The sequence below is a fragment of the Methylobacterium organophilum genome (assembly GCF_022179465.1).
Taxonomy (GTDB): Bacteria; Pseudomonadota; Alphaproteobacteria; order Rhizobiales; family Beijerinckiaceae; genus Methylobacterium; species Methylobacterium organophilum.
The window spans coordinates 282,534-336,192 of the sequence record NZ_BPQV01000004.1 but is presented as its reverse complement, the minus strand read 5'-3'; the positions used below and the strand labels follow the sequence as shown (position 1 = coordinate 336,192).

Genomic DNA, 53,659 nt, shown 5'->3' with positions numbered 1-53,659 from the left:
TTGGCCCAGGGCAGGACCGCGATGTCGGCGATGGAATAGGCCCCGGCGAGATATTCGTGATCGGCGAGCCGGCGGTCGAGGACGCCGTAGAGGCGTTCCGCCTCCTTGCTGAAACGCTCGATCGCGTAAGGAATCTTCTCGGTGGCGTAGATGCGGAAATGGTGGGCCTGGCCCAGCATCGGCCCGAAGCCGCCGACCTGCCAGAACAGCCACTCGTCGACGCTCACCCGGGCCCGCTCGTCCGCGGGGTAGAGGCATCCGGTCTTGCGCCCGAGATATTGCAGGATCGCCCCCGATTCGAAGACCGAGATCGGCTGGCCGCCCGGCCCCTCCGGATCGACGATGGCCGGGATCTTGTTGTTGGGCGAGAGCGCCAGGAAGTCGGGCGCCATCTGCTCACCCTTGCCGATATTCACCGGCACGATGCGGTAGGGCAGACCGCATTCCTCCAGCATGATCGGGATCTTCCAGCCGTTCGGCGTGCTCCAGGTATGGACGTCGATCGGTTTTCCCGTCGATGAGGCCATGGGCAAAGGCTCCGGGCTGGCCCCCCGATGCCGTCCGGGGCCGCTTTCTCTGGAGTAGCCCGGATCCCGCGCTGCGCTCAAGCTTGGGCGTCGCGTGCCGTCTGCGACAATCCGAGGCCCTGTGGCCGGGAAGGCCGTGCGCAAGCCGCGTGGCGCGCTTGCGCTTTTCGCAGGCGCGAGCTGAGATGCCGAGTGTGGCCGGGAGCCCGGCCCCCGCCGGAGTCCCCATCCCGCCATGCTTGCCCGTCTTCTCGCCGCGGCGCTCCTCGCCGCCCCGCTCCTCGTCTCCGGTGCCGCCCAGGCCAAGGAGCCGGCGGCCGTACCTCCCGCTGCGACCGAGTCGGCACCGAAGAAGGAGCCGAGTCTCGCCCAATCCGCCGCGCGCGAGCGGCAGAAGAAATGCGGCGCCGAATGGCGCGCCCTCTCCGCCACGGAGAAGGCGGCCCAGGGGCCGAAATGGCCGCAATATTACAGCAAGTGCGTCAAGCGCCTGAAGGAACAGAAGGCCTGAGCGGTGGGGCCGCGAACCGCAGCCCTTCCTCGCGTGTTGGAGCAGGTCCGAAACAGCCGAGCGTGACCGGGGCGGGGTATGAAGGGTGAGCGGCGCCTGCTGCAGCGCGTGGTGACGCTCGCCGCGATCGTTCCGGTCGCGGCGGGTCTCTACGGCGTGCTGTTCGGCATCGACGGGATCGGCTCCAACCCGGCCGTGAACGTCTCCGCCGACAGCCATTTCCGCTATCTCTCGGGTCTGCTCACCGGCATCGGCATCCTGTTCTGGACCTGCGTGCCGGCCATCGAGACCAAGACCGGTCTATTCCGCTTCCTCACCCTGGTCGTGGTGCTGGGCGGCCTCGCCCGCCTGCTCGGCCTCTACCTGACCGGCGTGCCCTCCCTGACCATGCTCGCGGCCCTCGGTATGGAGCTCGTGGTGACGCCCCTCCTCTGCCTCTGGCAGATGCGGGTCGCCCATCTCGCCTGGAACGAGGGGCCGGCCACCGTCGACCTCACCCGGGAGGCCCCGCTGTGAGCGGCGCCCCGGCCGGGGTGCGCCCCGCCATCGCCGACCGCCTGCTTGACCGAATCGACGCCGTCTTGCCCAAGCCCGCCGCCTGGGCCTTCGCCCTGCGCATCTGGCTCGCCATGATGCTCGCCCTCTATGCGGGCTTCTGGCTGCAACTGGACAGCGCCTCCTCCGCCGCCGTCACCGTGGCGATCCTGGCTCAGCCGAAGCGCGGCCAGGCCCTGTCCAAGGCGGCCTACCGCTTCCTCGGCACGATCCTCGGCGGACTCGTCGCGATCGTGATGCTCGGCCTGTTCGGGCAGGACCGGGTCCTGCTCCTCGTCGCCTTCGGCCTCTGGCTCGGGCTCTGCGTCTTCGCCGCGCAGTTCCTCCAGGACACCCGCGCCTATGGGGCGATGCTGTCCGGCTACACCGTCGCGATCATCGCGCTCGCCCATATCGACGCGCCGCAGACGGGTTTCGACGCGGCGGTGGGGCGGCTCGCGGCGATCGCGCTCGGCATCGTGTCGATCACCTTCATCAATGACGCGCTCGCTTCCCCCAGCACCTGGCGCTCCATGCGCGGGCAGCTCGCGGAGGTTTTCGCCGCCACCAAGGCCTTCGCGGCCGAGGCGATCGGCCGGGGCGATCCCGGCCCGGAGCGCGCCGCCGCCCTCATCAACAGGGTCGCGGCCCTGCGCGCCGATGCGAGCGCCATCGCGGGAGAGCTCGACGACGGAAAGCATCGTGCCGCGGGCGCCCGCAGCGCCATCGCCGCGCTCTACGTGATGGCGGCGGCGAGCCGGGCCTTCGCCGCCGCCCATGGCCGCCTGCGTTCGCCCGGCCCGGCGGTCGAGGAGGCGCGGTCCCTGCTCCGGGAGGTGACCGCGGGCGGCGTCGGAGCGCCCTCCCCCGCCCGGCTCGACGCCATCGACCTGCGCCTGCGCGACCAGGTCGATGCGGCGATCCGCGATGGGTGCCGGCCGATCGACGAGGTGATGGCGCTGCAGCGCGCCCTCGACCTCGTCAATGCGGCGACCTTCGCGCAGGACGGGCTGCGGGCGGTCGCCGACGGCCGCAAGCCGCTGCGCGACGTGGCCCTGCCCACCCATCGCGACTTCCAGGTGGCCCTGCGCGGCGCCTTCCGGGTGGTGATCGCCTTCGCCCTCACCGCCTCCTTCTTCATCGCCACGGGTCTGCCCGACACGTCCTTCGCCCTGGTCCAGGTGGCGGCGACCGGCGCCCTCTCCTCGGTCAATCCCGATCCGCGGAAATTCGCCCTGGGGGTGCTGATCGGCATGCCGCTGGCGGCGCTGTGCGCGGTGCTGGTCCTGTTCGTCCTGCTCAACGGGGTGCAGGGCTTCCCCCTGCTCGCCATCGCCATGGCGCCGGTGATCTTCGTCGCCTGCTTCCTGTCGCTGAACCCGCCGACCTTCGGCGTCGGGTTCATCCTGCTCGTGTTCTTCCCCGTGCTGCTCGCCCCGGCGAATCCGCAGGGCTACGACCCCGAATCCGTTCTCATGAACGGCCTGCTCGTCACCCTCTCCGCGGTGATCCTGTTCCTCACCGTCCGCCTCGTCCTGCCGATCTCGCCCGCCCGCCACCGGGCCTTCGCCCTGGACGAGGCCCGGCGCGACCTCGCCGACGCCCTGGTCGGCGCGGGGGGCGACGCCACCACCCGCACCAGCCTGAACGCGGACCGCCTGCGGCAGTTCTCAACCTGGAACTCCGGCAGCGGCGCCGTGCGCCGGGCGAGCCTCGCCCATGCCTTCGCCATGGCGCAGCTCGAAGCCGCCGCGGCCCGCGCCCATGCCCAGCTGCGGCTGCTCTGGCGGGTGCCGGCGCTGCGGCCCCTCGTCGAGCGCGCCCGGGCGGCGCTCGCCCGGGGCCAGGCCTGGAGCCTCGACGACGTCGCCCGCGACCTCGTCCGTGCGGCGGCTCCGGAGGACCGCGCGACCCGCATGACGGTCGCGCGCGCGGCCAGCGATCTCGCGACCGCCTCGCGCGTTGTCGAGCGCCACGGCCGCTTCTTCCGGCGGCTCGAACTTCCAAGCTCCTGACGATGCGCCAAGAACTCGAGATCGGCGGGATCCTCGTCTCGCCCTTCGTCGCCGACGCCCTGGGCGCCTTCGCCCTCCTGATCCTGTTGCGGGCGCTGTTCCGGCGGATCCGGTTCAGCCGCTACGTGGCGAACGCCCCCCTGGCGGAGGCAGGGCTCTATGTCTGTCTCCTCGCCCTCCTGATCGTGCTGGTGTGATGGCGGACGAGGACGATCCCAAGGCGAGTCCGGACGCCGCGGACGCTCCCCGCGAGGCGCCCCCGGCCCTGACGGTCGAGCGCCCGGCGCCGGCGCGGCGCGGACGGTCGGGGCGGATCCTCCGCCTCCTCGCGACCGCCGTGATCCTCGCCTGCGCCGTCGTGGCGGCCGTGGTGGTCTGGCAGTTCTACGTCACCGCGCCCTGGACCCGGGACGGGCGGGTGCGGGTGCAGGTCGCCAACATCGCGCCCCAGGTCTCGGGCCAGATCGTGGAGATCCGGGTCGCCGACAACCAGCCGGTGGCCAAGGGCGACGTGCTCTACGTGATCGACCCGTTCGACTTCGAGGTCGCGGTCCGGTCCGCCGAGGCGGAGCTCGCCAACCGCGAGGCCGACCTGCAGGTGAAGCAGGCCCAGTCCGCCCGCCGGCAGGCGCTCTCCACCGTCTCCACCTCCGTCGAGGAGAAGCAGCAATATGCCGGCACGGCCAAGATCGCCGAGGCGGCGCTCGCCACCGCCAAGGCCCAGCGCGCCCAGGCCAAGGTGAATCTGGAGCGCACGCAGGTGCGCTCCACCGTGAACGGGCGCGTCACCAACCTGCTGCTGCGCGTCGGCGACTACGCTTCCACCGGCAGCCCGAACGTGCGGGTGATCGACACCGATTCCTTCTGGGTCGACGGCTATTTCGAGGAGACCAAGATGGCCGGCATCCGCGCCGGCGCCCCCGCCGAGATGGCGCTGATGGGCTATGCGGCGCATCTGCGGGGGACGGTGGAGAGCATCACGCTCGGCATCGCCACGGCCAATGCCGCGCCGAGCACGCAGGGCCTGCCGAACGTCGATCCCGTCTATACCTGGGTCCGGCTCGCCCAGCGGGTGCCGGTGCGCATCCGCATCGACCACGTGCCCCCCGAGGTGACGCTGGTGGCCGGCATGACAGCGACCGTGGTCGTGGGCGACGGCGTCGGCGCCATGCCGGCCTGGCTCGCCGGTCTGCGCGGCGCGGTGCTCGGCTGGCTCGACCCGGCGCCGGACCGCTCCGGATCTCTCTCGCCTGCCGCCGTGAGCGGCAAATGAACGCCGCGCGCGCAGCCACGCCTGCTTCCGAGGCAGTCGCTGCCGAAAACTCAGTCGGCTTGTTTTGTTCGGTTTAGCAGAGACTTAAGCCGGCTTCGGCAAGCTTGGCCGCGAGAGATCTGCTGGCCTGCTGGAGTTGCCGATGGAGCATGACCCGTCCCGCCCCGCCGATGAGGGCGCGCGCGTCTGTGCCGAGGGTCTGGCGGGCGTCGGGACGCTGCTGCGGCACGCGGCGCGGGCCAATGGCCAGGCCGGCGGCTTCACCCGCGAGATCCGCCGTCAGAGCGCGGGCGTCGAGGCCTCGCTCGCCGCCACCCGCGGCAGCGTCGGGCGCGACACCGCCGCCGGCACCGCCGAGCGGCTGCGCGGCGAGCTGGTCGGCGCGGTGGCCGAGGCGATGAACGCCATCACGGCGGAGGTCGAGCGGATCGGCGCGCGCATCGACGCCAAGGCGGCGGAGGCGGCCCGCATCGTCACCGTCATCGACGGCATCGGCGCCACGATCCGCATGCTCTCGCTCAACGCCACCATCGAGGCGGCCCGGGCCGGGGAGCATGGCCGCGGCTTCGCCGTGGTGGCGCAGGAGGTGCGGGCGCTCGCCGAACAGACCCGCGAGAGCGCCCGCAACGCCGCCTCCGTGATCGACTTCTCCGACGTGCGCACCGAGCTCCGGGCCCTTCGCAGCTCCACCGACCGGGCCCTCGACGGGCTCGGCGGCGCGGTGCGGGCCACCGCCGACCGCATCGAGGATCTGCTCGGCGGCGTCGGCAACGAGCTGGCGGCGATCAGCATGAGCAACGCCACCATCGGCGAGGCGCTCGGGGCCATGCAGGCCTGCATCGACCGCACCGAGGCCAAGGCCGGCCGTGCCCTGGCCCTCGCCGCGGACACGCTCGCGGCGGCGGAGGGCGGGTCAGGCCCGGACCTCGCCCGGCACGGGCTCGCCCGCCTGCCGCCGGGCTACGACCGGCTCGACGACGTACGCGCCCGCGGCGTGCTGCGCATCGCCGTGGAGCCCGCCTTCAAGGGCCTCTCCTTCCGGCTCCAGCCCGGCGCGCCCCTCATCGGCCTCGACATCGACTACGCCAAGGCCTTCGCCGACCATCTCGGCGTCAGGGCGCAGTTCGTCGAATGCCCCTGGGACCAGTGCACCGAGCTGCTGGAGGCGGGGCCGAAGGCGGGCGAGCCGCCCGTGGACATCGTCTGGTCGGCCCTCGCCCCGAGCGCGGCCTACGAGGGCATCGCCTATTCCCGCGCCTACACCTATCTCCACTACGTGCTGGCGCGGCGGGCGGGCGACACGCGCATCCGCAGCCATGCGGACCTCGATGGGCGCACCCTGGGCATCATCAACGATCCCGGCGCCTACGCCACCCTGGAGACGGTGGGCCTGCGCTGGGCGCAGAATCTCCACGCCAAGGGGCGGCGCGTGGCGACGCTGGGCAGCCTCGTGCCGATGACCGATCAGGGCCGCATCCACGACGCCCTGGCCGATGGGGTGGTCGACGCCTTCGCCATCGACGCGCCGATCATGCACTGGGCCTGCACCAGCCCGGACAGTCCCTGGCGCGGCCGCATCGAGATCGTCCCCGGCAACCTCGCCCCGGCGCCCTGGTACTACGCGGCGGCGGTGGCCGATCACCCCTCCTCCTGCCGGTTGCTGATGGCGGCCGACGCCTTCATCGAGCGCTTCTGCACCACGCCCCAGCGCGCGGCGATCGAGCGGACCTGGCAGGGCGCTGCGATCTCCGGCAGCCACGGCTACCGGGACGAGCCGGGATCCCTGCGCGGCGCCGCGGAACTCGCCGCCGCTTACACCGCGTGGACGGGCCACCCCCCGACCCTCTCCCTTCTGTCCGACCTGCGGCCGGCGGCCTGAAGGGGCGTCGGGGCATTCGGGGGGCCATCGGGGCGTCTCGGGCGTTGCCCCTGGGATGGGCGGGCCTCGACCCGCGTCCCGGATCCCAGGAGCAACCCCATGACGCCGCGCCGACCGCGCCCGTCCGCCGCCCTCGCCGTCTCCCTGCTCGCCCTCGGCCTCGCGGTCGGCGTGGCCCGGGCCGAGTCGGAAAAGCTCGCCGTGTTCGACTTCCAGTTCGCCCGGGGCGCCCCGACGCCGCCGACCGAGGAGGATCTCGCCCGGCTCAAGCGCACCGGGGACGCGTTCCGCAAGCTGCTGACGGAGAGCGGCCGCTACACCCTGGTCCCGACGGAGAGCGTCGCCGAGGATCTCGCGGGCAAGGACCTGCGCGCCTGCGGCGGCTGCGCCGAGGCGGCGGCCAAGAGCCTGGGCGCGCAGGCCGCCGTGATCGGCGAGGTGCAGAAGGTCTCCAACCTCATCCTCAACATCAACGTCTACGTGAAGCCGCTCCAGGACGAGGCCCCCGAGCGGGCCTACAGCGTCGACCTGCGCGGCAACACCGACGAGTCCTTCGACCGCGGCATCCGGTATCTCGTAAAGAATCAGTTCCTGGAACGGGCGCCATAGGACATCGGTCTCTCCGGAAATTTTTGCGCCGCGTCCGTGTCGGGTGCAAGTGCTTGAGCGGCAAAGGATGCGGTGCGAAAACGAATTCGTGCGAGCCAATTCGATCAAGCTCGGCGCGAATTCGGGGTTGACGCTTCGGAGAGGCGGACGCAGTATTTCCCTGTGCTTCGCGATGCAAGCACATCCGCAGGGCAGATCGATCCTGCCCGCGTGGAAAGACGCTGAGGGAGACAGGAATGACTCCACCGCAGCAAAAAGCCGTCACGACCACTTCGGAACCGGTTCGGCCCGAAGCCTAGCGGCAAGCGACACGAGCCACCGGACGGAAGCGGCTCCCAGGGGCGCAGAAGCGGCCGATACGGCGCGACTTCGAACACGCGACATGCCCCGCCTTGGGCCGCTTCCGCCGCGGTCTCCCGCGACAGCCTCCTACAGTCTCGACATCTTCAACCGCACCTTCTCCAGGAAGGCGCGGCGCTTGGCGTCGGTCGCCACGTTCATGTGGTAGAGGGCGAGGTAGTCGGCCCGCGCCCGCGAAGCCGCGAACCAGCGCAGGTAGCGCGTCACCAGCCGGCGCGGCGGATCCTGCATGGCGAGCGCCATCCAGCGCGGCCGGCCATAGGTCACCACGCCGACGATCCGCTTCAGGCTGTCGAGGATCGGGCGCACATGGCGCGGATCCGACATGTCGAAGGCGACGCCGGGCATCATCAGCCGGTCGACGAAGCCCTTCAGCATGGCCGGCGGCCCGAAGCACCAGGTCGGGAATTGCACCACCAGCACCTCCGCCGCCTGGAGCCGGGCCACGTAGGCTTCGAGCCCGCGCCGGTTCACGGCGGTGTCGTGGTAGTGGCGCCGCCCCTCCGCCGAGAGAACGGGATCGAAGCCCTCCGCGTAGAGGTCGAGCAGGTCGACCCGGTGCCCGGCCTCCCGCAGCCCCGCCAGCGCCGCCTCGCGGATCGCCGCGTGGAAGCTCTCCGGCAGGGGATGGCAGTAGACGTACAGGACGTTCTTGGGGGTCGTCATGCCGGAAGGCTTGCCTCGGCATCCGCCGGGGTGAAGCTGCGCATCTTGCCGGGATTCATCAGGCCGGCCGGGTCGGTGAGCCGCTTGAAGCCGAGCTGGTCGGTCTCCGCCCGCTTGTGCCTCGTGCCGTCCTCCAGCGTGTAGACATGGGGATTGGCGATCCAGACGCCGCTCGCCTCGTGCTCGGCGATGATCGCGTTCAGCCGCTCCTCGGTGGTGAATTTCAGGAGCGGGATGCCGGCATAGGTGAGCTTGCCGGCGAACTCGATGAGCTCGAGATGCGGCACGATCTCGCCGGGGAAGCGCGCGGCCATCGCGGCGACGCTCTCCATCAGCCCCTCGGCCGGATGCAGGCTCTGCAGGTAGGTCCAGCTGCGGTCGGTCTTGAGCACCTGCAGGGTGCTGTGGTTCCAGGTGTATTCGTAGAGCGGCACGCTGCCGGGGCCGTCGTCCAGCGGCGTCTCCAGGGTGATGCGCCCGCCGGCCTCGGCCACCCGCGCCCGGAAGGCGGGCAGCGTGTCCTCCGCGATCATCGCGATCAGGATCGCCTGGCCCTCGGGGCAATAGGCCTTGAGGCCCGTGAACCATTGCGGCAGCGGCCAGGCGATCGGGGTGATCAGCTTCTTGCCGATCGCGGCATCGCGCCCGACCGCCAGGCCGCATTCCGCGGCGGCGAGGAAGTCGTCGAAGGCGACGATCACGTCGATCCAGGGGCGGGCGGGGGCGAGGGGCATCTCCAGCGCGGTGATGATGCCGGTGGTGCCGTAGGCATGGGCGACCCCGTGGACGCGGTCGCCGGTCAGCTCCAGCACCTTCGGTTCCGCTTCCAGGGTCACCACCCGCGCGGCGCGAATGTTGCCGCGCTCGCGCAGCTGCCCGTAATTCACCGAGCCGATGCCCCCCGAGCCCCCGGCGATGAAGCCGCCGATGGTGGCGGTGCGCTTGGTGGAGGGATGCATGCGGATCTCCTCGCCCCCGGGGGCGAGTTCCGCGTCGAGCCGGTTCATCTTGATGCCGGGGCCGGTGCGCACCGCCCCGTCCCGCTGCCATTCGATGGTGGCGAGCCCGCTCATGTCGAGGAGCACGCCGCCCTGGAGCGGCACCGCCTGACCGTAATTGCCGGTGCCGCCGCCGCGCACGGTCAGGGGCACGCCGTGGCGGGCGCAGGCCGAGGCCACCGCGATCACGTCCGCCTCGCTTCCCGCCTCGACCACGACATCCGCTGACAGGCCGTTGAGCTGGGCGTTGAGCACCGGCGAGTACCAGAAGAAGTCCCGCGAGCGCTTCCGGACCCGGGAGGGCTCCTCCACGAGGGCGACGCGGCCGGCGAGCTCGCTGCGCAGGGCGGCCAGGGCTTCGGGCGAGGGATGGCGGGTCATGGGCTATGGCTCTTCGTCGGAAGATGCGGACCGGGCTCACGGCCGCGCCGCGGGTGTCGCCCATCGTCCCGGAAGGGGGGCGGCTTTCGGGACGGGCGATGCAAGACAGGCGCCTCGCGCCCCGTCACGCACCCGGTTTCGGGGAGGCGGGGCGGGCCGTCAGGTCCATCGAGGCGGCCAGCTTGGCCATGATGTAGTCGCCGGCCTTCACCGGCTCGAACCGGGCGGGATGCGCCGTGTCGCAGCAGCTCGGCAGGCAGGCCACCTCGGATTCCTCGTTCGGCCCCGTGAAGGCGACCATGGACAGGCGCGCCGTGGAGCCGGTGAGCGACCGGTCCGGGTTCGAGACCCGGTGCAGGGTCGAGCGCCAGCGGCCGTTGGTCCAGCGGGACATCAGGTCCCCGACATTGATCACGAAGGAATCCGGCACGACCCGGGCCTCGTGCCAGGTGCCGTCGCGGTCGGCGACCTCCAGCCCGCCGGGCGCCGCGTCCTGGCGCAGGATGGTCAGCCCGCCGTAATCGTGATGCGCGCCGTAGCGCAGCTGGCCCGGGGCCGGGGGCTCCGGCTGGTCGGGATAGTGGACGAAGCGCAGCACCAGGGCCGGGTCCGCGAAGAAGGGCGCGAAATGGTCCTCCGGCAGGTCGAGCGCCAGCGCCGAGAGCTGGGTCAGCCGGGCGGACAGGCCCAAGATCTCGTCCCGCCAGGCCGCGACGAGGGCGGCGAGCTCCGGCGGTTCCTCCGGCCAGAGATTGGGGCGCCCGCCCCGGCCCTCGCGGTGGGGCGCGGAGAAGACCAGGGCCTCGCAGAGATCCGGCGGCGTCTCGCCCCGGAGCGTCTTGGCGACGCTCTCGATACCTATGGGCAGGTAGCCCCGCCCCTTGGTCTTCTCCGGCGGCGTGTCCTTCAGCTTCGCCGCGAGGTCCTGGGCGAAGTAGCGCTTCATCGCCCCGTAGAGCTCGTTGGCGAGCCGCTCGGGCACGCCGTGGCCGGTGACCACGGCGAAGCCCGTCGTCTCGAAGGCGTGGCCGAAGGCGCGACCGACCGAGCGCCGCGCGGCGGCGTCCCCATGCAGGAAGGGGGCGATGTCGACGATCGGCAGGTCCATCTTCGGCCTCTCCGGGTCTACTTCTTGCCGATGAACTCGAGGGTGTAGGCCTTGGTGACGTCGAGGGAGGCCGGGTAGATGCCGGCCTTGACCATCACGTCGAAGAAGGACTTCCAGCGCGCATCGGTCATGGCGCCGATGCCGAGGGTCTCCGCGTCGCCCCCCTCGACGAGGCCGCGCTTCTTCATCTGGTCCACCTTGAAGTGGAACAGCTCCTCGCCGCCGGTCGGCACGAGGTCGAGCACCGCCTTCATGGCCGGCGCGTAGTCGCCGCTCATGCACTCGGTCCAGCCCTTGCGGCTCGCATCCAGGAAGGCCCGCACGGTCTTCTTGTGGGTGTCGAGATAGGCGTCGGTGGCGAAGACCGTGGTCGCGTAATTGTTGTAGCCGTAATCGGCGAGCAGGATCGAGACCGGCGGCTCGGGCAGGACCTTGCCGAGGGTCGCCGCGTCGTCGGTGATGTAGCCCTGCTGCACCGCCTTCTTGTCGGCGAGGAAGGGCGCGGCGGAATAGGCGTAGGGCCGCAGCTGCCCGTCGTCGAAGCCGTAGGCCGCCTTCAGGAACTGCCAGAACTCGTTGCGCGAGAACCCGCCGATCATGATCGGCTTGCCCTTGAGGTCCTGCAGCGTCGCCACGCCCTGGCCGGCATGGGCGACGAGGGTCTGCGGGTCCTTCTGGAAGAACGAGGCGACGGTGCGCGCCTTCACGCCCTTGGCGACGAGGTTGAGCGTGGTGAAGCTTGAGCCCATGCCCATGTTCACCTCGCCCGAGGCGACGAGGAGCGGCATGTTCACGTTCGGGTTGCCGGGCTTGAGCTCCACGTCGAGCCCCGCCGCCTCGTAGTAGCCCCGGGCCTTGGCCTGGAAGAAGCCGCAATGCTCCGCCTCCGGCACCCAGTTGAGGCCGAAGCTGACCTTCTCCAGGGCGCGGGCCGGCGAGGCGGCGAGCCCTGTCGCCACCGCGAGCGCCGCGAGGAGGCGGCTCGTTCGCCGGGTGTGGCGAGCGGTGGAGGGGACGGCAGCAGGCATCGAGGGGATCTCCAGGCGTGTGAGAGGCATGGTGCGGGAGACCCCGGCACCGCGGCCGGGGTCCTGGGAACAAAGGAGCGGGGGCGCGCGTCAGACCATCTGCTCGTGGGGCGTCAGGGTCGGGGCGACGGGTACCGAGACGGCGGGCACCGCCTCCGAGACCTCGTCCTCGCCGTGCTCCCGCAGGAGGGCGAGCAGGCGCCGGCGCATGATCATGCCCGGGCGGTCGGAGGGCATGTGGCTCTCGACCTTGCGGCTCATGTCGATGGTCGCGTCCGGATCGGTCGATTCGAGGATGTCGCGGTCCTCCTCGATGATCGCTGCGTCCCAGGCGATCAGCTCCTGCGTCGAGCAGTCCGCCTCCGAATCGTTGCGGTAGAGGATCTGCGCGAGCCGGATGGTGCCGTCGTCGATCGGCGTCGCCGAGTTGAAGATGATGTGCCGCAGTCCCGACGGATACGCGATGTCGAGGCGGCGGCAGAACGGCATGAACCACTTGTTGCGCATGTGGCGCTTGGTGGTCGGCTCGGTGGTGCCGGAGATGCGGTGGGCCATCGGCGGGTTGGCGATGGTGATGATCGTCTCCGCCTCGAAGCCGTAATCGGTCTCGGTGATCTCGTACTTTTCCGGGATCGGCTGGTCGATCTGCCCGAACGTGTTCTTGTGCACGAAGGCGAAATGCGCGTTGTCGAAGGAATTCTCCATCAGGCGCAGGGGCGAGGTCTTCCACACGTCGTGGAACTGCTGGATGCGCCGGTAGCCGGGCATCGTGTCCTCGGGAATCTCGGGGATCGCCGCGCGGGGCTCCTCCAGGCAGACCCAGGCGTAGCCGTAGCGCTCCGTGCAGTGATAGGCCTTCACGGCGAGCCGCGGCACCACCTGATCCGGGTTGAACTGGGGGATGCGGGCGAGGGCGCCGTGCCGGTCATAGGCCCAGCCGTGATAGCCGCACACGATCAGGCCGTTGTCGCACCAGCCCTTGGAGAGCTTGGCGGTGCGGTGGCAGCAGCGGTCCATCATCGCCGCCGGCTCGCCGTTGCCGTCGAGGAACAGCACGATCTTCTCGCCCATCAGGGTGAAGGGCTTCGGCCCCTCCTTCAGGTCCTCGATGCGCAGGGTCGCGTACCAGTAATGGCGCCAGAGCTTCTGACGGGTCGTCAGCATGGAAGTCTCCTTCGATGATGCCCGGCGTGAAGCCCTCCGGCATGCGGTGGTTGAGAGGCGCGCCCCGTCGATCGATGAGCGGGGGCGCGTCCTGGCACGGGCGGGCCGCTCAGGCCCGCTCGGGATCCCCCCACGAGCCGAGCGCGAGGCGGCTCAGTCCGCTCATGGCGAGGAAGAGGAGGATGCCGGCCGCGGTGATCAGCGAGAGCGCGGCGAACATCCGGGGAATGTCGAGCTGGAAGCCGGCCTGAAGGATCTCGTAGGCGAGCCCTGCGCTGCGCCCGCCGGTGCCGGCCACGAATTCCGCCACGACGGCGCCGATCAGCGCCAGGCCCGAGGAGATGCGCAGCCCCGCGAAGAAATAGCCGAGGGCGCTCGGGATGCGCAGGCGCAGGAGCGTCTGCAGGCGGTTGGCCCGGTAGACCCGCATCAGGTTGACGAGGCCCGGATCGACGCTGCGCAGGCCCACCGTCGTGTTCGAGATCATCGGGAAGATCGCGATGATGGTCGCGCAGATCACGAGGGCGATCTGGGTGTCGCGCACCAGGATGATGATGAGCGGGGCCACCGCCACCACGGGGGTGACCTGCAGCATCACCGCGTAGGGGAAGAAGCCGCGCTCGATGAAGCGGCTCTGCACGAACAGGAAGGCGATCAGGGTGCCGAGCACCGTGGAGAGGGCGAAGGCGATCAGCGTCACGCGGATCGTGCTCCACAGGGCGTGCATCAGGTCCGGCCCGTTCTGGACGAGCGAGGCCGCGATCACGGTGGGCGCCGGGAACAGGTATTCCGGGATCGCGAAGCCGCGGCACAGGGCCTCCCACAGGCCGAGCACGCAGAGCCCGACCACGACCGGCGGCATCACCGCCTGGAAGCGGGGATTCTTGGACAGCGGGGTCATGCCTCGGCCTCCGGGGCGGCGGTGCTCGCCGGGTCGCTGGCGAGGGAGGCCTCGGTCAGGAGGCTGGAGAGCCGCTGGCAATATTCGGCGAAGCGCGGGCTGCGCCGGAAGGCGTCGCCGCGGGGATGGGGCTCGTCGATGGTCATCTCGGCGAAGATCCGGCCCGGCCGGGCTGCCATCACGATGATGCGGGTCGAGAGGAACACCGCCTCGTAGATCGAGTGGGTCACGAACAGCACGGTGAGCGAGCGCCGCCACCACAGGTCGACGAGGTCGGAATCGAGCTTGTTGCGGGTGAACTCGTCGAGGGCGCCGAAGGGCTCGTCCATGAGCAGGAGGTTCGGCTCGGTGACGAGGCCGCGGGCGATGGCCGCGCGCATGCGCATGCCGCCCGAGAGCTGGCGGGGATAGCTGCGGCCCTTCTCGCCGAGGCCGACCATCTCCAGCGCGGCCTGGACGCGGGGCGCGGCCTCCGCCTTCTTGACCCCCGCGAGGTCGAGGGGCAGGCGCACGTTCGAGGCGATGCGCAGCCAGGGCATCAGGGTGGCGTCCTGAAACACCACCGACATGCGCCGGCCCTCGGCGCCGACCCCGTCGAAGCCGCCGCGCCACCACAGCAGGCGGCCGTCGCTCGGCTCGGCGAGGTTGGCGATGAGGGAGAGCAGGGTACTCTTGCCGCAGCCCGAGGGGCCGATCAGCGAGATGAACTCCCCCTCGCGCACGGTCAGGCTGACCGGAGCCAGGCCGCGGGTGCCGTCCGGGAAGACCTTCTCCGCGGACAGCACTTCCACCGCCGGCGCGGCGTTGGCGGCCGGCCGGTTCATCCGTTCGGGCGCCGGCTGGGGCGGGATCGCCTCCATGGGCCGCGGCGAGGAGGATCGGGCGAGCGCCGCCATCGGGTCCTCACTCGGCCTTTGCGGTCAGGGCGGGCATGAAGGCGAGGCTGAAGGCCTTCTTCCAGTCGGTCTCGGGCTTCAGCAGGCCGGCTTCGACGAGGTAGTCGTAGCTGGTCTTCCAACGGGCCTCGGTCATGGTGCCAATCGGGACGTTGGCGTCGCCGCCGAGCACCTTGAGTTCCTTCAGCTTGGCGATGCCGAAGGCGATCTGGCCGTCGGTCATCTTCGGGTTGTCCTTCTTGATCAGCGCGTTGCCCGGCGCCGGATCGGCCATGTAGCTCTTCCAGCCCTCCATCGAGGCGGCCACGAACTTGCGCATCGCGTCGGGCTTGGACTCGATCAGCTTGCGGGTGGTGACGATCGTGGTGCCGTAGGGCGGATAGCCGTCCTTCGCGAAGAGGTAGAAGTTCACCGGCACGCCCTTCTCCTGCGCCTGGAACGGCTCGGAGGAGGGATAGGCCTGCTGGACGACGGTCTTGTCGGCGAAGAAGGGCTGCAGGTTGAAGGTATAGGCCTTCACCTGCGCGTCGGAGAGCGCGTATTTCTTCTTCAGCCAGGGCCACCAGGAGGTCATGCCCGAGCCCGCGACCAGGATGGTCTTGTCCTTGACCCCGGCCAGGCTCTTCACGTCCTCGTGGGTCATCATGCCCTGGAGGTCGTACTGGAAGGAGGCGGCGACGGTGACCGCCGGCAGGCCCTTCTCGGCCGCCTGGAGGACCTGGAAGTCGAAGCCCATGATCGCGTCGGCCTCGCCGGCGAGCAGGAGCTGCATGCCGTTGACCTGCGGGCCGCCCATGCGGATCTCGACGTCGAGGCCCGCCTTCTCGTACAGGCCCGTCGCCTTGGCCTGGTAGAAGCCGCCATGCTCGGCCTGGGCGTACCAGCTCGTGAGGAACACGATCTTCTCTGCCGCCGAGGCCGGGCCGGCCAGGGTCAGCGCGGCGACGGAGGCGAAGCCGGCCAGCATAACGCGCCGGCCCGGACGGGACCGCACCGCATCAGAAGGCCGAGGATAACCGAACGCCCGCATGTGGAACCCCCATAGCCCGGACATTGCCGCCTGCCCTTCGGACGCACAGGCCGTGCCGAGTCGATGCCCGAACGGTGGCGGCCGTATCGCTGCTTGGAAAGCACCGTTTTTCGGACGGCGTGTGCGCGTTTTGAGGTCGCTGATGCGGCTCCGGGCGTTTGCACAGGCTCGATGCCGCAAGGGGTTAGGCGCTCTCTTCGAAGCGTTCTCAAAAAGCGGTCAGGACGGCCGTCGGTGATGCGGATCCGAGATTGGCAAGGTCCCTGCTAAGGGCCTGCGCGGGGGCTTGGCGTTCACGAGAGACGCGGGCTTGGTCGATATCCGCCTCGCGGGACGGTCGCGCGGATGTCGCAGCACATCGCCGGAAGGCGGGACGAGGGTCGCGAGGGTCCATGTTGCATCATCGCCTGCTCGGCTACCTCGACGAGGTCGCCCGCAGCGGCTCCATCCGGCGGGCGGCGACCCGCCTCAACGTGGCCTCCAGCGCGATCAACCGTCAGATCCTCGCGCTGGAGGAGGAGATGGGCACGCCGCTCTTCGAACGTCTCCCCCGGGGCCTTCGCCTCACCGCCGCCGGCGAGGTGCTGATGCGCCACGTGCGCGAGACCCTGAAGGAGCACGACCGCGTCCTCGCCCAGGTCGCCTCCCTCAAGGGCCTGACCCGCGGCGAGGTGACGGTCGCGACCATGGCGAGCCTCGCCGCGGGGGTGCTGGCCGGCGTGATCCGCGAGTTCCGCGAGACCAATCCCCGCATCGTGGTCAAGGTCGCGGTGCTGCCGGTGGACGACATCGTGCAGGCCGTGCTCGCGGGCGAGGCGGATCTGGCGCTCGCCTACCGCATGCCGCCCAATCCCCGCCTCCACCGGATCGCCGAGTTCGAGCACCGGCTCGGCGCGGTGATGGCGCCCGAGCATCCCCTTAACGGGCGCTTCCACGTGCGCATGGCCGATTGCCTCGAATACCCGATCGTCACGGCCGACCGCTCCATGACCCTGCGCGACGTGCTGGAGATGCTGGTGCCCCAGGGCGCGACCTTCACCCCCGCCGTCGAGACCAATTCCATCGAGCTGATGAAGCGGCTCGCCCAGACGCCGCCGCACATCACCTTCGTGAACCTGTCCGATGTCGGCGAGGAGATCCGCCGCGGGGTGCTGGCCTTCACGCCCCTCTCGGACGCCGCCGCCATCACCCAGAAGGTGACCCTGTCCCAGCGTGCCCGCGCCTCCCTGGACGGGCCGGCGCATCTCCTGGCGAGCCGCCTCGAGGCGGCCTTCGAGAAGCACAGCGCGGTCGACTGACCCCCTCTTCTGCCCATCAAGGACCCGAACCCACGATGCTGCCCGACGCTGCGGCCTATCTCCTGCGCAATGCCCGCGTTCCGGGCGTCTTCCTGCCCGGCGGCGTGCCCGCGGGTGCTGCGACCGACGCGGACGGGAGCCCCCTCCTCGACCTCGTCGTGGCGGACGGGAAGCTCGCCCGGATCGTCCCCGCGGGCCATGGGCCCGCGGACTTGCCCGCCTTCGACCTGAAGGGGCGCCAGGCTTGGCCGCGCCTGATCGACGTGCACACCCATCTCGACAAGGGCCATACGGTGGCGCGCACGCCGAACCCGGACGGCGATTTCCCGGGCGCGCGCGACGCCACCACCGCGGACCGCACCCGCTACTGGACCGCGGAGGATCTGCGCCGGCGCATGGAATTCGGCCTCGCCTGCGCCGAGGCCCACGGCGTGGCGGCGATCCGCACCCATCTCGACAGCCAGGAGAGCGGGGCGGGCGAGGGCTCCTCCCGCGACCAGGCGGCGGTGACCTGGGGCGTGTTCCGCGAGATGCGCGACGCCTGGGCCGGCCGGATCACCCTGCAGGGCGTCGGCCTCACCCCGATCGACGCCTATGCCACCCCCTACGGCATCCGGCTCGCCGACCTCATCGCCGAATCGGGCGGCCTGATCGGCGGCGTCACCCGGCCGACCGGCGGCCTGCACGGGCAGGCGCTCGACGAGATGGACGGGCTCCTCGACGATCTCTTCCGCCTCGCCCGGGAGCGCGATCTCGACGTGGACCTCCATGTCGACGAGACCGGCGATCCCCAGGCCGCCTCGCTGGCGGCGATCGCCCGGGCGGTGCTGCGCAACGGCTACGAGGGCCGCGTGACCTGCGGGCATTGCTGCAGCCTCGCCGTGCAGGATCCGGAGACCGCGGCCGCCACCATCGCCCTGGTGGCGCAGGCCGGCCTGCGCATCGTTACCCTGCCCACGGTGAACCTGTATCTCCAGGACCGCAGCCGCGGCCGCACCCCGCGCTGGCGCGGCGTCGCCCCGGTGCAGGAGCTGAAGGCGGCCGGGGTGCCGGTGGCCATCGCCGGGGACAATTGCCGCGACGCCTTCTACGCCTACGGCGATCACGACGTGCTCGACACCTTCCGCATGGGCGTGCGGATCCTGCATCTCGACCACCCCTTCGCCGACGCGCCGGCGATGGTCGGCCCCCTCCCAGCCGCCATCATGGGCCTCGAAGCCGGCTCCGTGCGCGAGGGGGGACCGGCAGACCTTATCCTCTTGGCCGCACGCACCCTCAACGAGGTGCTGGCCCGTCCGCACGCCAACCGCCTCATCCTCACGAACGGCCGCCGCCTGCGTGCGGAGGCGCCGTCCTACGAGGCTCTGGATGGGGAATCCGCTGCTTGGTAGGCAGCGCAGCGCGGTCGGTCTGCGCGCAAGAACGCATTGGTGTCACTCGCGTTTTCGCCTCGGCGTGCGGAATCGCACGCCCACCCTCGCCTGCGCGCGGATTGCCACTTTCTGCGGCATGGCGCAGATGCATGTCTTGAAGTGACTGAAAAACCTCAGATTATGGCGCTCGGTTGTCTCGTCCGAATGGTTGGTTGTAAGAATTTTGTCTTATTTATGCTTATATTGCTGTAAAACTGCATAGAAAACGTGCGGAACCTGTTGATTGAAAAGGCATTCCTGCCCAACTAGACAACATGACGGGCAACCTGAGCCGCATTCATGCGGCGCTCGATCCCGCCAACGGAATGCTATCATGACCGCACGCACGCTCACCGCCGCTGCCCTTGGCCTCGCCCTCGGACTGTCTGGCGCCACCGCTTTCGCTCAGAGCTACAACGCTCCCGCCGGCATCGCTCCGGCTGTGGCCCCGGGCGGCCTTCAGGGCCGTGCCGCCCTCCCGAACCTGGCCGAGGCCAATGGTGGCCTGCTGCCGGGCGTCGCTGCCCGCGGCTACGATGACGGCATCGCTACCGGTACCGTCCGCGCCCCGCGCGGCGAGCGCCTCCACTCCGGCCGCTGAGCCGCCCGGCCCCGCAAGGGGCCTTATGAGAAAAGGGCCGGCCGCATGAGCGGCCGGCCCTTTCGTTTATTCGGCTACGGCCTCGGCGGCCTACTTGATCACTGCGCAGCCGATGCGCGGGCCGGCGCCTCCGATGGGCTGGGTGTTGTGATCATCCTCGTTGGCATGGATGATCAGGGCCGAGCCGTCGGCGTCCTTCAGGCCGCCCTCACCGGTCAGCGGCGTCTCGCTCGACACTTCCGCGTTCACCGAGCCGTCTGCCGCCGCATAGATGTTGGGCAGGTCGCCCTCGTCCGGGCCATCCGGGTTGAGCAAGCCATGTTTGCTCTGGTCGTGGTTCACATGCGCTTTCGACTTCTCGAACTTCTCCGTGTCCGAACAGTCGCCGACCGCATGGAAATGGATGCCGTGCCAGCCCGGAGGCAGGCCGCCGGGCTGAATCGTCACGCGGAGCACCAGGGTATTGGCGCCGTCGCGGATGGCGATCTTGCCGATGGTCTCGCCCTTGCCGTTGGTGACCGGGCTCTCGTAGGTCTGTGGCGCGGCGGGCGCCGCCGCTTCCTTGTCCTGGGCCGAGGCGGGCCCCGCAACGCTTGCGACCGCAAGACCGAGGGCAACGGGGATGATGGCGAGTTCTCTCACGGGCTGACACTCCTCTCCGCGATGGTTTAGGTAGGTTCCGGCCGATCCTAGCCCAGGGGCAGGGCCGAGGACGATGGCGCCCCACCACCCAAGACAGTGAACGATCGACGATGACGCGCGAGCGCCAGCGCGCCGACCGGCTTCTGGTCGAGCGCGGTTTCTTCGAGAGCCGGGCGCGGGCGCAGGCCGCGATCGAGGCGGGTCTCGTGGCTGCCGACGGCCGCACGGTCGTGCGGGCATCCGACCTGCTGCCCCTCGAGGCTCGGATCGAGGCGCACGCCCCCCATCCTTACGTGTCCCGCGGCGGACTCAAGCTCGCCGCTGCGCTCGACGCCTTCGGCATCGACCCGGCCGGGCTCGCTTGCCTCGATGCCGGCGCCTCGACCGGTGGTTTCACCGATGTGATGCTGCGCCGGGGCGCGATCCGGGTCGTCGCGGTCGATGTGGGGCGGGATCAGCTTCACCCCAGCCTGCGCGCCGATCCCCGCGTGACGAGCCTGGAGGCCACGGACCTGCGTGCCCTCTCTGCCGAGACCGTGGGATTCGCAGCCGCCCTCGTCAGCGTCGATGTGAGTTTCATCTCCCTGCGGCTGGTGCTACCGGCGCTCGCCGCCCTGAGCGCCCCCGGGGCGGCTCTCGTCGCGCTGATCAAGCCGCAATTCGAGGCAGGCCGCGAGCGGATCGGCCGCGGGGGGATCGTGCGCGACGAAGCGGTGCATGCCGCGGTATGCGCGGAGATCCGCCGCTTCGTCGAAGGGCTTGGCTTCCAGATCCTCGGCCTGATCCCCTCTCCCGTGGAGGGGGGGAACGGCAATCGTGAATTCCTGATCGGTGCCCGCAAACTCTCCCATGTCTGATCCCCAAGCCGACCCGGACATCGTGGTAATCGACCGTCTCGGCATCCGCGGTGACGGACTTACCGCGGAGGGTCTCGCCATACCCGGGGCTCTGCCGGGGGAGCACGTGCGCATCGAACGGGCCGGGAACCGCGCCCGGCTCCTTGCCATCGAAAGCGCGTCGCCCGAGCGCGTCGCGCCTTTCTGCCCCTATTATGCGCGCTGCGGCGGCTGCGTGATGCAGCATCTCGCTTCCGAGCCCTATGCGGCCTGGAAGCAGGAGGGCGTGGCGAGGGCGTTGGGCCAGGCCGGCCTGGAGACGGATCTCGCCTCGCTCCGCGACGCCCACGGGGCGGGACGGCGCCGGCTGATTCTCCATGTGCGTCGCATCGAGGGCGCGGCCCGGGCCGGCCTGATGGCGGCCCGCAGCCACGACCTGGTGCCGATCGACCACTGCCCCATCACGGTGCCGGCCCTGCATCGGGCGCCGGCCGTCGCGGAGGCGCTCGCCGTGCCGCTCGGGCGCGGCGCCAAGCCCCTCGATGTGCAGGCGACGGCGAGCCGTGCCGGCCTCGATATCGACATCCGCGGTCATGGTCCCGTCGACGAGGGTGTCCGGGCCGCCCTGACCCGGCTTGCCGCCGAGCTCGACCTCGCCCGCCTCTCGCTCCACGGCGACATCGTCGTCGAGCGCCGGCCGCCCGTGCTTGCCTCCAGCGGCGCGGCGGTGGTGCCGCCTCCCGGCGGCTTCCTGCAGGCGACGGAGGCGGGCGAGGCGGCGCTGACCGAGCTGGTCCTGGCGGCGCTGGACAAGCGCGTGAAGCGTGTCGCCGACCTGTTTTCCGGCTGCGGCCCCTTCGCCCTCGCCCTCGCCCGAGCGCATGAGGTGCATGCGGTCGAGGGGGAGGCCGCCCCGCTCGCGGCCCTCGACCGCGCTTTCCGGGCGTCGCAGGGCCTGCGCCGGATCACCACCGAGCGGCGTGACCTGTTCCGTCGACCGCTCCTGCCGCTGGAGCTCGACCGCTTCGACGCCGTGGTGTTCGATCCCCCCCGGGCCGGCGCCCAGGCCCAGGCGGCCCGGCTTGCCGAATCCAAGGTTCCTCTCGTCGTCGGCGTGTCCTGCGATGCGGGCACCTTCGCCCGGGATGCCGCAACCCTTGTTGAGGGTGGCTATCGCCTGGAGCGGGTCGTGCCGGTCGATCAGTTCCGCTATTCCGCCCATGTCGAGATGGTCGGCTTCTTCCGCCGCCCGCCCGCCGGACGCGGGCGTTCGCTGACGGCGGGCAAGGTCCGCCGTTGAGCTCTACTCCTCAGGATTGATCCACGGATTGGCGCGCAGCCGCTCCACGGCGAGATCGATGAAGGCGCGCGTCTTGGCCGGTGCCCGCCGTCCCTCCGGACTCACGACATGGACGGGCCGTGGCTCTTCCTCGTAGTCGGTGAGCAGGAGCCGCAAGCGCCCCTCCGCCACGGCGGGGGCGACCTGATAGGACAGGAGGCGGGCGATGCCCTGCCCGTCCAGGGCCGCGGCGAGCACCGCGTCGATGGTGCTGCAGATCAGGCGCGGGCGCAAAGCCACGCTCGTCCTGCGCTCCCGGCCGAAGCGCCATTCTGGGGTAGCGGAGAGGTTGGTCGAGGCGATGATGGTGTGGTCCTGCAGGGCGTGCGGCGTATCCGGTGCGCCATACCGGTCGAGATAGGCCGGCGCCGCGCAGACCACCTGGCGCACGCGGCCGACGCGGATCGCGCTGAGCCCGGAATCGGGCAGATGCCCGATCCGCACCCCGACATCGGCGCCGTCTTCGAGCATGTTGACGATGCGGTCGAGGAAGAGGGCGCGCGCCGTCACGCCGTCGTGCTGCGCGAGATACGCGGTGAGGATCGGAAGCACGTGGATCCGGCCGAATTGGACCGGGGCCGTCACGGTGAGCAGGCCCGTCGGCTGCCGGTAGGAGCCCGCGGCGGCGGCCTCCGCCTCCTCGATCTCCCCCAGGATCCGCCGGCAATCCTCCAGGTAGCGGGTGCCGGCTTCGGTGAGCTTCACCGAGCGCGTGGTCCGGGTGAGGAGGCGCGTCCCGATCGTGTCCTCCAGTGCGGCGACGGCGCGGGTCACCGCCGGCGGACTCAGGGCGAGGGCGCGCGCCGCGCTCGCGAAGCCGCCGCTCTCCGCGACGCGCAGGAAGACCCGCATCGCCTGCCAGCGGTCCATCGCCCTGCCCTCCTTCTCCGCGATTGTTCCGTTCAACGGAACAGTCGATTGCCGAGAATGCCGGTTCTCCCGGTGGGGGGAAAGGGTTTGAGTGGTCCGAGACCGGCGATTGGGCCGGCCGGATCCCGGAGGACGACCCCGTGAAGCTCTACGATCTCACCCTGTCGGGCCATGCCCACCGGGCCCGCCTGTTCCTGTCGCTGCTCGGCCTGGCCTACGAGCGGGTCGAGGTCGACGTCGCGGCGGGCGCGCACAAGGCGCCCGCCTTCCTGAGGATCAATCCCTTCGGGCAGGTACCCGTCCTCGACGACGACGGCACCGTCGTCCCGGATTCGAACGCGATCCTGGTCTATCTGGCCAGGAAGCTCGGCCGGACCGACTGGCTGCCGGAGGATCCGGTCGGGGCGGCCCGGGTGCAGCGCTGGCTCTCCGTGGCCGCGGGCCAGATCGCCTTCGGGCCCTGCGCGGCCCGTCTCGTCACCCTGTTCGGCGCCTCCTTCGACCCGGAGGAGGTGATCGCGCGCTCCCATGCCATCCTGCGCCTGATCGAGGCGGAGCTCGCCGGCCGCGACTGGCTCGCCGCCGATCACCCGACCATCGCCGACGTGGCGGCCTACAGCTACGTCGCCGCCGCGCCGGAGGGGAATGTCGACTTGGCCCCCTACGCCCATGTCCGCGGATGGCTGTCCCGTGTCGAGGCGCTGCCCGGCTTCGAGCCCTTCCCGAAGAGCGCAGCGGGCCTGAACGCCCCCAGGGAGGCCGAGCGATGATCCCCGAGGCGGCGCAGGCCGCTCCCTGGCATCGGGGCGAGCGCGCGATCCAGCGCAGCGCCGGCGTGGCGGAGCGCATGGCCGAGATCGGCCCGCGGGTGATCCGCGACCACCTGATCCCGCAGCACCGGGACTTCTATCCCCTGCTCTCCTTCGTGGTGCTCGGGGCGGTGGATCCGGCTGGCGGCGTCTGGGCGAGCCTGCGGGCCGGCGAGCCCGGCTTCCTCCGGTCACCCGATCCGCTCCACCTGCACGCCGCGCTGACGCGCGACCCCGCCGATCCGGCCGAGGCCGGGCTCGAGGACGGGGCGGCCGTGGGGCTCCTCGGCATCGACCTCGCCACGCGCCGCCGCAACCGCCTCAACGGCACGCTCCGGCGCTGCGATGCCCGGGGTTTCGACGTGTCCGTGGCGGAGAGCTTCGGGAATTGCCCGCAATACATCCGTCCGCGGCTGGGCCGGCCCGCGCCGGATGCAGGGGATGCGAGGCCCGGCCCTACGCTCTCGGAGCGCCTCGAAGGGCCGGCCCGGGCGATCGTGGCTGCGGCCGAGACCTTCTTCGTGGCGAGTTCTCTCGACCGGGAGGACGGGCGCCGGCAGGTGGACGTCTCCCATCGCGGCGGTCCGGCCGGCTTCGTGCGGATCGACGAGGACGGCGTGCTCACGGTCCCCGATTATCCCGGCAACCGCTTCTTCAACACGCTGGGCAACATGCTGGCGAACCCCCGGGCGGGACTGGTCTTCGCCGATTTCACCACCGGCGACCTCGTCCAGATGACGGGCGAGGCGGACGTAGTCCTCGACGGGCCGGAGATCGGGCGGGTCGCGGGCGCCGAGCGGCTCTGGCGCTTCGCCCCGCGCAAGGTGGTGTTCCGTCCCGGCGCCTTCCCGCTGCGCTTCACGCCGGCCTGACGCGGGGGATCAGAACAGCCGGCCCTGCGCGTCCTCGTCGCTGGAGCGGGCCGGCCCCTGCGCGTCGGCCCGCTTCGCCGGCTCGGGCTGCGGCGTGCCCACGGGGGTGAGGAGATCGGGATCGTCGTTGCGCACGCTGTTGACGCGGTCGCTGACCGCGTCGAGGGTGAGCCATTCATCCGGGCAGGGCCGGCACAGGGCGGCCGCCGCGCCCCCGTCGACATGGTCGGTATCGAGCCAGGCGGCGACGCCCTCCGGCGAGAGGATCGCCGGCATGCGGTGGTGGATCGCGGCGAGGGTGCCGTTGGCGCCGCAGGTGACGATGGCCGCGGTGTCGACCTCCGAGCCGTCCGCCCCCATCCAGGGCTCCCACAATCCGGCCAGCGCCATCGGGGCGCCGTCGGCCCGGCGGATCGCGAAGGGCGTCTTCACGGCGGTTTTGCCCTGCCCGTCCCGCCGCCATTCGTAGAATCCGTCGGCGAGGAAGACGCAGCGGCGGTGGCGCAGGGCGCCGCGGAAGGTGGGTTTCTCGCGCAGGGTCTCGACCCGGGCGTTGATCACCAGGGGGAAGTCCCGCGGATCCTTGAGCCAGGCGGGCCAGAAGCCCCAGCGGACCAGGCGGACGTGGCGGGCGCCGTGATCGGCGGTCACCACCGGCACGGGCTGGGTCGGGGCCACGTTGTAGCGGGCCGGGAAATTCGGCCGCTCGGGATAGCCGTAGAAGGCCCGGTAGGTCTCCGGCGCCTGGGCGATGACGTAGCGGCCGCACATGGCTCAGGCCTCCCCCTCCCCGTCTCCGGCGAGCGACCATTCCTTCACCCGGGCGAGGTGGTCGTAGTCGGAATAGCGCTTGGCGTATTTGGCGTAGGGCCGCGAGGTATAGGCCGCCTCGCCGGTGAGGAAGCGGGCGATCAGGCCGCGCAGCCGCGCCTGATGCTCGGCGACGATCTCGACGAGGGTGCGCGCCTCGCCCCGGGGCGGCTTCAGCTCGGCGGGCTCGAAGGGCTTCCGGCCTCCCGAGGCGTGGACGTAGAGCAGGTCCGGCACCTCCGCCGCCTTGAGGCCGGGGAAGCCCCCCTGCATCAGCATCGCCGCCTCCAGGGTGAGCTGCGGCGCGAAGCCCGCGAAAACCTCTTTGTTGCTCGGGGGTTGGCCGGTCTTGTAGTCGACGATGCAGAAGCTGCCGTCCCGGCGCGCCTCGATCCGGTCGGCCCGGGCGGTCAGGGTGAAGGTCTCCTGGCCGAGGGGGATGGTCCAACGCCCGGATAGCTCCGTGTGCACGGCGGCGAGCTGCCCGCGCCGCTCCGCCTCCCAGGCCAGGAAATGCTCGGCCATGCGCTCGTAGCGCGGGAACCACTCCGCATAGAGCTCGGGATAGGTGTCGGAGAGGTCGCCGAAGGCGTTGGCGGCGATCTCGGCCAGGGTGAGGCGGGCCTTGTCGCGATCGGGAAGGGCGCCGGGATAGGCCTCGCAGAAGGCGCCGAGGATCGCGTGGATCAGGGTGCCGCGCTCGCTCGCGCCGGGCGGGGCGGCGAGCGGCTCCAGGGCTTCGAGCCCGAGCACGTGCTTGGCGAAGATCGCGTAGGGGTCGCGCACCAGGGTCTCGATCTCGGTGACGCTGAGTCTGCGCGGGAAGAGCGCCGGGTCCGGTTTCGGCTTCGGCTGGCTCGAACGCCTCGGAGCCGGCTCCGAAGCGGCTTCGAGACCGGCTCCGAGGCGCCTCAGCGAAAGCCCTGCCTGAAGAACCCCGTCCCACGAAGCCGGCCCGACGAAGGCGCGCAGGCGCTGCAGGAACCGCGAGGGCACGGTCGGGGCCCCTTCCCGCTTGGCGGCGCGGGTGATCACCGCGTCGCGGCAGCCCAGGGCCTGGACGAAGTCGTGGGCGCTCTGGCCGATGCGCCGCTCGGGCGGGTTGAGGCCGACGCGCTCGCGCATCGGGCGGTTGAGGAAGGCGTCGGTGCTGGCGGCCATCGGCCAGACGCCCTCGTCGAGGCCGCCGAGCACCACCCGGTCGAAGCCGAGGAGCCGCGCTTCCAGGAGGCCGAGGATGCGCAGGCGGGGATGGGCGTCGCGCTGGGCGCAGGGCACGATCCGCTCGCGGGTGAGCGCGGTGAAGAAGGCCGGATAGTCGCCGAAGCGGCCGGGCAGGGCCTCCTCGCCCGCGAGCGCCAGCTCGTCGAACAGGGCGTCGAGGCAATCGAGGGAGGGATCCTCCACCGGCTCCGGCCCGTCGAGCAGCCGGTCGCAGGTGACGCGGTGGGCGCCGGCCACCGCCACGAGGTTGCAGGTCTGGTCAGGATCGTCGGCGAAGCCCGCGAAGGCCGCCTCCAGCCGGTCGACCAGTTCTGCGGCCAGGTCCCAGTCCAGGGCCGTGAGCCGGCGCTTGGCCCGGGGCACCCGGCCCTGCGCCTCCCGCTCCCCGGCCACGGCGGCCCGCATCCCGGCAAAGCCCGGCTTCGGGGCCGGCCCCCGCAACGCCCCGATCTCCAGGGCCGCCGCCCCGCGCAGGACCGCGCTGCGGGTCAGGCCGAGCCGGACATCGGGATGGGCGAGCAGCGCCAGCACCCGCGCGGGCGCCGGCTCGGCGGCGAGCTCCGCCGCGAGCCGGGCGAGGCGTCCGGCCGGGCTGCGGGCGAGGCCTTCCCCGGCCGTGTCCTCGGCGCGCAGCCCCCAGCGGGCGAGTTCCGCGGAGACGCGCAGGGCCAGCCCCCGGTCGGGGGTGACGAGGGCGGCGCAGGCCTGCGGGTCCTCCAGGGTCTCCCGCAGGGCCAGCGCGATGATCAGGGCCTCCTCGCGCTCGTCGGTCGCCTCCACCACGGCGAGCCCGGCCAGGCCCTCGCCGGCGAGCCGTTCCCGCGCCGCCGCGTCGAACTCGGCCCAGGCATCCGTCGTGTCGGCCGGGCGCAGGGCCTCGGACAGGATGCGCTCCCGGGCGGCGCCCCGGGCGTCGGGGGCGCCGAGCGGCGTCACCGCGCTCCGGTCGAGGCCGAGGCAGCCGGGGCCGAGCAGGCGGTGCAGGATCGCCTGGGGATGGCCATGGGCGATCTCGCGGGACTCCCCCTCCCCCGTCTCGATGGCGTCCCAACCGGTCGCGTCGAGGCCGAGATCGAGCCCGGGCAGGACCACGGCGCCCCGCGGCAGGGCGGCGATGGCCGCGATCAGCCGGGCGGTCGCCGGCACGGAGCCGGTCGAGCCCGCCACGATCACCGGATCCCCGGGCCGCTCCCGCCGCAGGCGCTCGGCCTCCGCCAGGATCAGGGCGCGGGCCCGGGAGACCGGATCGCTCAGGGAGCGCTCGTGCAGGATCTTCGGCCAGTACTCGGCGGCGATCTTCAGGAAGTCGAGGGTGAGGCCGAAATAGCGGGAATGCTCCGCCTCGACCGCGGCGCCGATCTCCTCCCAGGGCAGGCCCTCGACGGTCAGCGCGTCCATGAGCCGTTCGAGATCGCCCGCGAGCCCGATCGCGTCCGCCGGTGAGGAGGGCACCAGGAAGGGCACGTCGTCGTCGATGGGCAGCAGGCGGCGGTCGACCTCCTCCGCCCAGCGCTGGACGAGGCGGGCGAGGATCAGCCGGCGCTCCAGGGGCGGGATCGGCGGGTGGAGCACGTCCTCGGCGGTTTCGAGCAGCGGGTTCGCGGCGAGGTCGAACTCCGCCTCGTCCGCCTCGCCCAGCGGGATCATCCGCGGCAGCAGGGCGGCCCGCCCCGGCAGGCGCCGCGACAGCACCGCCCCGAAGGCCCGGGCCGCCCGCCGGGTCGGCAGGTAGAGGGTCACGCCCGCGAGGGCGAGGGGATCCGTCCCGACCGGCCCCACCAGCCGCCCGTCGAGCAGGGCGTCGGCCAGGGCCGGCAGGAACGGCACGCCGGGGGAGATCGTGAAGACGGTCTGTGGACTGGGCATCGCGTCGGGTGGGCGGGAACCGCGGAAGGCCTGTCTAGCCGCCTCCGGCCCGGAACCGAAATGCGGCGAAGGGGCTTCGCCCGCTCCGCCTCGAGTCCTAGCCGCGGGTCAGCGGCGGGTGCCCAGGGTTCCGACGAAGGGATTGCCCTCGTTGCGCAGGCCCCCCGAGGCCATGCCGGGCATGAAGCCGCCCTGGGACGCGCCGGGCGGGTCGCCGCCCGGATTGGTGGAGTAATGCGGCAGGACGTAACTTCCCGTGTTGGTAGTATAGCCCCGCGTCAGCCTGTCGGCCGGCTTGGCGACCAGGCAATCCCCGTTGCCGCGCACCGCGAGATGCTCGTCCAGGTAGGACTTGCTGTAGTGCGAGCTTGCCTGGGCGACCTTGCCCTTCTGGGTCCTGTCGCTGCAGCCGTGATCGCGCGCGGCGGCGGCCGAGACGGACAGCAGCAACAGGACGGCGACCGGTACCCTACGCATCACGTGACATCTCCCTCCTCTTTGGACCGCCGTGCCGGCGGTCCCTCATGCCGGAGCCGCCCCCGCCCTAGGCGATCGGATGCGGCTCGGATTCTCCGTTCGGAGGCGGTGCCCGGTCAGACCGGGCGGACACCCTTGAGGTACTCTCCGCCCTTGGCGGTGTCGTAGCCGAACACGTACCGCTGGTTGCCGCGGATCTCGGATCGCACGGAGCTGGAGCCGCTCTCGCCCGAAGCCGCGCACTTGACGTTGTTCCCCGAGGCGACGACGTCGTTGTAGTGCCACTGTCCGATGCCCTTGGCATTGACGACCCAGTGGCCGCCGGCGGCGGACACGGCGTCCAGGGCGGCATCGTCGAGCGGGTAGGTTTCCTGGGACATGATGATCTCCTTTGACTGATCTTCGGTTGGGGGATGTTCGTTGGAGGAAGAGTCCGGTTCGCCGATCCGAGGGGTGATCGGTCAGACCGGGCGGATACCCTTGAGGTACTCTCCGCCCTTGGCGGTGTCGTAGCCGAACACGTACCGCTGGTTGCCGCGGATCTCGGATCGCACGGAGCTGGAGCCGCTCTCGCCCGAAGCCGCGCACTTGACGTTGTTCCCCGAGGCGACGACGTCGTTGTAGTGCCACTGTCCGATGCCCTTGGCATTGACGACCCAGTGTCCGCCGGCGGCGGACACGGCGTCCAGGGCGGCATCGTCGAGCGGATAGGTTTCCTGAGACATGTACGGCTCCTTCGAATAGGGTGCGTCTGGTCTGTGCTTGTCTGATAAGCTGTATCTATTACGGAAGCGTTTCTCTTCGCTGTTCTGTCGGATGCGAAGATCGTTTCCGGTTCGTTACTTAAAAATTTATCTGTTTTTCTCTTGTTCGTCTTGGTGTCGGCGGTGTTTTGCCGACACGAATGTCATGCACGAGCCTGAACGGAAGTTAGGTGCTGCGTCACACCCGATCACGCGCCGCTCCACTGGGCGAATAGGCAGGCGCTGCCGGGACATGGAGGGCGCCGGCGATCGCTCCGACCCCTTGCGGCGCGCAGAAAAGGGTATATGCACGTAAATCATGTCGTCCGAGCGCGCCATCGACGGTCCCTGCGTCTGCACCCAGCTGCGGCGGCTGACCCGCGTGGTCACGGCGGCCTATGACGAGGCCCTGCGTCCCTCGGGCCTGCGCATCACCCAGTTCTCGCTCCTGCGCATCCTCACCCGCCTCGGCCCGGTGCCGGTGACGCGGCTGGCGGAGGAGGCGGCCCTCGACCGTTCGACCATGGGCCGCAACCTCGACCCGCTGGAGCGGCGCGGCCTCGTGCGGCTGGAGGTGGGGGAGAGGGACCAGCGCGTGCGGGTCGTCCACCTGACCCAGGCCGGCCGCGACGCCCTGGCGGCCGCCACCCCCGCCTGGCGGGCCACGCAGGCGGACCTCGCCGGGCGGCTGCCGCCGGCGGCGGTCCGGGTGCTCGTGGAGGGCGTCGGCGCGATGGAGGCGCCCTGAACCGCCCCGCCCGACAGGTTTCGCAAGCCGTGAAGCGGGTATATGCCCGCAGCTGCCCGCCAGGATCGTGGAAGACAGTGCCGAAGCGTGCCGGACAGACCGCCGGGACCATCGCAGGAGACGTTGCCATGCAGAGACCCCGCGGCCCGATCCATTACGGATGGATCATGGCGGGCATGACCTTCCTGGTGCTGCTGGTCGGGGCGGGCCTGCGCGCCGCCCCGGGCGTGCTGATCGTGCCCCTGGAGCGGGAATTCGGCTGGTCGACGGCCACGATCAGCTTCGCCATCGCCGTCAACATCTTCCTCTACGGCATGGTCGGGCCCTTCGCCGTGGCGCTGATGGAGCGCTTCGGCCTGCGCCGGGCGGTCTGCGGCGCGCTCCTCCTGCTCGCCGCCGGCACCGCCGCCACCGCCTTCATGCGCGCGCCCTGGCAGATGGTGCTGCTCTGGGGGCTGGTGGTCGGCCTCGGCACGGGCATGGTCGCCAATGTCCTCGGCGCCACCGTGGCCAATCGCTGGTTCGTCCGCCATCGCGGGCTGGTGATCGGCCTGCTCACCGCGAGCAGCGCCACCGGGCAACTCGTCTTCCTGCCGGTGCTGGCCCAGCTCGTGGTGAGCCAGGGCTGGCGGGCGGTGTCCTTCGCCGTGGCGGGGGCGGCTCTGGCCCTGGTGCTGCCCGTCGCCTGGCTGATGCGGGACCGGCCGTCGGATCTCGGCCTGCCGCGCTACGGCGAGACGCAGCTGCAACCACCCCCCGCCGCCGGGAACCCGGCCCGGCGGGCGCTCCAGGGCCTCGCCCTGGGCCTGCGCTCCCGGGATTTCTGGCTGCTCGCCGGCACCTTCTTCGTCTGCGGCGCCTCGACCAACGGCCTCGTCGGCACGCATCTGATCCCGGCCTGCATCGACCACGGCATCCCGGAGGTGACGGCGGCCGGGCTGCTCGCCCTGATGGGCCTGTGCGACCTCGTCGGCACCACCGCCTCGGGCTGGCTCACCGACCGCTTCGACGCCCGCAAGCTCCTTGCCTGGTATTACGGCCTGCGCGGGCTCTCGCTGATGTTCCTGCCCTATTCCTTCGACGTGTCGTTCTACGGCCTGTCGCTCTTCGCCGTGTTCTACGGGCTCGACTGGATCGCGACCGTGCCGCCCACCGTGGCGCTCGCGGGCAAGAGCTTCGGCGAGGAGAACGCCGCGCTGATGTTCGGCTGGATCGCGGCCGCGCATCAGGTCGGCGCGGCGCTCGCGGCCTGGGGGGCGGGGACGATCCGCACCGGCACCGGCGACTACTTCGCCGCCTTCGTCTCGGCGGGGCTGCTCTGCCTCGTGGCGGCGCTGATGGCGCTGTTCGTGGGCCGGCGGCCCGACCCGGCGGCCTTGCCCGTCCCCGCCGGGGCGTGATGCCGAGCCGGCTGTGCATTGCGGCGAGAGGGCGCAGCCGACGCCCTTTCGCAGACGCGAAAGGCTGCCTACCTTGGGGTCTCCCGCAACGAACGAAAGGAGGTGATCCAGTGTCTCATTGTCATCAGCCGTCGCCGGCGACCAAGACCTGGACCGTTGCCTCCGGCGTGTGCGCCTGACGCATTCGCAGGATCACGGCAGGTTTCGTCGGACGAACACGGTTCGACAATGGAAGGGCCGCCCCCACCGGGGCGGCCCTTCGGTCTTTCAGCTGTGCCGTGGAAGCCGGGCGGGGCTCAGCGCTTCGGCCCCGGCTGGAACAGCGGCGTGGCGAGGGCCTCGCAGCGGGCCATCCAGAGGTCGCGCTCGGCGCGCAGGCCGTCGAGCTTGGCGATCTCGTCCTGGACGTGCTGGCGCAGCTCGCGGATCTCCTGGGCCAGGATGCGCTGCAGCTCGTCCTGGCGCTCCGCCTCCAGGCGCAGGCGCGCCTTCAGCAGCATGTTCTCGGCCATCAGCTCGGAGATTTCGTCGTCGGGCTCCGGCTCCGCCTTGGCCGCCGGCGGGATGACGCGGCGCGGCGGCCGGCTCTGCACGGGCTCCCCGCCGAAACCGGATTCGGCCATGCCGATCTCGCGGGCGGGCGGCTGCGGCTTGGCCGGGGACGGCGCGGCCTGGGGGGCGTCGCGCTGCTCGGCCGCCGCCGCCCGCATGGCGGCGAGCCAGTCGCGCAGGGGCCCCGGCGCGCCGGGGGAGCGGGGGGCGCTGTCCGGCGCGGGGTGCTGGCGGGCGGGTTCCGACATGGCGGCGTCCTCGGATCAGATGGCCGCATCTCGCCCGAACATGCTTAACGATCGGTAAAGGTTAACGGAGTTGCGGGCCCGCTGCCGCCCCCGGCGGCGGCGCCGGCTTGACCCTGTCCGAAATCCGGGCATGGCCTTCCGCGGCCGCCGGGCAGGGCCGGGGACGACGCCGTCGCGGCCGGCCCGGGACCCGATTCCGGAACGGCCCGGGAAGGATCCGTGATGCTCAGCGCCATGCCCTACATGCTGCTCGCCCTGCTGGCGGGGGCGAGCGTCGTGACGCAGCAGGTGCTCAATTCCAGCCTCAAGGAGAGCCTCGACTCGGCGACCTGGGCGGGCTTCGCGAGCTATTTCGTCGGCGTCCTCTGCATGTCCGCCCTGGCGCTGGCCCTGCGCGATCCCCTCCCCTCGGCGAGCGTGGCCGCGCGGGTGCCCTGGTGGGCCTGGGCCGGCGGCGCCTTCGGCACGCTCTTCATCGGGCTCGCGATCCTGCTGGTGCCCAAGCTCGGCGCGGCGACCTTCCTCGCCCTGCTGGTGACCGGCCAGATGCTCGCCTCGATCGCCTTCGACCATTTCGGGCTGTTCGGCCTCACCCAGCGCGCGATCGACCTGCCCCGCCTGATCGGCGTGGCGCTGCTGATCGGCGGGGTGGTGCTGATCCGGCGCTGAGGCGTCGGGGCGGCCTTCTCGCTCTGCTGCCCCGGCGCCTTCGCTCCCGTCTCCGCTGGCGCGTCGCGGGCGGTGCCGGTATCGGGCAGCCGCGGCCTTTCCGCGAGGGTGGGGCGCGTCATGCGACCCGCGCCCCGTCGGCGCCGGGCCGGCGAGGAGACCGACACGCCATGCCCCTTCCCGCGAACCGGGATGTCCTGATCGGCGTCGGACTGTCGTTCGTCGCGGGTTTCGTGGACGCCGCGGCCTTCATCGCCCTGACCGGCCTGTTCACCGCCCATGTGACCGGCAACTTCGTCCTGATCGGCGCGGAGCTCGTCTCCGCCTCGACGGGGGTCCTCGCCAAGCTGCTCGCCCTGCCCGTCTTCGTCCTGGCCGTGGCCGCCACCCGGCTGATCACGCGCCTCCTGGAGCGCACTGGGACGCGGCCGCTGCGGCCCCTGCTGGCGCTCGAGGCCGCGGTCCTGGTCGCGTTCGCGGTCGCGGGCATGGCCCTGTCTCCCCTCGGCTCGCCGGACGGCGCGCGGGCGATCGCCGTGGGCATGCTCGGCGTCGCCGCCATGGGGATCCAGAACGGGATCGGCCGCCTGGTCATCGGCCACCTGGCGGCGACGACCGTCATGACCGTCAACGTCACCCAGGCCGTGATCGACCTGACCGATCGCCTCTGCGGCGTGCGCCTCGGCGATCAGGCCGGCGCCCGGCTGCGGCGGACGCTCTCGGCGGTGCTGGCCTTCGCGTCGGGGGCCCTGGCGGGGGCGTTCGCCGTCGCCGCCTGGTCCTTCTGGTGCGCCCTCGTGCCGGCCCTCGTCCTGGCCGGGCTGCTCTTCGTGCGCGACCCGGACGGGGCGTGACGGAGGGCCCCGGGGCTAAAGACCGATCCTCACCCGCGGCGGGCCGCCTCGATGGCGGCGACGTCGATCTTTCGCATGGTCATCATGGCCGTGAAGGCCCGCCTCGCCTCCTCGCCCCCCGCCGCCAGGGCGTCGGTGAGAACGCGCGGCGTGATCTGCCACGAGATGCCCCAGCGGTCCTTGCACCAGCCGCAGGCGCTCTCCTGGCCGCCATGGTCGACGATGGCGTGCCAGAGGCGATCCGTCTCCGCCTGGTCGTCCGTGGCGATCTGGAAGGAGAAGGCCTCGCTATGCCGGAAGGCCGTGCCGCCGTTCAGGCCGAGGCACGGGATGCCGGCCACGGTGAACGCGACCGTGAGCACGTCGCCCGCCCGCCCGGACGGGAAGTCGGTCGGGGCGCGATGGACGGCTCCCATCGCGCTGTCGGGGAAGGTCTCGACGTAGAACCGGGCGGCCGCCTCGGCCTCCTTGTCGTACCACAGGCAGATCGTGTTCTTGGCGTTCCTCGCGGCCATGACGGCTTCTCCCTCGCGCGGCCGATTCGGCGCGGCCGGGCTCATCCAAGCATCGGGCACCGGGCGCCGCAAATGTCGGGGCCGAGGCTGGTCTCCTCCGGCACCGCGGCCGTCCCGCGCGCGCGCCGGGGCGGCAGGCCCCGGCCGCCCTCGGAGCCGGGTCGCGCCGCCGCCCTCCCTTGACTTGCGCCCGTCCCCGGCTTAACGCCGCCCTCCACATTCCGACGATCCATCGTCATGCGAGCCGCCGACCGGTCCGAGGGACCGGAGGTCAACGCCCGACAGCGCGTCCGCGCCCTCGGGCGTGCTTCGCGTTGGCGCGATCCGTGGAAAACCCCGAGGTGAGCCCGCATGGCGCCTGCCAAGACCGAGACGGCCCACAACGCGACGGCGTTGCGCATCGAGGATGCGGTGAACGAGCTGTGCCCGTGGTCGGGCAAGCCGATCGCCGCGGATTCGCTCACCCTCTACAACGGCGCCGTCGTGGGCTTCTGTAATCCCGAATGCCGGGACAAGTTCGCCCGGGCCATCGCCGGCTTCGAGGATGCGCTGCGGGCACGCCGCGTCCTCAAGGCCGGCCTCCACCAGTAGGGACGGGCGAGACCGCATGTTCGAAGGCCTGTCCGACCGCCTTTCCGGCATCCTCTCCGGGCTGACGCGCCGCGGCGCGCTGACCGAGGCCGACGTCACCGCCGCCATGCGCGAGGTGCGCCGCGCCCTGCTCGAGGCGGACGTGGCCCTGGAGGTGGTGCGCGGCTTCACGGACAAGGTCCGCGAGAAGGCCGTGGGCGCCACCGTGCTCAAGTCGGTGACCCCCGGCCAGATGGTCGTGAAGATCGTCAACGACGAGCTCGTGGCCATGCTCGGCACCGAGGCGAGCGTCGTCGACCTCAACGCCCCCGCCCCCGTCGCCATCCTGATGGTCGGCCTGCAGGGCTCGGGCAAGACCACCACCACCGCCAAGATCGCCCGGCGCCTCAACCAGCGCGACCGCCGCCGCGTCCTGCTCGCCTCCCTCGACACGCGCCGCCCCGCGGCGATGGAGCAGCTCGCGGTCCTGGCCCGGCAGGTCGAGGTCGAGAGCCTGCCGATCGTCGCCGGCCAGTCGGCGGTGCAGATCGCCCGGCGCGCCATGGAGGCGGCCCGCCTCGGCGGCTTCGACGTGGTGATGCTCGACACCGCCGGCCGCACCACGGTGGACGAGGCCCTGATGGCCGAGGCCGCCGAGGTGAAGGCGGCGACCAACCCGCACGAGGTGCTCCTCGTCGCCGACGCGCTGACCGGCCAGGACGCGGTCAACACCGCCCGCGCCTTCGACAGCCGCATCGGCGTCACCGGCATCGTGCTCACCCGCATGGACGGCGATTCCCGCGGCGGCGCGGCGCTCTCCATGCGCGCGGTCACCGGCAAGCCGATCAAGCTCGTCGGCGTCGGCGAGAAGGTCGACGCCCTGGAGGAGTTCCACCCGGCGCGCGTGGCCAACCGCATCCTCGGCATGGGCGACATCGTCTCCCTCGTCGAGAAGGCGGCGGAGACCATCGACGCCGAGCAGGCGATGCGCACCGCCGAGAAGATGCGCAAGGGCAAGTTCGACCTCGAGGACCTGTCCATGCAACTCGCCCAGATGGAGAAGATGGGCGGCATCGGCGGCCTGATGGGCATGCTGCCCGGCATGGGCCAGATCAAGAAGCAGGTCGAGGGCGCCAATCTCGACGAGAAGATGTTCAAGCGCCAGCGGGCGATCATCTCCTCGATGACGCCGCAGGAGCGCAGGAACCCCGACCTCCTCAAGAACAGCCGCAAGAAGCGCATCGCGGCGGGCGCCGGCGTGAAGGTCGAGGAGATCAACAAGCTCCTCAAGATGCACCGGACCATGGCCGACATGATGAAGGCCATGGGCTCGGGCAAGCGCGGCGGCATCGGCCAGGCGCTCGGCAACATGTTCGGTCTCGGCGGCGGCATGCCCGGCGGCTTGCCGGGCGGCATGAAGCTGCCCCCGGGCATGCCCGAGCCGACGCCGGAGCAGATCGCGCAGATCGAGAAGCAGTTCGGCGGCAAGCTGCCGCCGATGCCGCCGGGTCTCGGCGGGGGCAAGATGCCGGGCCTTCCGGGCCTCGGCGCGCCGAAGCTGCCGGGCCTGAGCGGCTTCCTGCCGGGCAAGAAGAAATGACGATCCTCTCCGCACAAGGGGTCGACCCCGAGCTCGCCCGCCTGCGCGACAGCATCGACAACTTCGATGCCGCGCTGATCCATCTGCTCGCCGAGCGCTTCCGCTGCACGCAGCGGGTCGGCGAGCTGAAGGCCCGCAAGGGCCTGCCTCCCTCCGATCCGGACCGGGAGGCGCGTCAGGTCAAGCGCCTGAGGAATCTCGCGGTCGAGGCCAAGCTCGACCCCGATTTCGCCGAAAAATTCCTCGCCTTCGTGGTGCGGGAAGTCATCCGGCACCACCAGACGATCGCGTTGAACGCCGATCTCCAGAAACAGACCGAAAGGAAAGACTAGATGTCCCTCAAGATCCGCCTCACCCGCGGCGGCGCCAAGAAGCGCCCCTATTACCGCATCGTCGTCGCCGACGCCCGCGCCCCGCGCGACGGCCGCTTCATCGAGAAGGTCGGCGCCTACGATCCGATGAAGGCCAAGGACGATCCGGCCCGCATCGTGCTCGACAACGAGAAGATCCAGTCCTGGCTCGCCAAGGGCGCCCAGCCGACCGACCGCGTCCTGCGCTTCCTCGACGCCGCCGGCCTGGCCAAGCGCCCGGCCCGTAACAACCCGAAGAAGGCCGAGCCCGGCGACAAGGCCAAGGAGCGTGCCGCCAAGCGTGCCGAGAAGGCCGCCGCCCCGGCCGAAGACGCCGCGGCCTGATCCGTCCCCCCCTCCCCCTTGCGGGGAGGGCTGCCCTCCCCCGCCCGGGGGGAGGGCATTTCTTTCGCGGAGATCGACAGGCACCGCATGGCCCGCCGCCCCGGATCCTCATCGCGCGGACCCGCGCGGCCCGAGCCGCTCGGCCCCGAGGCCGTCACCTCGGCCCGAAAGCCGGACGCCGCCAAAGCCGCGAAGGCCCCGCCGCCCGCCTCCCCCGATCCGGGCCTCGTCCTGCTCGGCGAGTTCGGCCGGCCGCACGGGCTGCACGGCGAGGTGCGGCTGAAATCCTATACCGGCGATCCCCTCGCCATCGCGGGCTACGGCCCCCTGCACGCCTCCGACGGGCGCACGCTCGAACTCGCGGAGGTCCGCCCCGCCCCGGGCAGCGCCGCCGACCTGCTGATCGCCCGGGTGAAGGGCGTCTCCGACCGCACCGGCGCGGAAGCCCTGAACCGCGTCACCCTCGCCATTCCCCGGGCGCGCCTCGGCGCGGCGGCGGATGAGGACGAGGTCTTCCTCGCCGACCTGATCGGCCTGTCCGTCCGCGACGGCGGCGGCGTGACCCTCGGCACCATCGTCGCCGTGCCGAATTACGGCGGCGGCGACCTTCTGGAGATCCGGCCCGCATCCGGCGGCGCCACCGCGCTCCTGCCCTTTACCAAGGCCTTCGTGCCGGTGCTGGCGCTGGCCGAGGGCCATGTCGTGGTCGCCGCGCCCGACGACCTCTTCGCCCCGCCCGGGCCGAAGCCCGCCGACGAGCCGGCCTGACCCTGCCTCGGGCCGCCGGCCCCCCGGGCGGCCGGTCAGGGGCCGTGCGAGACCATCGTGACGTGGGCGAGCCGGATCGGATCGGAGGACAGCGCCAGCGGCCCGTCGAAGGGACGCTCGTGCAGCGCGATCACCCCGAGCGTGGTCACGATCGCGATGGAGAACAGGGCGAGCGTCGCGGTCTGCGCCAGCGGGGATTCCCAATGGACCAGGGCGAGCGCCGTCAGCGTCAGCGCGGCCAGGACCAGCAGGGTCAGCCACTTGGTCTCGTCGCTCCGGGCGGCGCTCAGCGCCAGACGCTCGCTCCGGGCCGAGCGCAGCTGCATCACCGCTTCGAGCAGGGCCGCATGGGTGGCCTGGCCCGCCTCCGCGGCGATGCCCGGCGCCGCCGCCGCCTGGAGCAGGCGGCCGATGGCGTCGCCCGCCAGGGGCGAGGCGGCCCCGGTCTTGGCCATGGACGGCCATTCGTCCTTCACCACCGCATCGAGATAGGCGAAGAGCTGGGCGCGCAGCTGGCTCATGTCCGGCGCCGCGGCGATGCTCAGATCGAAGATGGCGAAGGCGTGGGTCCGCTCGGCCAGAACCACGCGCCCCGCCTGACGCTGGCGCTCCCAGGCATCGCTGGCGACGAAGCCGGTCAGCAGGGAGAGCAGCACGGGAATGATGCTGATGTAGGTCGGCACGATGCCGGGCGCGACCCGACGAATGACGGACCGCGTCCGGGGAAGGACGGTGAGCAGGATCAGGAGCCCGCAGAACGCCAGGAAGCCCCCCGTCAGGAGGGTGAACATCAACCAGACCGGTTGGTTGAGCCAGAAGCTGAGGAACATCGCAGGATCGATCGGAGCAGGAACGGCCCGCTACGTGACGTTGCGCCCGTTCCCATTCGGTAAAGGCGCCCCGGTCCCTCCCCAGGAGAGACGCCGAACCGGCCGAGCCACCGGCCATCCCGGATCCGGCGGAGGCCGCATCGTACCGCGCCCCGGTCACGGCTGCGTTGACCGGACCGGCCGGCCCCGTCATCAAGCGGCATGCGCGACAGCCCTCTGCCCGGTGCGGCCTCACCCTGGCGGGCCACCGTCCTGACCCTCTATCCGGAGATGTTTCCCGGGCCCCTCGGCCTGTCGCTGTCGGGCGACGCGCTCGCCCGCGGCGCCTGGAGCCTGGAGGCGCGGCAGATCCGCGAGCACGGCCTCGGCCGCCACCGCAGCGTGGACGACACGCCCGCCGGGGGCGGCGCCGGCATGGTGCTGCGCTGCGACGTGCTCGGGCCGGCCATCGACGCCGCCGCGCCCCCGGGTGATCCCCGCCCCCGCCTGCTGATGTCGCCCCGCGGCACGCCGCTGACGCAGGCGCGGGTGCGCGCCCTCGGCGCGGGGCCGGGCGTGGTGATCGTGTGCGGGCGCTTCGAGGGCGTCGACGAGCGGGTGATCGAGGGGCGCGGCCTGGAGGAGGTCTCGATCGGCGACTACGTGCTCTCCGGCGGCGAGATCGCGGCCCTGGTGCTGATGGATGCCTGCGTGCGCCTGCTGCCCGGGGTGATGGGCAAGCACGAATCCGGGGTCGAGGAGAGCTTCGAGGGCGGCCGCCTCGAATACCCCCATTACACCCGGCCGCGGGACTGGGAGGGCCGCGCCATCCCCGCGGTGCTGATGGGCGGCAACCACGCCGCCATCGCCCGCTGGCGGCAGGCGGAGGCCGAGCGGATCACGCGCGAGCGACGCCCGGATCTGCTGGGCGGCGACGAGCGGTAGGCGCCGCCTTCCCCCCCCCTCGACCGCGCTGCGCGCGGTTCTTCTCGCCCCAGGGCCGCGGAGAGGCGCTGCGGAGGGAACGGGGCCTCAACGGATCGTGATGAAACCGGAGCGTGTGTTCTCGGGCGGCGGAAGCAAAGAACACTCTTCTACTGGCGCTCTATTGATGTGCCGGCGTCCTGCGGTGGTGTCGAAAAGTCCTTGCGTTCCGCCGCGCGATCCGTCATTCCCCGCGGCGGGACACCTCCCCCCAACGGGAGGCGCTCATCTGGAAGGATGGTTGACATGACGGCTCAGAAGCCCACCGCGCGCCCGCGCGTGCCCAATTTCTCGTCCGGCCCCACGACCAAGCGTCCCGGCTGGACCCTCGACGCCCTGTCCGGCGCCGCCCTCGGCCGCTCGCACCGCTCCGCCGCCGGCAAGGCCAAGCTCGCCGAGGCCATCGAGCTGACCCGCAAGGTCCTGCGCATGCCCGCCGATTACCGCATCGGCATCGTTCCCGGCTCGGATACCGGCGCCGTCGAGATGGCGATGTGGTCGATGCTCGGCCCGAAGCCCGTCGAGGTCATGGCCTGGGATTCCTTCGGGGCCGAGTGGGTCACCGACGCCCTCACCGAGCTGAAGATCGAGCCGATCGTCCGCACCACCGAGCACGGCATCCTGCCGGCGCTGGACGCGATCGACACCAAGCACAACGACGTCGTCTTCACCTGGAACGGCACCACCGCCGGCGTGAAGATCCCGCACAGCGACTGGATCGCCGACGACCGCGAGGGCGTCACCATCTGCGACGCGACCTCGGCCGCCTTCGCGATGCCGCTGCCGTGGGACAAGCTCGATGTCGTCACCTATTCCTGGCAGAAGGTGATGGGCGGCGAGGCCGCGCACGGCATGCTGATCCTCTCGCCCCGCGCCGTGGCGCGCATCGAGAGCCATACGCCGGCCTGGCCGATCCCGAAGGTGTTCCGCCTCGCCAAGGACGGCAAGCTGATCGAGGGCATCTTCAAGGGCGACACCATCAACACGCCCTCGATGCTCGCGGTCGAGGACTATCTCGACACCCTCAAGTGGGGCCAGTCCATCGGCGGCCTCGACGCCCTGCACGCCCGTGCGGACGCCAATGCCAAGGTGATCCACGACTGGGTCGCCCGCACCTCCTGGATCGGGCATCTCGCCGTCGACCCGTCGACCTATTCGAACACGGGCGTCTGCCTCGTGCTCACGGATCCGGACGTCCTCGCCAAGGGCGACGCGGTGGTCAAGAAGGTCGCCGCGGGCATCGTCTCGCGCCTGGAGAACGAGGGCGTCGCCTTCGACTTCGGGGCCTATCGCGACGCCCCGGCCGGCCTGCGGATCTGGTGCGGCGCCACGGTGGAGGCCTCGGACCTCGCGGCGCTCACGCCCTGGCTCGACTGGGCCTTCGCCCAGGAAAAGGCGGCGCTCGCCGCCGCGGCGGCCTGATCGTCCCGTGATCTCGACGGCCGGTCCCGCGTGACCGGCCGTTTCCTTATCTGCCTGCGCGTTCAGCGATCCGCCGGTCCCTCCGTACCGTTGCGACCGGTCGCGCCCGTGAATGGCCGGAGATCCTGCGCGCCTGCCCGACAGGTGCCCCCATGGCTCAACCCAAAGTCCTCATCTCCGACGCCCTCTCCGACGCCGCCGTGCAGATCTTCCGGGATCGCGGCATCGACGTCGACTTCCAGCCGGACCTCGGCAAGGACAAAGAGGCGCTGGCCAAGGTCATCGGCCGGTACGATGGCCTCGCCATCCGCTCGGCCACCAAGGCGACCGCCAAGCTGCTGGCGGAGGCCGCCAACCTCAAGGTGATCGGCCGCGCCGGCATCGGCGTCGACAATGTCGACGTGCCGGCCGCGACGGCGCGCGGCGTGATCGTGATGAACACGCCCTTCGGCAATTCCATCACCACCGCCGAGCACGCCATCGCCATGATGTTCGCGCTCGCCCGCCAGATCCCGCAGGCCGACGCCTCCACCCAGGCCGGCAAGTGGGAGAAGAACCGGTTCATGGGCGTCGAGCTCACCGGCAAGACCCTCGGCGTGATCGGCTGCGGCAATATCGGCGCCATCGTCGCCGAGCGGGCGATCGGCCTGAAGCTGAAGGTGATCGCCTACGACCCCTACCTCACCCCGGAGCGGGCGCTGGAGATCGGCGTCGAGAAGGTGGAGCTCGACCCGCTGCTGGCCCGGGCCGACATCATCACCCTGCACGTGCCGATGACGGACAAGACCCGCAACATCCTCTCGGCCGAGAACCTCGCCAAGACGAAGCGCGGCGTGCGCATCGTCAATTGCGCCCGCGGCGGCCTCGTCGACGAGGTCGCCCTGCGCGCGGCGCTCGAATCCGGGCACGTGGCGGGGGCGGCCTTCGACGTGTTCGTGACCGAGCCGGCCACCGAGAACCCGCTCTTCGGCCACCCCAACGTGATCTGCACGCCCCATCTCGGCGCCTCGACCTCCGAAGCGCAGGAGAACGTGGCCCTGCAGGTCGCCGAGCAGATGGCCGATTACCTGCTCTCAGGCGCCATCACCAACGCGATCAACTTCCCCTCGATCTCGGCGGAGGAGGCGCCCCGGCTCAAGCCCTTCGTCGCGCTCTGCGAAAAGCTCGGCTCCTTCCTCGGCCAACTCACCGAGGCGCCGATCAAGGGCATCCGCATCACCTACGAGGGCACGGTCGCGGCCATGAACACCCGGGCGCTCACCTCCGCGGCGGTGACCGGCGTGCTGCGCCCGATCCTCCAGGACGTGAACATGGTCTCCGCGCCGGTGATCGCGAAGGAGCGGGGCATCGTCGTCGAGGAGGTCAAGCGCGAGGGCGGGGCGAGCGACTACGAATCGGTCGTGCGCATCATCGTCGATGCCGAGGACATGCCGCGGGACGCCGCCGGCACCGTCTTCCACGACGGCAAGCCCCGGGTCATCGAGGTCCGCGGCATCGACATCGACGCCGCCTTCGCGCCGCACATGCTCTACGTGCGCAACCACGACAAGCCGGGCTTCATCGGCCGCTTCGGCTCGGTGCTGGGCGAGGCCGGCGTCAACGTCGCGACCTTCGCCCTCGGCCGCGAGGCGGAGGGCGGCAACGCCATCGCCTTCGTGGCGGTGGACGGACCCGTCTCCGACGACGTGCTCAAGGCGATCGAGGCGATCCCGCAGGTGAAGCGTGTTCGACCCGTCCAGTTCTGAGCCGCGCACGGCACCCGCCGCTGGCCCCGACGGCCGGCCCGACCCCGACGGCGCGACCGAGGCCGCGCCGCCCGCCCCCACCCCCGAGCCCGAGGAGGCCATGATGGGATGCCGTGTCACCGTTCGCTGCGCCTGGGACGAGGCGGCGGGCCTCTACGTCGTGTCCGATTCGTCCCTGCCCGGGCTCGCCGCGCAGGGGCCGACGATGCAGGCGCTGATGTGCGACCTGCCGGGCAATGTCCGCGACCTGCTCGGCCTCGCGCCCGACGCCTATATCGACGTCTTCGTCGAGCGGGTCACCCGCTGAGCGCGCGGGGGCGGCGGGCACCGCCCCCGGGACGGCGCGTCAGGCGAGGGCGTCGAGCTTCCCGTGATGCTCGGCGAGCAGGTAGTAGAAGGTGAGCCGCGACTTGGCCCGGCTCGCCTTCATCGCCTCGCAGACGGACTTGATCGAGGCGTCGAGGCCGTCGCCGGACAGGCCGAGCTTCTTCTCCAGGAAGTTCTTGCGCACGGTCTCCAGCTCCGCCTTGTCGGAGCAGGCGACGTAGCGCGTGTCGGGCTTCGACAGGACGAGTCGGTACGTCTTCTCCAGGCCGGCCACGGCGGCCTCGTTGACCGGCTTCTTCGCGTATTTCTTGACATCCTCGAGATGGTCCGACATCGCGGCGTCCTCCTTCTCAGCCGTGGGGCGAGCCTGTCCTCGCGGGCGGCCGTTCCAGAATGATACAATTCTTGGCTGTATGGCAGAGGCCGGGCGGTTCTTCCACAATAGATCGGCCCGCCCTCGCCCAGGACTGACTTTCCGGCTCCCCGGCCGGGGAAGCACCAGCACAGCGTGCAGCCAGCATGGGAGGACGTGGCGACCGGGGCGGGCGGGGCGCGGCGGCGCGGGACTGGCCCGCCCGGACGCTTCGTGCGACACCCGCCCCATGAAGATCGACGGCACCCCCTACCGCACCATCTTTCCCGATGCCGACGGCGTCTCGGTCCAGGTGATCGACCAGACCCGCCTGCCCTTCGCCTTCGAACTGAAGCGCCTCGCCACCCTGGACGAGGCGGCGGATGCGATCCGCACCATGGTGGTGCGCGGCGCCCCGCTGATCGGCGTCACCGCCGCCTACGGGCTGGCCCTGGCCCTGCGCGCCGACGCCTCCGATGCCGGGCTCGACCAGGCGGTGGCGACGCTGACGGCCACCCGCCCGACCGCGATCAACCTGCGCTGGGCCCTCGACCGGGTCGCGGCCCATCTCCGCCCCCTCCCCCCGGGCCAGCGCGCCGCCCATGCCTATGCCGAGGCCGGCCGCATCGCCGAGGAGGACGTGGCGAGCTGCCGCGCCATCGGCGAGCACGGCGCCCGGCTCCTCGCCGAACTCGCGCAGGCGAAGGGCGGGCGGATCAACGTGCTGACCCATTGCAATGCCGGCTGGCTCGCCACCGTCGACTGGGGCACCGCCCTGGCGCCGATCTACGTGGCCCACGATGCCGGCGTGCCGGTCCATGTCTTCGTGGACGAGACCCGGCCCCGCAACCAGGGCGCGGCGCTCACCGCCTTCGAGCTCAACGCCCACGGGGTGCCCCACACCGTGATCGCCGACAATGCCGGCGGCCACCTGATGCAGCACGGCGAGATCGATGCCTGCATCGTCGGCTCGGACCGGACCACGGCCTCGGGCGACGTCTGCAACAAGATCGGCACCTATCTGAAGGCCCTCGCCGCCCGCGACAACGCCGTGCCCTTCTACGCCGCCCTGCCCTTCTCGACGATCGACTGGACGCTCGACGATGGCGTCGCCGGGATCCCGATCGAGGAGCGCGCGGCCCGGGAGGTCACCCATCTCACCGGCCGGCTCGACGGAGGCGGCTTCGCCACGATCCAGGTGGTCTCCCCCGGCAGCCCCGTGGCGAACCCCGCCTTCGACGTGACGCCGGCCCGCCTCGTCACCGGCCTCATCACCGAGCGCGGCGTCTGCCCGGCCAGCGCAGAAGGCTTGCTCGCCCTCTATCCGGAGCGGCGCAGGGCGGCCTGACGCGACGACCGGGATGACAACTGGAGATCGTATCTATTGGCGCGTCGACCCGAGATTCTTTGCGAGTGAAAATACCTGAGATTGCGATCTGGGGCCCCGCGCCTCCGGCCTCGCCGGATCTGGTTGGCGCGTGTCGGCCGCTTCACGCGACGGTAAGTTGTCCTCGTTAAGAACCGAATCGCCGCCGCCGCGATCGCCGCCGATTGTTCCGGGACATTTCCTGCATGGCCCCCCTCCCGCCCAACGAGGCTGAACGGCTCGCGGTGCTGCGCAGCCTGTGCATCCTCGGCACGCCGCCGGAACCGCATTTCGACGCGGTCTGCCGGACGGTGGCGGCCCTGTTCTCGGTTCCGATCGCCACGGTGACGCTGGTCGACGCGGACCGGCAATGGTTCAAGGCGAAATGCGGCGTGAGCGGCGACGGCGATCCCCGGGAGGTCGCCCTCTGCGCCCACACGATCCTCGCGGACGAGGTCCTGGTGATCGAGGATGCGCAGGCGGATCCGCGCTTCGCCGACAACCCGCTGGTGACGGGGGCGCCCCATCTCCGCTTCTACGCGGGCGCGCCCCTCAGCCTCGCGCCCGGCCTGCGCCTGGGCACGCTCTGCGTCATCGACACCCGGCCCCGCCGCTTCTCCGAGGCCGAGCGCCGGCAATTGCAGGACATGGCGAGCGTCGTCGTCGCCCATCTGAAGCTCTACGAGGCCAATGCCGCCGGGGCGCAGGAGGCCGCCGCGCGGCACGCCGCCATCCTCGGGCAGCTCGCCGAGGGCGTGATCGTCACCGACGCGGCCGGCAGCATCTCCTTCGTCAACGAGGCCGCCGCGGCCATCCACGGCGTCCTGCGCCTCGACATCGAGCCCGACGCCTATAGCGACACCTACCACCTCTACACCGAGGACGGCCGGCCCTACCCGGCCCTCGACCTGCCCCTCGCCCGCGCGGTGCGGGGCGAGACCGTGCGGGATGCCCGCTGGCGCATCCTGCGCCCGGACGGCACCGAGGTGCTGGCCATCGGCTCGGCGCAGCCCTTGCGGGACGGGGCCGGCGCCCAGGTCGGCGCCGTGCTGACCCTGCGCGACGACACCCGGCGGGAGGCGGCGGAGCGCGACCTGCGCGACCTGAACGCGACGCTGGCCGAGCGGGTCGCCGCGCGCACCCGCGAGGCGCAGGCGGCCCAGGCCGTCGCCGAGGCGGCGAGCCGCGCCAAATCCGACTTCCTGGCCACGATGAGCCACGAGATCCGCACGCCCCTGAACGGCATCCTCGGCTATACCGACCTCCTGCTGGAGGAGCCCGGCCTCTCGGAGGCGGTGCGCCGCCACGGCGAGCGCATCCAGGCGGCGGGCTCCGCCCTGCTCACCATCGTCAACGACATCCTCGACTTCTCGCGGGTCGAGGCCGGCCGGATCGACCTCGTCTGCGAGCCCTTCGCCCTCGGCAAGCTCGTCGACGAGGCGGCGGCGATCGTGCGCACCGGGGCCGAGCGCAAGGGGCTCGGCCTGACCGCCCGGGTCGAGATCGACCCCGCCCTCCGCACCGCCGGCTTCCTCGGCGACCGGGACCGGCTGCGCCAGGTGCTGCTGAACCTGCTCAACAACGCCATCAAGTTCACGCCCGCGGGCGGCGTCCTGCTCTCCGCGACGGCCACCGCCGCGGGCGACGGGGACGGCCGGGCGTGGCTGCGCTTCTGCGTGCAGGATACCGGCATCGGCGTGCCCGCGGCCAAGCAGCACCTGCTCTTCGAGCGCTTCAGCCAGGTCGACGGCACCATCCAGCGGGAATATGGCGGCACCGGCCTCGGCCTCGCCATCTCCAAGCGGCTGATCGAGCGGATGGGCGGCCGGATCGGCGTCGACAGCCGCGAGGGCCGGGGCTCGACCTTCTGGTTCGAGCTCGCCCTGCCGCTCGCGGCGCGCGCGCTGGCCGCGCCCGCCGCCTCGGGGCGGGCCACGGCGCCGGCATGCCGCCGCCTGCTCCTCGTCGAGGACAATCCCCTGAACCAGGAACTGGCGCTGGCGGTCCTCGAACTCGCCGGACACACGGTCGACGTCGCCGCGAGCGGCGCCGCGGCGATCGCCGCGGTGCAGGCGCGCGCCTACGACCTCGTCCTGATGGACGTGCAGATGCCCGGCATGAACGGCATGGCGGCGACCCGCGCCATCCGCGCCCTGGCCCATCCGAGCGCCGGCCTCCCCATCGTCGCGATGACGGCGAACGTGCTGCCGGAGGAGATCGCGGCGATCCGCGAGGCCGGCATGCAGGACCATATCGGCAAGCCGTTCAAGCGCGACGCCCTCCACGCCATCGTCGCGCGCTGGGCGCTGAAGCGGCCCGAAGCGGCCGCCGCGCCGCGCAGCCAGCTCGATCGCGGCGTCTTCGACGAGGTGGCCGAGATGATGGGGCGGGAGCAGGTCAACCGCCTGCTCGGCACCCTCGCGGAGGAATTGCAGAAGCGCCTCGGCGAGGAGGGTGCCCTGCCCGATCGCGCGCTCCTCGCCTACGGCGCCCATGCCATGGTCTCGGCGACCGGCCTGCTCGGCTTCCGGGAACTGGCGCAGCTCTGCCGCGAGGTCGAGACCGCCTGCGTCTCGGGGGCCGATTACGGCGCGCTGGTCGAGCGCCTGCACGCGACCCGGCGCGCGGCGATCCACGAGATCCGGCGGCTGCAGGCGGCCTGACCGCGGGCGCGGCCCGCTTCGTCCCGCGCCTTAACCGTCTTTCGACGTCTCGCCTCATGCCGCGGAATGCGTCCCTGTCCGGGATCGTCCTTGTTCTGTCGGGCGGCCTCGGGACCGCGCCGGTTTCGGACGGTTCGCGAGGGAGGGATGCGATGGAGATCGCCCGGTTGCTGCACATGTTCGGCGCGCCGGTGCTGGCCCTGTTCGGCGGGGTGGGCCTGCGCGCGGCGGGGCGCCTGATGCCGGGGCTCGGCCGGGACAGGTGCACCGTCGATTTCGCCGACGCCCCGCCCCCGTGCCGGCCCTACCGGCCCGAGCCGGCGCGCATCCTCTCCGGCGATCCGGCCCAGACGGTCAGCTTCGTCTACCGGAACGCGGATGGCAGCGTCTCGGCGGGCATCTGGACCTGCCAGCCGGGCAAGTGGCGCATCGATTTCAAGCAGGACGAGTTCGTGCACATCCTGGAGGGCGAGGTGGTGGTCACCGACGGGGACGGCCGGGCCAAGACCTACCGGGCCGGCGACGCCTTCGTGACGCCCGCGGGTTTTTCCGGCACCTGGGACGTGCGGAGGCCGGTGAAGAAGTACTTCAGCCTCGGCGGGCCGCCGGCCGCGGCCGCCTGAGGCGGCCCCGGATCAGGCCAGCTCCCGCACCACCACCTTGCCGCGCTCGGTCGAGAGCGCGAGCCGCCCCGCCTTGAGGGCGAGGGCCTTCTCGCCGAACAGGGTGCGGCGCCAGCCGTGCAGCAGCGGCACGTCGGCCGCGTCGTCGTCGGCCACCGCCTCGAGGTCGTCCACCGTGGCGATGATCTTGGGCGCGACGCCCTCGGCCTCGGCCACCGCCTTGAGCAGCACCTTCAGGAGCTCGGTCACGGCGCCGTTGTTGCCCCGGGCCCGGCCGCGCTCCGGCAGGCGGATGCCGGCGAGGTCCCGCGCCATGCCGCGCTCCACCGCGGCGAGGATCTCGCTGCCCGTGCGCGAGCGCTCGAAGCCCGCCGGGATGCTGCGCAGGCGTCCCAGCGCCTCGACGCTGCGGGGCAGGCTGGAGGCGATGTCGATCACCGCCTCGTCCTTGAGGATGCGCCCGCGGGGCACGTTGCGGCCCTGGGCCTCCGCCTCGCGCCAGCCGGCGACCTCCATCAGCACCGCGATCTCCCGCGGCTTGCGCAGGCGGCCGGAGAGGCGCTTCCAGGCATCGGCGGGATCGGCCCGGTAGGTGTCGGGCGAGGTCAGTACCGCCATCTCCTCGTCGAGCCAGAGGCCGCGGTCGGTCCGCAGCAGCTCGCCGGCGAGCACCTCGTAGATCTTCACGAGATGGGTGACGTCGGAGAGGGCGTATTCCAGCTGCGCGTCGGTGAGGGGGCGGCGCGACCAGTCGGTGAAGCGGGAGGACTTGTCGATCTTGGCCTTGGCCAGGTCGTTGACGAGCTGCTCGTAGGAGACCGAATCCCCGTAGCCGCAGACCATGGCCGCGACCTGCGTGTCGAAGAACGGGTGCGGCAGCAGCCCGCCCAGCATCCAGACGATCTCGAGATCCTGCCGGGCCGAGTGGAACACCTTCACGGTGCCCTCATGCGCCATCAGGTCCACGAAGGGCTTGAGGTCGATGCCCGGCGCCAGCGGATCCACCAGGGCGGCCGACCCGTCCGGCCCCGCCATCTGGATCAGGCAGAGCTTGGGATAATAGGTCGTCTCGCGCATGAACTCCGTGTCGACGGTCACGAAGGGCTGGGCGGCGAAACCTGCACAGGCTTCCGCCAGGGCCTGCGTGGTCGAGATCAGATTCATGCCCCGGCTATACCGAAGGTTTCGCGCCGTCGCGAGGTTTGCGCGCAGCGATCACCGGAATTCGTCATGTCTCTCACGCAGCCTGCCGCGCCGGCGCCTGCGGGGGCGCGGCAGGCTTCCGGCGGCGGCGCTGGGCCCGGGCCCGGGCGAGCAGCCAGTCGAGGATGCCCGTCTCCAGCCGCGTCCCGGTCTCCGGCTCGACGAGGCGGCGGATCCGGTCGGCCCGCAGGCCCCGGTAGAGCCCGTGGCGCCGGTCGATGCCGCCGAGCAGGGTGCGCCCCGGCCCGAGCTTGAGCTCGCGCGCGTCGAGGAGACGCGTGCTCCAGGCGCCGCGGGAATCCTCGTAGACGATCTCGAAGAGGCCTTCGAGGGGGAGAGCCTGCCAGCCCGCCGGGGCGGCGCGGGCACCGGGGGACGGCAGCCCGGAGACGTTGAGAAAATCGTGGAATTTCATGCGTTTGATATGGGGATTCTCACCCTCCGTCACAAGCGCGGCCGTCGTCTTCCGACACCCTCCTCCGCCGGCCCGGGCGCCGCCTCGGCCACCCGGCGGGAGGCCCTCCGCAAGCCTGCCCTGAAGCTCTGGGTTGACTTGCCGGTTGACTTGCCCGCCCTCCCGTGAATGGTGCCGGCCTCGTTTCCGAGAGCCCGTCATGCACCGTTACCGTTCCCACACCTGCGGGGCGCTCCGCCCGTCCGATGTCGGGCAGACCGTCCGCCTCTCCGGCTGGTGCCACCGCATCCGCGATCATGGCGGCGTGCTGTTCATCGACCTGCGCGACCATTACGGTCTGACGCAGTGCGTGGTGGATTCCGATTCCAAGGCCTTCCCGCTGGCCGAGACCGTGCGCTCGGAATGGGTGATCCGCCTCGACGGCCGCGTGCGCCAGCGCCCCGCCGGCACCGAGAACCCGGAACTGCCGACCGGCCAGATCGAGGTCTATCTCGACGAGATCGAGGTGCTCGGCCCCGCGGGCGAACTGCCCCTGCCGGTCTTCGGCGATCAGGAATATCCGGAGGAGACGCGGCTCAAGTACCGCTTCCTGGACCTGCGCCGGGAGAAGCTGCACGCCAACATCATGAAGCGCGGCGCGATCATCGACTCGCTCCGCCGCCGCATGCGCGAGGGCGGCTTCTTCGAGTTCCAGACGCCGATCCTGACCGCGTCGAGCCCCGAGGGCGCGCGCGACTATCTGGTCCCCTCCCGCGTCCACCCCGGAAAATTCTACGCGCTGCCGCAGGCCCCGCAGCAGTTCAAGCAGCTGACGATGATCGCGGGCTTCGACCGCTATTTCCAGATCGCGCCCTGCTTCCGCGACGAGGATGCCCGCGCCGACCGCTCCCCGGGCGAGTTCTACCAGCTCGACATCGAGATGAGCTTCGTCACGCAGGAGGACGTGTTCCAGGCGGTGGAGCCGGTTTTGCGCGGCGTGTTCGAGGAATTCGCCGACGGCTGGCGGGTGACCAAGGCATTCCCGCGCATCCCCTATGCCGAGGCCATGCTGAAATACGGCGTCGACAAGCCGGACCTGCGCAACCCCCTCATCATCGCCGACGTGACGGACGAGTTCGGCGAGGACGCGGTCGAGTTCAAGGCGTTCAAGGGCGTGATCAAGTCGGGCGGCGTGGTCCGCGCGATCCCCGCCACCGGCGCGGCCAGCCAGCCCCGCTCCTTCTTCGACAAGCTCAACGACTGGGCGCGCTCCGAGGGCGCCCCGGGGCTCGGCTACGTCGTCTTCGAGGAGGAGGGCGGCCAGCTCACCGGCAAGGGCCCGATCGCCAAGTTCATCCCCGCGGAGATCCAGGCCCGGATCGCGGCCAAGGCCGGCGCCAAGGCGGGCGACGCGGTGTTCTTCGCCGCCGGCCCCGAGGCCAAGGCGGCGGCGCTGGCCGGCAAGGCCCGCATCCGCATCGGCGACGATCTAGGCCTGTGCGACAAGGACCAGTTCGCCTTCTGCTGGATCACCGACTTCCCGATGTACGAGTGGAACGAGGACGAGAAGCGGATCGACTTCTCCCACAACCCGTTCTCGATGCCGAATTTCGACCGGGACGCCTTCCTGGCCCTCGGCGAGGAGGATGCGGAAAAGATCCTCGGCATCAAGGCGTTCCAGTACGACATCGTCTGCAACGGCATCGAGCTCTCCTCGGGCGCGATCCGGAACCATCGCCCCGACGTGATGGAGAAGGCCTTCGCCATCGCCGGCTACGGACGTGACGTGCTCGAGGCGAAGTTCGGCGGCATGCTGAACGCCCTGCGCATGGGCGCCCCGCCCCACGGCGGCATCGCGCCCGGCGTCGACCGCATCGTGATGCTGCTTTGCCACGAGCCCAACATCCGCGAGGTCGTGCTCTACCCGATGAACCAGCGCGCCGAGGACCTGATGATGGGCGCGCCCTCCGAGGCGACCCCGAAGCAGCTGCGCGAGCTGCATATCCGCCTGAACCTGCCCGAGAAGAAGGGGTAGTCCCGGAAGCCCTCCCCCGCGGTTCCGGTCGACCGGTTCGATCCCGGCGGGCCTTTCCTCCCCCTCGCCCGGGGGGCGAGGAGAGGCGCTCCATCCAGCACGGCGCAGAGCCTGACCCCGAGAGCCCCGGAAGGGGGAGGGATCGACCGGTGCGGCCAGGAGACCCCGGCATGTCCCTCACCGCCATCGTCGTCGCCCATGACAGCGCCGAGGTCCTGCCGGACTGCCTCGGCGCCCTCGCCCGCGAAGAGATCCCGGCCATCGTCGTCGACAATGCGAGCCGCGACGGCTCGGTGGCGGTGGCGCGGGCGCACGGCGCGCGGGTGATCCGCAACGACCGCAACGAGGGCTATGGCCGGGCCAACAATCGCGGCGTGCGCGCCGCCGAGGGGGCGAGCCACGTCCTCATCCTGAACCCGGATCTCGTGCTGCAGCCGGGCGCCGCCGCCGCCCTCCGCGCCGCCGCGGCCGCCTGGCCCGATGCCGGGCTGCTGGCCCCGCGCATCCACGAGCCGGACGGGCGTTTCTTCTACCAGCCGCGCTCCCTGCTCGCCCCCTACCTCACCAACCCGAAGGGGGTTCGGGCCTATCCCGAGGGCGATGCCTGCGCGCCCTTCCTGTCCGGTGCCTGCCTGATGGCGGAGCGCGCCTTCTTCCTCGATCTCGGCGGCTTCGACGAGGCGATCTTCCTGTTCTACGAGGATGACGACCTCTGCCGGCGGGTGGCGGAGGCGGGGCGCGCTTTGGTCCATGTCCACGGGGCGGTGGCCCTGCACGGGCGCGGGCGCTCCTCGGCGCCGGAGCCCGGCCGGGTCTTCCGCAGCCGCTGGCATCAGGCCTGGTCGCGGGCCTACGTGTCGCGCAAATACGGGCTGCCGGACCCGAGCCTCGGCATGCTCGCGGTCAACGCGCCCAAGGCCGCGCTCTCGGCGCTGGTGCTGCGGCGGGCCGGCATGGAACGCTACGGCGGCTCGGCGGCCGGGGCGCTGGCGGCCCTGCGCGGCCGGGGGGCGCTGGCCCGGGAGGGGCTTGACCATGCGCGCTGAGACCGTCGCGGAGGCGCTCGCCCGGCCGCATAACGGCTTCTCCGCCCTGCGCCTCGCCCTGGCGCTCGCCGTCGTCGTCTCCCACGCCTTCAGCGTGACCACGGGGATCGGCCTCGACGAGCCCCTGGCGCGCTCCACCGGCTTCACCCTCGGCGAGCATGCGGTGAACGGCTTCTTCGCCGTCTCGGGCTTCCTCGTCACCATGAGCTTCGACCGGCGGGGCTGGCGCGACTACGTCTTCGCCCGGGCCTTGCGCATCCTGCCGGGCCTGGTGGCGGCGACGCTCGTCGCCGGCCTCGTCCTCGGCCCCGCCATGACGCGGCTGCCGGTGGGCGAGTACCTCGCCGCGCCGGACCTGCGCCGCTTCCTCACAGGCACCCTCCTCAGCCTCA

At 71.4% G+C, this 53,659-nt stretch carries 55 protein-coding genes (2 of these 55 only partly in view); 33 read left to right on the top strand and 22 right to left on the bottom strand.

All coding sequences use genetic code 11. The features are described from left to right. Window positions 1-527: the 5' portion of a glutathione S-transferase family protein gene (locus tag MFF21_RS09050; protein WP_238310817.1), read on the bottom strand. 109 nt of this gene lie to the left of the window's left edge; only the first 527 of its 636 coding nucleotides appear in the window; its start codon is at window positions 525-527; the stop codon falls past the left edge of the window. A 235-nt stretch (window positions 528-762) separates the two neighbouring features. Here MFF21_RS09050 and MFF21_RS09045 point away from each other — a divergent pair, with 235 nt between their 5' ends. The 7 genes from MFF21_RS09045 (at window position 763) to MFF21_RS09015 (ending at window position 7,348) form a co-directional block, all read left to right on the top strand. Next, a complete protein-coding gene (locus MFF21_RS09045; RefSeq protein ID WP_238310816.1) occupies window positions 763-1,038 on the top strand; it encodes a hypothetical protein in 276 nt (91 codons plus the stop codon). A 78-nt stretch (window positions 1,039-1,116) separates the two neighbouring features. After that, window positions 1,117-1,554, top strand: coding sequence for a DUF4345 domain-containing protein (locus tag MFF21_RS09040; protein WP_238310815.1), 438 nt, complete (start codon window positions 1,117-1,119; stop codon window positions 1,552-1,554). Then, window positions 1,551-3,587, top strand: coding sequence for an FUSC family protein (locus MFF21_RS09035; RefSeq protein ID WP_238310814.1), 2,037 nt, complete (start codon window positions 1,551-1,553; stop codon window positions 3,585-3,587). Before MFF21_RS09040 ends, MFF21_RS09035 begins: the two co-directional genes overlap by 4 nt. Before the next feature lie 2 nt (window positions 3,588-3,589). Continuing rightward, on the top strand, window positions 3,590-3,784 hold the full coding sequence (locus MFF21_RS09030; RefSeq protein WP_238310813.1) for a DUF1656 domain-containing protein: 195 nt from the start codon (window positions 3,590-3,592) through the stop codon (window positions 3,782-3,784). Continuing rightward, window positions 3,784-4,860, top strand: a complete 1,077-nt coding sequence (locus MFF21_RS09025) for an HlyD family secretion protein (protein WP_238310812.1) — start codon at window positions 3,784-3,786, stop codon at window positions 4,858-4,860. The genes MFF21_RS09030 and MFF21_RS09025 overlap by 1 nt, the downstream gene beginning before the upstream one ends. A 142-nt stretch (window positions 4,861-5,002) precedes the next feature. Continuing rightward, window positions 5,003-6,739, top strand: a complete 1,737-nt coding sequence (locus MFF21_RS09020) for a methyl-accepting chemotaxis protein (RefSeq protein ID WP_238310811.1) — start codon at window positions 5,003-5,005, stop codon at window positions 6,737-6,739. 99 nt (window positions 6,740-6,838) lie between these two features. Continuing rightward, entirely contained in the window at window positions 6,839-7,348 is a 510-nt protein-coding gene (locus MFF21_RS09015) for a DUF3280 domain-containing protein (protein ID WP_238310810.1), read from the top strand. Between the two features lie 429 nt (window positions 7,349-7,777). Here the strand turns inward: MFF21_RS09015 and MFF21_RS09010 are convergent, their stop codons facing one another. The 8 genes from MFF21_RS09010 to MFF21_RS08975 form a co-directional block, all read right to left on the bottom strand. Further along, a complete protein-coding gene (locus MFF21_RS09010) occupies window positions 7,778-8,374 on the bottom strand; it encodes an NAD(P)H-dependent oxidoreductase (protein ID WP_238310809.1) in 597 nt (198 codons plus the stop codon). Next, on the bottom strand, window positions 8,371-9,753 hold the full coding sequence (locus MFF21_RS09005; RefSeq protein WP_238310808.1) for an FAD-binding oxidoreductase: 1,383 nt from the start codon (window positions 9,751-9,753) through the stop codon (window positions 8,371-8,373). Before MFF21_RS09005 ends, MFF21_RS09010 begins: the two co-directional genes overlap by 4 nt. A gap of 124 nt (window positions 9,754-9,877) precedes the next feature. Further along, window positions 9,878-10,861: an isopenicillin N synthase family dioxygenase gene (locus MFF21_RS09000; RefSeq protein ID WP_238310807.1), complete on the bottom strand. Its 984-nt coding sequence runs from the start codon at window positions 10,859-10,861 to the stop codon at window positions 9,878-9,880. Window positions 10,862-10,878: 17 nt separating this feature from the next. Continuing rightward, window positions 10,879-11,889 carry an ABC transporter substrate-binding protein gene (locus MFF21_RS08995; RefSeq protein WP_238310806.1) on the bottom strand — a complete coding sequence of 337 codons (1,011 nt, stop codon included), beginning with the start codon at window positions 11,887-11,889 and terminating at the stop codon, window positions 10,879-10,881. A gap of 90 nt (window positions 11,890-11,979) precedes the next feature. Continuing rightward, window positions 11,980-13,053, bottom strand: a complete 1,074-nt coding sequence (locus tag MFF21_RS08990) for an aromatic ring-hydroxylating dioxygenase subunit alpha (protein WP_238310805.1) — start codon at window positions 13,051-13,053, stop codon at window positions 11,980-11,982. Between the two features lie 109 nt (window positions 13,054-13,162). Beyond that, on the bottom strand, window positions 13,163-13,954 hold the full coding sequence (locus tag MFF21_RS08985) for an ABC transporter permease (protein WP_238310804.1): 792 nt from the start codon (window positions 13,952-13,954) through the stop codon (window positions 13,163-13,165). Continuing rightward, window positions 13,951-14,850 (bottom strand): ABC transporter ATP-binding protein, encoded by a 900-nt coding sequence (locus MFF21_RS08980; protein ID WP_238310803.1) that lies wholly within the window; start codon window positions 14,848-14,850, stop codon window positions 13,951-13,953. Before MFF21_RS08980 ends, MFF21_RS08985 begins: the two co-directional genes overlap by 4 nt. A gap of 7 nt (window positions 14,851-14,857) precedes the next feature. Beyond that, entirely contained in the window at window positions 14,858-15,817 is a 960-nt protein-coding gene (locus tag MFF21_RS08975) for an ABC transporter substrate-binding protein (RefSeq protein ID WP_238310802.1), read from the bottom strand. 455 nt (window positions 15,818-16,272) lie between these two features. Here MFF21_RS08975 and MFF21_RS08970 point away from each other — a divergent pair, with 455 nt between their 5' ends. From MFF21_RS08970 to MFF21_RS08960, 3 genes are all read left to right on the top strand, one after another. Further along, window positions 16,273-17,178, top strand: coding sequence for a LysR family transcriptional regulator (locus MFF21_RS08970; protein ID WP_238310801.1), 906 nt, complete (start codon window positions 16,273-16,275; stop codon window positions 17,176-17,178). A gap of 35 nt (window positions 17,179-17,213) precedes the next feature. Further along, window positions 17,214-18,569: a cytosine deaminase gene (locus MFF21_RS08965; RefSeq protein WP_238310800.1), complete on the top strand. Its 1,356-nt coding sequence runs from the start codon at window positions 17,214-17,216 to the stop codon at window positions 18,567-18,569. Between the two features lie 355 nt (window positions 18,570-18,924). After that, on the top strand, window positions 18,925-19,191 hold the full coding sequence (locus MFF21_RS08960) for a hypothetical protein (protein ID WP_238310799.1): 267 nt from the start codon (window positions 18,925-18,927) through the stop codon (window positions 19,189-19,191). Between the two features lie 90 nt (window positions 19,192-19,281). Here MFF21_RS08960 and MFF21_RS08955 read toward each other — a convergent pair whose 3' ends face one another. After that, window positions 19,282-19,833: a superoxide dismutase family protein gene (locus tag MFF21_RS08955; protein ID WP_238310798.1), complete on the bottom strand. Its 552-nt coding sequence runs from the start codon at window positions 19,831-19,833 to the stop codon at window positions 19,282-19,284. 110 nt (window positions 19,834-19,943) lie between these two features. Between MFF21_RS08955 and MFF21_RS08950 the strand changes: the two genes are divergently transcribed. Next, window positions 19,944-20,690, top strand: a complete 747-nt coding sequence (locus MFF21_RS08950; RefSeq protein WP_238310797.1) for a TlyA family RNA methyltransferase — start codon at window positions 19,944-19,946, stop codon at window positions 20,688-20,690. Then, window positions 20,683-21,969 (top strand): class I SAM-dependent RNA methyltransferase, encoded by a 1,287-nt coding sequence (locus MFF21_RS08945; protein WP_238310796.1) that lies wholly within the window; start codon window positions 20,683-20,685, stop codon window positions 21,967-21,969. Before MFF21_RS08950 ends, MFF21_RS08945 begins: the two co-directional genes overlap by 8 nt. Window positions 21,970-21,972: 3 nt before the next feature. Here the strand turns inward: MFF21_RS08945 and MFF21_RS08940 are convergent, their stop codons facing one another. Then, window positions 21,973-22,878, bottom strand: a complete 906-nt coding sequence (locus MFF21_RS08940) for a LysR family transcriptional regulator (protein WP_238310795.1) — start codon at window positions 22,876-22,878, stop codon at window positions 21,973-21,975. 140 nt (window positions 22,879-23,018) lie between these two features. Here MFF21_RS08940 and MFF21_RS08935 point away from each other — a divergent pair, with 140 nt between their 5' ends. After that, window positions 23,019-23,648: a glutathione S-transferase family protein gene (locus MFF21_RS08935; RefSeq protein ID WP_238310794.1), complete on the top strand. Its 630-nt coding sequence runs from the start codon at window positions 23,019-23,021 to the stop codon at window positions 23,646-23,648. After that, window positions 23,645-24,559 carry a pyridoxamine 5'-phosphate oxidase family protein gene (locus MFF21_RS08930; protein WP_238310793.1) on the top strand — a complete coding sequence of 305 codons (915 nt, stop codon included), beginning with the start codon at window positions 23,645-23,647 and terminating at the stop codon, window positions 24,557-24,559. Before MFF21_RS08935 ends, MFF21_RS08930 begins: the two co-directional genes overlap by 4 nt. A 9-nt stretch (window positions 24,560-24,568) precedes the next feature. On the opposite strand, the gene MFF21_RS08925 is transcribed toward MFF21_RS08930, so the two are convergent. From MFF21_RS08925 to MFF21_RS08905, 5 genes are all read right to left on the bottom strand, one after another. Then, window positions 24,569-25,330 carry an SOS response-associated peptidase gene (locus tag MFF21_RS08925; protein ID WP_238310792.1) on the bottom strand — a complete coding sequence of 254 codons (762 nt, stop codon included), beginning with the start codon at window positions 25,328-25,330 and terminating at the stop codon, window positions 24,569-24,571. Between the two features lie 3 nt (window positions 25,331-25,333). Continuing rightward, window positions 25,334-28,459, bottom strand: coding sequence for a double-strand break repair protein AddB (addB, locus tag MFF21_RS08920; RefSeq protein WP_238310791.1), 3,126 nt, complete (start codon window positions 28,457-28,459; stop codon window positions 25,334-25,336). Between the two features lie 108 nt (window positions 28,460-28,567). Continuing rightward, window positions 28,568-28,936 (bottom strand): hypothetical protein, encoded by a 369-nt coding sequence (locus MFF21_RS08915; RefSeq protein ID WP_238310790.1) that lies wholly within the window; start codon window positions 28,934-28,936, stop codon window positions 28,568-28,570. 116 nt (window positions 28,937-29,052) lie between these two features. Further along, on the bottom strand, window positions 29,053-29,316 hold the full coding sequence (locus tag MFF21_RS08910; RefSeq protein ID WP_238310789.1) for a hypothetical protein: 264 nt from the start codon (window positions 29,314-29,316) through the stop codon (window positions 29,053-29,055). A gap of 81 nt (window positions 29,317-29,397) precedes the next feature. Further along, a complete protein-coding gene (locus tag MFF21_RS08905; protein WP_238310788.1) occupies window positions 29,398-29,661 on the bottom strand; it encodes a hypothetical protein in 264 nt (87 codons plus the stop codon). Window positions 29,662-29,998: 337 nt separating this feature from the next. On the opposite strand from MFF21_RS08905, the gene MFF21_RS08900 reads away from it, so the two are divergent. Together MFF21_RS08900 and MFF21_RS08895 are read left to right on the top strand one after the other, a co-directional pair. Beyond that, window positions 29,999-30,427: a MarR family winged helix-turn-helix transcriptional regulator gene (locus tag MFF21_RS08900; protein WP_238310787.1), complete on the top strand. Its 429-nt coding sequence runs from the start codon at window positions 29,999-30,001 to the stop codon at window positions 30,425-30,427. Window positions 30,428-30,555: 128 nt separating this feature from the next. Further along, the gene (locus tag MFF21_RS08895) at window positions 30,556-31,827 is read left to right on the top strand and encodes an MFS transporter (protein ID WP_238310786.1); all 1,272 of its coding nucleotides are present in this window, start codon (window positions 30,556-30,558) and stop codon (window positions 31,825-31,827) included. A 296-nt stretch (window positions 31,828-32,123) separates the two neighbouring features. Here MFF21_RS08895 and MFF21_RS08890 read toward each other — a convergent pair whose 3' ends face one another. Further along, window positions 32,124-32,627 carry a flagellar biosynthesis protein FlhF gene (locus MFF21_RS08890; RefSeq protein ID WP_238310785.1) on the bottom strand — a complete coding sequence of 168 codons (504 nt, stop codon included), beginning with the start codon at window positions 32,625-32,627 and terminating at the stop codon, window positions 32,124-32,126. A 222-nt stretch (window positions 32,628-32,849) separates the two neighbouring features. Here MFF21_RS08890 and MFF21_RS08885 point away from each other — a divergent pair, with 222 nt between their 5' ends. Further along, on the top strand, window positions 32,850-33,296 hold the full coding sequence (locus MFF21_RS08885; RefSeq protein WP_238310784.1) for a DMT family transporter: 447 nt from the start codon (window positions 32,850-32,852) through the stop codon (window positions 33,294-33,296). 170 nt (window positions 33,297-33,466) lie between these two features. Continuing rightward, a complete protein-coding gene (locus MFF21_RS08880; RefSeq protein WP_238310783.1) occupies window positions 33,467-34,150 on the top strand; it encodes a YoaK family protein in 684 nt (227 codons plus the stop codon). Between the two features lie 29 nt (window positions 34,151-34,179). Here MFF21_RS08880 and MFF21_RS08875 read toward each other — a convergent pair whose 3' ends face one another. Next, window positions 34,180-34,665, bottom strand: coding sequence for a VOC family protein (locus MFF21_RS08875; RefSeq protein ID WP_238310782.1), 486 nt, complete (start codon window positions 34,663-34,665; stop codon window positions 34,180-34,182). 351 nt (window positions 34,666-35,016) lie between these two features. Here MFF21_RS08875 and MFF21_RS08870 point away from each other — a divergent pair, with 351 nt between their 5' ends. The 5 genes from MFF21_RS08870 (at window position 35,017) to rimM (ending at window position 38,298) form a co-directional block, all read left to right on the top strand. Then, window positions 35,017-35,256, top strand: coding sequence for an eL24 family ribosomal protein (locus MFF21_RS08870; RefSeq protein WP_238310781.1), 240 nt, complete (start codon window positions 35,017-35,019; stop codon window positions 35,254-35,256). A 16-nt stretch (window positions 35,257-35,272) separates the two neighbouring features. Continuing rightward, on the top strand, window positions 35,273-36,835 hold the full coding sequence (gene ffh, locus MFF21_RS08865; protein WP_238310780.1) for a signal recognition particle protein: 1,563 nt from the start codon (window positions 35,273-35,275) through the stop codon (window positions 36,833-36,835). Further along, window positions 36,832-37,167, top strand: a complete 336-nt coding sequence (locus tag MFF21_RS08860) for a chorismate mutase (protein ID WP_238310779.1) — start codon at window positions 36,832-36,834, stop codon at window positions 37,165-37,167. Before ffh ends, MFF21_RS08860 begins: the two co-directional genes overlap by 4 nt. Next, window positions 37,168-37,530 carry a 30S ribosomal protein S16 gene (gene rpsP / locus MFF21_RS08855; RefSeq protein ID WP_238310778.1) on the top strand — a complete coding sequence of 121 codons (363 nt, stop codon included), beginning with the start codon at window positions 37,168-37,170 and terminating at the stop codon, window positions 37,528-37,530. It abuts the gene before it with no gap. An 87-nt stretch (window positions 37,531-37,617) separates the two neighbouring features. Continuing rightward, on the top strand, window positions 37,618-38,298 hold the full coding sequence (gene rimM, locus MFF21_RS08850) for a ribosome maturation factor RimM (RefSeq protein ID WP_238310777.1): 681 nt from the start codon (window positions 37,618-37,620) through the stop codon (window positions 38,296-38,298). A gap of 35 nt (window positions 38,299-38,333) precedes the next feature. Here the strand turns inward: rimM and MFF21_RS08845 are convergent, their stop codons facing one another. Further along, window positions 38,334-39,128 carry a bestrophin-like domain gene (locus tag MFF21_RS08845; protein WP_238310776.1) on the bottom strand — a complete coding sequence of 265 codons (795 nt, stop codon included), beginning with the start codon at window positions 39,126-39,128 and terminating at the stop codon, window positions 38,334-38,336. A gap of 201 nt (window positions 39,129-39,329) precedes the next feature. On the opposite strand from MFF21_RS08845, the gene trmD reads away from it, so the two are divergent. The 4 genes from trmD to MFF21_RS08825 all read left to right on the top strand — a co-directional run bounded on the left by trmD (window position 39,330) and on the right by MFF21_RS08825 (window position 43,565). After that, on the top strand, window positions 39,330-40,052 hold the full coding sequence (trmD, locus tag MFF21_RS08840; RefSeq protein ID WP_238310775.1) for a tRNA (guanosine(37)-N1)-methyltransferase TrmD: 723 nt from the start codon (window positions 39,330-39,332) through the stop codon (window positions 40,050-40,052). A gap of 285 nt (window positions 40,053-40,337) precedes the next feature. Beyond that, on the top strand, window positions 40,338-41,513 hold the full coding sequence (locus MFF21_RS08835; RefSeq protein ID WP_238310774.1) for a phosphoserine transaminase: 1,176 nt from the start codon (window positions 40,338-40,340) through the stop codon (window positions 41,511-41,513). 152 nt (window positions 41,514-41,665) lie between these two features. After that, complete coding sequence (serA, locus tag MFF21_RS08830) at window positions 41,666-43,258, top strand: phosphoglycerate dehydrogenase (protein WP_238310773.1); 1,593 nt, start codon at window positions 41,666-41,668, stop codon at window positions 43,256-43,258. 100 nt (window positions 43,259-43,358) lie between these two features. Next, window positions 43,359-43,565, top strand: a complete 207-nt coding sequence (locus MFF21_RS08825) for a DUF1902 domain-containing protein (RefSeq protein ID WP_238310772.1) — start codon at window positions 43,359-43,361, stop codon at window positions 43,563-43,565. A gap of 39 nt (window positions 43,566-43,604) precedes the next feature. On the opposite strand, the gene MFF21_RS08820 is transcribed toward MFF21_RS08825, so the two are convergent. Further along, the gene (locus MFF21_RS08820) at window positions 43,605-43,919 is read right to left on the bottom strand and encodes a DUF2853 family protein (RefSeq protein ID WP_238310771.1); all 315 of its coding nucleotides are present in this window, start codon (window positions 43,917-43,919) and stop codon (window positions 43,605-43,607) included. 268 nt (window positions 43,920-44,187) lie between these two features. Here MFF21_RS08820 and mtnA point away from each other — a divergent pair, with 268 nt between their 5' ends. From mtnA to MFF21_RS08805, 3 genes are all read left to right on the top strand, one after another. Further along, complete coding sequence (mtnA, locus tag MFF21_RS08815; RefSeq protein WP_238310770.1) at window positions 44,188-45,285, top strand: S-methyl-5-thioribose-1-phosphate isomerase; 1,098 nt, start codon at window positions 44,188-44,190, stop codon at window positions 45,283-45,285. A gap of 224 nt (window positions 45,286-45,509) precedes the next feature. Next, window positions 45,510-47,966: a hybrid sensor histidine kinase/response regulator gene (locus MFF21_RS08810; RefSeq protein WP_238310769.1), complete on the top strand. Its 2,457-nt coding sequence runs from the start codon at window positions 45,510-45,512 to the stop codon at window positions 47,964-47,966. A gap of 152 nt (window positions 47,967-48,118) precedes the next feature. After that, window positions 48,119-48,589: a cupin domain-containing protein gene (locus MFF21_RS08805; RefSeq protein WP_238310768.1), complete on the top strand. Its 471-nt coding sequence runs from the start codon at window positions 48,119-48,121 to the stop codon at window positions 48,587-48,589. A gap of 12 nt (window positions 48,590-48,601) precedes the next feature. On the opposite strand, the gene rnd is transcribed toward MFF21_RS08805, so the two are convergent. After that, window positions 48,602-49,753, bottom strand: coding sequence for a ribonuclease D (rnd, locus tag MFF21_RS08800; RefSeq protein ID WP_238310767.1), 1,152 nt, complete (start codon window positions 49,751-49,753; stop codon window positions 48,602-48,604). Between the two features lie 73 nt (window positions 49,754-49,826). Continuing rightward, complete coding sequence (locus tag MFF21_RS08795; protein WP_238310766.1) at window positions 49,827-50,207, bottom strand: hypothetical protein; 381 nt, start codon at window positions 50,205-50,207, stop codon at window positions 49,827-49,829. Window positions 50,208-50,406: 199 nt separating this feature from the next. Between MFF21_RS08795 and aspS the strand changes: the two genes are divergently transcribed. The 3 genes from aspS to MFF21_RS08780 all read left to right on the top strand — a co-directional run. Beyond that, the gene (gene aspS, locus MFF21_RS08790; RefSeq protein ID WP_238310765.1) at window positions 50,407-52,221 is read left to right on the top strand and encodes an aspartate--tRNA ligase; all 1,815 of its coding nucleotides are present in this window, start codon (window positions 50,407-50,409) and stop codon (window positions 52,219-52,221) included. A gap of 170 nt (window positions 52,222-52,391) precedes the next feature. After that, entirely contained in the window at window positions 52,392-53,267 is an 876-nt protein-coding gene (locus tag MFF21_RS08785) for a glycosyltransferase family 2 protein (protein WP_238310764.1), read from the top strand. Continuing rightward, on the top strand, window positions 53,257-53,659 hold the beginning of the coding sequence (locus MFF21_RS08780; protein WP_238310763.1) for an acyltransferase family protein. Its footprint extends 671 nt past the window's final position; 403 of the gene's 1,074 nt are visible here — the first part of the coding sequence; it begins with the start codon at window positions 53,257-53,259; its stop codon lies off the right edge, out of view. Before MFF21_RS08785 ends, MFF21_RS08780 begins: the two co-directional genes overlap by 11 nt.

Excerpts from the sequence above, each read along its gene's own strand:
- mtnA (WP_238310770.1), top strand. The coding sequence starts at position 44,188 with ATGAAGATCGACGGCACCCCCTACCGCACCATCTTTCCCGATGCCGAC.
- MFF21_RS08825 (WP_238310772.1), top strand. The coding sequence starts at position 43,359 with ATGATGGGATGCCGTGTCACCGTTCGCTGCGCCTGGGACGAGGCGGCG.
- MFF21_RS08970 (WP_238310801.1), top strand. The coding sequence starts at position 16,273 with ATGTTGCATCATCGCCTGCTCGGCTACCTCGACGAGGTCGCCCGCAGC.
- MFF21_RS09030 (WP_238310813.1), top strand. The coding sequence starts at position 3,590 with ATGCGCCAAGAACTCGAGATCGGCGGGATCCTCGTCTCGCCCTTCGTC.
- MFF21_RS08845 (WP_238310776.1), bottom strand. The coding sequence starts at position 39,128 with ATGTTCCTCAGCTTCTGGCTCAACCAACCGGTCTGGTTGATGTTCACC.
- MFF21_RS08945 (WP_238310796.1), top strand. The coding sequence starts at position 20,683 with ATGTCTGATCCCCAAGCCGACCCGGACATCGTGGTAATCGACCGTCTC.
- MFF21_RS08940 (WP_238310795.1), bottom strand. The coding sequence starts at position 22,878 with ATGGACCGCTGGCAGGCGATGCGGGTCTTCCTGCGCGTCGCGGAGAGC.
- MFF21_RS08860 (WP_238310779.1), top strand. The coding sequence starts at position 36,832 with ATGACGATCCTCTCCGCACAAGGGGTCGACCCCGAGCTCGCCCGCCTG.
- MFF21_RS09015 (WP_238310810.1), top strand. The coding sequence starts at position 6,839 with ATGACGCCGCGCCGACCGCGCCCGTCCGCCGCCCTCGCCGTCTCCCTG.
- MFF21_RS08990 (WP_238310805.1), bottom strand. The coding sequence starts at position 13,053 with ATGCTGACGACCCGTCAGAAGCTCTGGCGCCATTACTGGTACGCGACC.
- MFF21_RS08915 (WP_238310790.1), bottom strand. The coding sequence starts at position 28,936 with ATGCGTAGGGTACCGGTCGCCGTCCTGTTGCTGCTGTCCGTCTCGGCC.
- MFF21_RS08895 (WP_238310786.1), top strand. The coding sequence starts at position 30,556 with ATGCAGAGACCCCGCGGCCCGATCCATTACGGATGGATCATGGCGGGC.
- MFF21_RS08785 (WP_238310764.1), top strand. The coding sequence starts at position 52,392 with ATGTCCCTCACCGCCATCGTCGTCGCCCATGACAGCGCCGAGGTCCTG.
- MFF21_RS08885 (WP_238310784.1), top strand. The coding sequence starts at position 32,850 with ATGCTCAGCGCCATGCCCTACATGCTGCTCGCCCTGCTGGCGGGGGCG.
- MFF21_RS09010 (WP_238310809.1), bottom strand. The coding sequence starts at position 8,374 with ATGACGACCCCCAAGAACGTCCTGTACGTCTACTGCCATCCCCTGCCG.
- rnd (WP_238310767.1), bottom strand. The coding sequence starts at position 49,753 with ATGAATCTGATCTCGACCACGCAGGCCCTGGCGGAAGCCTGTGCAGGT.
- MFF21_RS08795 (WP_238310766.1), bottom strand. The coding sequence starts at position 50,207 with ATGAAATTCCACGATTTTCTCAACGTCTCCGGGCTGCCGTCCCCCGGT.
- MFF21_RS09045 (WP_238310816.1), top strand. The coding sequence starts at position 763 with ATGCTTGCCCGTCTTCTCGCCGCGGCGCTCCTCGCCGCCCCGCTCCTC.
- MFF21_RS08810 (WP_238310769.1), top strand. The coding sequence starts at position 45,510 with ATGGCCCCCCTCCCGCCCAACGAGGCTGAACGGCTCGCGGTGCTGCGC.
- MFF21_RS08960 (WP_238310799.1), top strand. The coding sequence starts at position 18,925 with ATGACCGCACGCACGCTCACCGCCGCTGCCCTTGGCCTCGCCCTCGGA.
- MFF21_RS08995 (WP_238310806.1), bottom strand. The coding sequence starts at position 11,889 with ATGCCTGCTGCCGTCCCCTCCACCGCTCGCCACACCCGGCGAACGAGC.
- rpsP (WP_238310778.1), top strand. The coding sequence starts at position 37,168 with ATGTCCCTCAAGATCCGCCTCACCCGCGGCGGCGCCAAGAAGCGCCCC.
- MFF21_RS08975 (WP_238310802.1), bottom strand. The coding sequence starts at position 15,817 with ATGCTGGCCGGCTTCGCCTCCGTCGCCGCGCTGACCCTGGCCGGCCCG.
- MFF21_RS08880 (WP_238310783.1), top strand. The coding sequence starts at position 33,467 with ATGCCCCTTCCCGCGAACCGGGATGTCCTGATCGGCGTCGGACTGTCG.
- MFF21_RS08930 (WP_238310793.1), top strand. The coding sequence starts at position 23,645 with ATGATCCCCGAGGCGGCGCAGGCCGCTCCCTGGCATCGGGGCGAGCGC.
- MFF21_RS08900 (WP_238310787.1), top strand. The coding sequence starts at position 29,999 with ATGTCGTCCGAGCGCGCCATCGACGGTCCCTGCGTCTGCACCCAGCTG.
- ffh (WP_238310780.1), top strand. The coding sequence starts at position 35,273 with ATGTTCGAAGGCCTGTCCGACCGCCTTTCCGGCATCCTCTCCGGGCTG.
- MFF21_RS08910 (WP_238310789.1), bottom strand. The coding sequence starts at position 29,316 with ATGTCCCAGGAAACCTACCCGCTCGACGATGCCGCCCTGGACGCCGTG.
- MFF21_RS08875 (WP_238310782.1), bottom strand. The coding sequence starts at position 34,665 with ATGGCCGCGAGGAACGCCAAGAACACGATCTGCCTGTGGTACGACAAG.
- MFF21_RS09020 (WP_238310811.1), top strand. The coding sequence starts at position 5,003 with ATGGAGCATGACCCGTCCCGCCCCGCCGATGAGGGCGCGCGCGTCTGT.
- addB (WP_238310791.1), bottom strand. The coding sequence starts at position 28,459 with ATGCCCAGTCCACAGACCGTCTTCACGATCTCCCCCGGCGTGCCGTTC.
- MFF21_RS08980 (WP_238310803.1), bottom strand. The coding sequence starts at position 14,850 with ATGGCGGCGCTCGCCCGATCCTCCTCGCCGCGGCCCATGGAGGCGATC.
- MFF21_RS08925 (WP_238310792.1), bottom strand. The coding sequence starts at position 25,330 with ATGTGCGGCCGCTACGTCATCGCCCAGGCGCCGGAGACCTACCGGGCC.
- MFF21_RS08805 (WP_238310768.1), top strand. The coding sequence starts at position 48,119 with ATGGAGATCGCCCGGTTGCTGCACATGTTCGGCGCGCCGGTGCTGGCC.
- MFF21_RS08965 (WP_238310800.1), top strand. The coding sequence starts at position 17,214 with ATGCTGCCCGACGCTGCGGCCTATCTCCTGCGCAATGCCCGCGTTCCG.
- MFF21_RS08870 (WP_238310781.1), top strand. The coding sequence starts at position 35,017 with ATGGCGCCTGCCAAGACCGAGACGGCCCACAACGCGACGGCGTTGCGC.
- aspS (WP_238310765.1), top strand. The coding sequence starts at position 50,407 with ATGCACCGTTACCGTTCCCACACCTGCGGGGCGCTCCGCCCGTCCGAT.
- MFF21_RS09005 (WP_238310808.1), bottom strand. The coding sequence starts at position 9,753 with ATGACCCGCCATCCCTCGCCCGAAGCCCTGGCCGCCCTGCGCAGCGAG.
- MFF21_RS08985 (WP_238310804.1), bottom strand. The coding sequence starts at position 13,954 with ATGACCCCGCTGTCCAAGAATCCCCGCTTCCAGGCGGTGATGCCGCCG.
- MFF21_RS09025 (WP_238310812.1), top strand. The coding sequence starts at position 3,784 with ATGGCGGACGAGGACGATCCCAAGGCGAGTCCGGACGCCGCGGACGCT.
- MFF21_RS09040 (WP_238310815.1), top strand. The coding sequence starts at position 1,117 with ATGAAGGGTGAGCGGCGCCTGCTGCAGCGCGTGGTGACGCTCGCCGCG.
- serA (WP_238310773.1), top strand. The coding sequence starts at position 41,666 with ATGGCTCAACCCAAAGTCCTCATCTCCGACGCCCTCTCCGACGCCGCC.
- MFF21_RS09000 (WP_238310807.1), bottom strand. The coding sequence starts at position 10,861 with ATGGACCTGCCGATCGTCGACATCGCCCCCTTCCTGCATGGGGACGCC.
- MFF21_RS08890 (WP_238310785.1), bottom strand. The coding sequence starts at position 32,627 with ATGTCGGAACCCGCCCGCCAGCACCCCGCGCCGGACAGCGCCCCCCGC.
- trmD (WP_238310775.1), top strand. The coding sequence starts at position 39,330 with ATGCGCGACAGCCCTCTGCCCGGTGCGGCCTCACCCTGGCGGGCCACC.
- MFF21_RS08835 (WP_238310774.1), top strand. The coding sequence starts at position 40,338 with ATGACGGCTCAGAAGCCCACCGCGCGCCCGCGCGTGCCCAATTTCTCG.
- rimM (WP_238310777.1), top strand. The coding sequence starts at position 37,618 with ATGGCCCGCCGCCCCGGATCCTCATCGCGCGGACCCGCGCGGCCCGAG.
- MFF21_RS08905 (WP_238310788.1), bottom strand. The coding sequence starts at position 29,661 with ATGTCTCAGGAAACCTATCCGCTCGACGATGCCGCCCTGGACGCCGTG.
- MFF21_RS08950 (WP_238310797.1), top strand. The coding sequence starts at position 19,944 with ATGACGCGCGAGCGCCAGCGCGCCGACCGGCTTCTGGTCGAGCGCGGT.
- MFF21_RS08820 (WP_238310771.1), bottom strand. The coding sequence starts at position 43,919 with ATGTCGGACCATCTCGAGGATGTCAAGAAATACGCGAAGAAGCCGGTC.